Annotated in this window: 59 protein-coding genes (1 of these 59 running past the window's edge); 47 read left to right on the top strand and 12 right to left on the bottom strand. The window is 73.0% G+C overall.

All coding sequences use genetic code 11. The features are described from left to right. Positions 1-471 carry the 3' portion of a class II glutamine amidotransferase gene (locus VIG76_RS05930; protein ID WP_331952070.1) on the top strand. 363 nt of this gene lie to the left of the window's left edge, so 471 of the gene's 834 nt are visible here — the last part of the coding sequence; the start codon falls outside the window, past its left edge; the stop codon is at positions 469-471. Positions 472-740: 269 nt separating this feature from the next. Beyond that, positions 741-2,402 (top strand): catalase, encoded by a 1,662-nt coding sequence (locus tag VIG76_RS05925; protein WP_331952068.1) that lies wholly within the window; start codon positions 741-743, stop codon positions 2,400-2,402. A 9-nt stretch (positions 2,403-2,411) separates the two neighbouring features. Here the strand turns inward: VIG76_RS05925 and VIG76_RS05920 are convergent, their stop codons facing one another. Next, entirely contained in the window at positions 2,412-2,747 is a 336-nt protein-coding gene (locus VIG76_RS05920) for a DUF202 domain-containing protein (RefSeq protein WP_331952066.1), read from the bottom strand. Beyond that, complete coding sequence (locus tag VIG76_RS05915; protein ID WP_331952064.1) at positions 2,744-3,106, bottom strand: YidH family protein; 363 nt, start codon at positions 3,104-3,106, stop codon at positions 2,744-2,746. The genes VIG76_RS05920 and VIG76_RS05915 overlap by 4 nt, the downstream gene beginning before the upstream one ends. Before the next feature lie 215 nt (positions 3,107-3,321). Here VIG76_RS05915 and VIG76_RS05910 point away from each other — a divergent pair, with 215 nt between their 5' ends. The 7 genes from VIG76_RS05910 to VIG76_RS05880 all read left to right on the top strand — a co-directional run bounded on the left by VIG76_RS05910 (position 3,322) and on the right by VIG76_RS05880 (position 10,096). Continuing rightward, complete coding sequence (locus VIG76_RS05910; protein ID WP_331952062.1) at positions 3,322-4,047, top strand: hypothetical protein; 726 nt, start codon at positions 3,322-3,324, stop codon at positions 4,045-4,047. 154 nt (positions 4,048-4,201) lie between these two features. Continuing rightward, positions 4,202-5,587 carry an HNH endonuclease signature motif containing protein gene (locus tag VIG76_RS05905; protein WP_331952060.1) on the top strand — a complete coding sequence of 462 codons (1,386 nt, stop codon included), beginning with the start codon at positions 4,202-4,204 and terminating at the stop codon, positions 5,585-5,587. Positions 5,588-5,641: 54 nt separating this feature from the next. Continuing rightward, a complete protein-coding gene (locus VIG76_RS05900; RefSeq protein ID WP_331952058.1) occupies positions 5,642-5,983 on the top strand; it encodes an ArsR/SmtB family transcription factor in 342 nt (113 codons plus the stop codon). Beyond that, entirely contained in the window at positions 5,980-6,495 is a 516-nt protein-coding gene (locus VIG76_RS05895) for an SRPBCC family protein (protein WP_331952056.1), read from the top strand. Before VIG76_RS05900 ends, VIG76_RS05895 begins: the two co-directional genes overlap by 4 nt. Further along, positions 6,492-7,265, top strand: coding sequence for an alpha/beta fold hydrolase (locus VIG76_RS05890; RefSeq protein WP_331952054.1), 774 nt, complete (start codon positions 6,492-6,494; stop codon positions 7,263-7,265). Before VIG76_RS05895 ends, VIG76_RS05890 begins: the two co-directional genes overlap by 4 nt. 106 nt (positions 7,266-7,371) lie before the next feature. Next, positions 7,372-8,745, top strand: coding sequence for an APC family permease (locus VIG76_RS05885; RefSeq protein WP_331952052.1), 1,374 nt, complete (start codon positions 7,372-7,374; stop codon positions 8,743-8,745). A gap of 151 nt (positions 8,746-8,896) precedes the next feature. Continuing rightward, on the top strand, positions 8,897-10,096 hold the full coding sequence (locus VIG76_RS05880) for an MFS transporter (protein ID WP_331952108.1): 1,200 nt from the start codon (positions 8,897-8,899) through the stop codon (positions 10,094-10,096). On the opposite strand, the gene VIG76_RS05875 is transcribed toward VIG76_RS05880, so the two are convergent. Continuing rightward, positions 10,044-11,576: an FAD-dependent monooxygenase gene (locus VIG76_RS05875; RefSeq protein WP_331952050.1), complete on the bottom strand. Its 1,533-nt coding sequence runs from the start codon at positions 11,574-11,576 to the stop codon at positions 10,044-10,046. The genes VIG76_RS05880 and VIG76_RS05875 overlap by 53 nt on opposite strands. Before the next feature lie 299 nt (positions 11,577-11,875). On the opposite strand from VIG76_RS05875, the gene VIG76_RS05870 reads away from it, so the two are divergent. After that, a complete protein-coding gene (locus tag VIG76_RS05870; RefSeq protein WP_331952048.1) occupies positions 11,876-12,175 on the top strand; it encodes a hypothetical protein in 300 nt (99 codons plus the stop codon). A 26-nt stretch (positions 12,176-12,201) separates the two neighbouring features. Here the strand turns inward: VIG76_RS05870 and VIG76_RS05865 are convergent, their stop codons facing one another. Beyond that, complete coding sequence (locus VIG76_RS05865) at positions 12,202-12,606, bottom strand: hypothetical protein (protein ID WP_331952046.1); 405 nt, start codon at positions 12,604-12,606, stop codon at positions 12,202-12,204. A gap of 176 nt (positions 12,607-12,782) precedes the next feature. On the opposite strand from VIG76_RS05865, the gene VIG76_RS05860 reads away from it, so the two are divergent. Further along, positions 12,783-13,598: an aldo/keto reductase gene (locus tag VIG76_RS05860; RefSeq protein ID WP_331952044.1), complete on the top strand. Its 816-nt coding sequence runs from the start codon at positions 12,783-12,785 to the stop codon at positions 13,596-13,598. A 48-nt stretch (positions 13,599-13,646) separates the two neighbouring features. Here VIG76_RS05860 and VIG76_RS05855 read toward each other — a convergent pair whose 3' ends face one another. After that, a complete protein-coding gene (locus VIG76_RS05855; protein WP_331952042.1) occupies positions 13,647-13,940 on the bottom strand; it encodes a putative quinol monooxygenase in 294 nt (97 codons plus the stop codon). Positions 13,941-14,041: 101 nt separating this feature from the next. Here VIG76_RS05855 and VIG76_RS05850 point away from each other — a divergent pair, with 101 nt between their 5' ends. After that, positions 14,042-14,743: a tetratricopeptide repeat protein gene (locus VIG76_RS05850; RefSeq protein ID WP_331952040.1), complete on the top strand. Its 702-nt coding sequence runs from the start codon at positions 14,042-14,044 to the stop codon at positions 14,741-14,743. Positions 14,744-14,842: 99 nt separating this feature from the next. Here VIG76_RS05850 and VIG76_RS05845 read toward each other — a convergent pair whose 3' ends face one another. Continuing rightward, a complete protein-coding gene (locus VIG76_RS05845; protein WP_331952106.1) occupies positions 14,843-16,198 on the bottom strand; it encodes a sensor histidine kinase in 1,356 nt (451 codons plus the stop codon). Between the two features lie 136 nt (positions 16,199-16,334). Between VIG76_RS05845 and VIG76_RS05840 the strand changes: the two genes are divergently transcribed. The 3 genes from VIG76_RS05840 to VIG76_RS05830 all read left to right on the top strand — a co-directional run bounded on the left by VIG76_RS05840 (position 16,335) and on the right by VIG76_RS05830 (position 19,270). Further along, on the top strand, positions 16,335-17,759 hold the full coding sequence (locus VIG76_RS05840; RefSeq protein ID WP_331952038.1) for an FAD-binding oxidoreductase: 1,425 nt from the start codon (positions 16,335-16,337) through the stop codon (positions 17,757-17,759). Positions 17,760-17,834: 75 nt separating this feature from the next. After that, entirely contained in the window at positions 17,835-18,788 is a 954-nt protein-coding gene (locus VIG76_RS05835; RefSeq protein WP_331952036.1) for an alpha/beta hydrolase, read from the top strand. A gap of 47 nt (positions 18,789-18,835) precedes the next feature. Further along, the gene (locus VIG76_RS05830; RefSeq protein WP_331952034.1) at positions 18,836-19,270 is read left to right on the top strand and encodes a DUF6630 family protein; all 435 of its coding nucleotides are present in this window, start codon (positions 18,836-18,838) and stop codon (positions 19,268-19,270) included. Positions 19,271-19,292: 22 nt separating this feature from the next. On the opposite strand, the gene VIG76_RS05825 is transcribed toward VIG76_RS05830, so the two are convergent. Then, entirely contained in the window at positions 19,293-21,011 is a 1,719-nt protein-coding gene (locus VIG76_RS05825) for a cation:proton antiporter (protein WP_331952032.1), read from the bottom strand. A 106-nt stretch (positions 21,012-21,117) separates the two neighbouring features. Between VIG76_RS05825 and VIG76_RS05820 the strand changes: the two genes are divergently transcribed. Together VIG76_RS05820 and VIG76_RS05815 are read left to right on the top strand one after the other, a co-directional pair. Continuing rightward, positions 21,118-21,444: a DUF3467 domain-containing protein gene (locus tag VIG76_RS05820; RefSeq protein ID WP_331952030.1), complete on the top strand. Its 327-nt coding sequence runs from the start codon at positions 21,118-21,120 to the stop codon at positions 21,442-21,444. 16 nt (positions 21,445-21,460) lie between these two features. Continuing rightward, entirely contained in the window at positions 21,461-22,447 is a 987-nt protein-coding gene (locus VIG76_RS05815) for a methylenetetrahydrofolate reductase C-terminal domain-containing protein (protein WP_331952028.1), read from the top strand. A gap of 111 nt (positions 22,448-22,558) precedes the next feature. On the opposite strand, the gene VIG76_RS05810 is transcribed toward VIG76_RS05815, so the two are convergent. Then, a complete protein-coding gene (locus VIG76_RS05810; protein ID WP_331952026.1) occupies positions 22,559-22,852 on the bottom strand; it encodes a GNAT family N-acetyltransferase in 294 nt (97 codons plus the stop codon). Between the two features lie 112 nt (positions 22,853-22,964). On the opposite strand from VIG76_RS05810, the gene VIG76_RS05805 reads away from it, so the two are divergent. The 13 genes from VIG76_RS05805 (at position 22,965) to VIG76_RS05745 (ending at position 34,000) form a co-directional block, all read left to right on the top strand. Beyond that, positions 22,965-23,171 (top strand): hypothetical protein, encoded by a 207-nt coding sequence (locus tag VIG76_RS05805; protein WP_331952024.1) that lies wholly within the window; start codon positions 22,965-22,967, stop codon positions 23,169-23,171. A gap of 206 nt (positions 23,172-23,377) precedes the next feature. Then, complete coding sequence (locus tag VIG76_RS05800) at positions 23,378-24,349, top strand: TerC/Alx family metal homeostasis membrane protein (protein WP_331952022.1); 972 nt, start codon at positions 23,378-23,380, stop codon at positions 24,347-24,349. A 213-nt stretch (positions 24,350-24,562) separates the two neighbouring features. Continuing rightward, positions 24,563-24,976, top strand: a complete 414-nt coding sequence (locus VIG76_RS05795) for a hypothetical protein (protein WP_331952020.1) — start codon at positions 24,563-24,565, stop codon at positions 24,974-24,976. Between the two features lie 162 nt (positions 24,977-25,138). After that, complete coding sequence (gene leuC / locus VIG76_RS05790; RefSeq protein ID WP_331952018.1) at positions 25,139-26,629, top strand: 3-isopropylmalate dehydratase large subunit; 1,491 nt, start codon at positions 25,139-25,141, stop codon at positions 26,627-26,629. After that, the gene (leuD, locus tag VIG76_RS05785; RefSeq protein ID WP_331952016.1) at positions 26,629-27,231 is read left to right on the top strand and encodes a 3-isopropylmalate dehydratase small subunit; all 603 of its coding nucleotides are present in this window, start codon (positions 26,629-26,631) and stop codon (positions 27,229-27,231) included. The genes leuC and leuD overlap by 1 nt, the downstream gene beginning before the upstream one ends. A gap of 8 nt (positions 27,232-27,239) precedes the next feature. After that, on the top strand, positions 27,240-28,598 hold the full coding sequence (gene murA / locus VIG76_RS05780) for a UDP-N-acetylglucosamine 1-carboxyvinyltransferase (RefSeq protein ID WP_473964777.1): 1,359 nt from the start codon (positions 27,240-27,242) through the stop codon (positions 28,596-28,598). Beyond that, positions 28,591-29,337: a lysophospholipid acyltransferase family protein gene (locus tag VIG76_RS05775; protein ID WP_331952012.1), complete on the top strand. Its 747-nt coding sequence runs from the start codon at positions 28,591-28,593 to the stop codon at positions 29,335-29,337. The genes murA and VIG76_RS05775 overlap by 8 nt, the downstream gene beginning before the upstream one ends. Further along, complete coding sequence (locus VIG76_RS05770; protein WP_331952010.1) at positions 29,337-30,335, top strand: NAD(P)H-dependent glycerol-3-phosphate dehydrogenase; 999 nt, start codon at positions 29,337-29,339, stop codon at positions 30,333-30,335. The genes VIG76_RS05775 and VIG76_RS05770 overlap by 1 nt, the downstream gene beginning before the upstream one ends. 148 nt (positions 30,336-30,483) lie before the next feature. After that, a complete protein-coding gene (locus VIG76_RS05765; RefSeq protein ID WP_331952008.1) occupies positions 30,484-31,569 on the top strand; it encodes a D-alanine--D-alanine ligase family protein in 1,086 nt (361 codons plus the stop codon). Beyond that, on the top strand, positions 31,566-32,060 hold the full coding sequence (locus VIG76_RS05760) for a DUF3515 family protein (protein ID WP_331952006.1): 495 nt from the start codon (positions 31,566-31,568) through the stop codon (positions 32,058-32,060). The genes VIG76_RS05765 and VIG76_RS05760 overlap by 4 nt, the downstream gene beginning before the upstream one ends. Continuing rightward, positions 32,057-33,058, top strand: a complete 1,002-nt coding sequence (locus VIG76_RS05755) for a thiamine-phosphate kinase (RefSeq protein WP_331952004.1) — start codon at positions 32,057-32,059, stop codon at positions 33,056-33,058. Before VIG76_RS05760 ends, VIG76_RS05755 begins: the two co-directional genes overlap by 4 nt. A 32-nt stretch (positions 33,059-33,090) precedes the next feature. Next, positions 33,091-33,477, top strand: a complete 387-nt coding sequence (locus VIG76_RS05750; RefSeq protein ID WP_331952002.1) for a hypothetical protein — start codon at positions 33,091-33,093, stop codon at positions 33,475-33,477. 40 nt (positions 33,478-33,517) lie between these two features. Continuing rightward, on the top strand, positions 33,518-34,000 hold the full coding sequence (locus VIG76_RS05745; protein ID WP_331952000.1) for a hypothetical protein: 483 nt from the start codon (positions 33,518-33,520) through the stop codon (positions 33,998-34,000). A 117-nt stretch (positions 34,001-34,117) separates the two neighbouring features. Here VIG76_RS05745 and rsmD read toward each other — a convergent pair whose 3' ends face one another. Further along, positions 34,118-34,702 carry a 16S rRNA (guanine(966)-N(2))-methyltransferase RsmD gene (gene rsmD / locus VIG76_RS05740; RefSeq protein ID WP_331951998.1) on the bottom strand — a complete coding sequence of 195 codons (585 nt, stop codon included), beginning with the start codon at positions 34,700-34,702 and terminating at the stop codon, positions 34,118-34,120. Positions 34,703-34,798: 96 nt separating this feature from the next. On the opposite strand from rsmD, the gene VIG76_RS05735 reads away from it, so the two are divergent. The 6 genes from VIG76_RS05735 (at position 34,799) to VIG76_RS05710 (ending at position 41,413) form a co-directional block, all read left to right on the top strand. Then, positions 34,799-36,997 carry an ATP-dependent DNA helicase RecG gene (locus VIG76_RS05735; protein ID WP_331951996.1) on the top strand — a complete coding sequence of 733 codons (2,199 nt, stop codon included), beginning with the start codon at positions 34,799-34,801 and terminating at the stop codon, positions 36,995-36,997. Positions 36,998-37,025: 28 nt separating this feature from the next. Further along, positions 37,026-37,523: a pantetheine-phosphate adenylyltransferase gene (gene coaD, locus VIG76_RS05730; RefSeq protein ID WP_331951994.1), complete on the top strand. Its 498-nt coding sequence runs from the start codon at positions 37,026-37,028 to the stop codon at positions 37,521-37,523. Further along, positions 37,520-38,170 carry an MOSC domain-containing protein gene (locus VIG76_RS05725; RefSeq protein ID WP_331951992.1) on the top strand — a complete coding sequence of 217 codons (651 nt, stop codon included), beginning with the start codon at positions 37,520-37,522 and terminating at the stop codon, positions 38,168-38,170. Before coaD ends, VIG76_RS05725 begins: the two co-directional genes overlap by 4 nt. A gap of 52 nt (positions 38,171-38,222) precedes the next feature. Next, entirely contained in the window at positions 38,223-39,026 is an 804-nt protein-coding gene (locus VIG76_RS05720) for a coenzyme F420-0:L-glutamate ligase (protein WP_331951990.1), read from the top strand. Further along, a complete protein-coding gene (gene cofC / locus VIG76_RS05715) occupies positions 39,023-39,667 on the top strand; it encodes a 2-phospho-L-lactate guanylyltransferase (protein WP_331951988.1) in 645 nt (214 codons plus the stop codon). The genes VIG76_RS05720 and cofC overlap by 4 nt, the downstream gene beginning before the upstream one ends. Before the next feature lie 117 nt (positions 39,668-39,784). Continuing rightward, on the top strand, positions 39,785-41,413 hold the full coding sequence (locus VIG76_RS05710) for an alpha-amylase family glycosyl hydrolase (protein WP_331951986.1): 1,629 nt from the start codon (positions 39,785-39,787) through the stop codon (positions 41,411-41,413). Positions 41,414-41,519: 106 nt separating this feature from the next. On the opposite strand, the gene cofD is transcribed toward VIG76_RS05710, so the two are convergent. The 3 genes from cofD to VIG76_RS05695 form a co-directional block, all read right to left on the bottom strand. Continuing rightward, positions 41,520-42,518 carry a 2-phospho-L-lactate transferase gene (gene cofD / locus VIG76_RS05705; protein WP_331951984.1) on the bottom strand — a complete coding sequence of 333 codons (999 nt, stop codon included), beginning with the start codon at positions 42,516-42,518 and terminating at the stop codon, positions 41,520-41,522. A 30-nt stretch (positions 42,519-42,548) separates the two neighbouring features. Then, positions 42,549-42,953, bottom strand: a complete 405-nt coding sequence (locus tag VIG76_RS05700) for a VOC family protein (RefSeq protein WP_331951982.1) — start codon at positions 42,951-42,953, stop codon at positions 42,549-42,551. Between the two features lie 88 nt (positions 42,954-43,041). Continuing rightward, positions 43,042-43,461, bottom strand: a complete 420-nt coding sequence (locus VIG76_RS05695; protein ID WP_331951980.1) for a helix-turn-helix transcriptional regulator — start codon at positions 43,459-43,461, stop codon at positions 43,042-43,044. Between the two features lie 121 nt (positions 43,462-43,582). Here VIG76_RS05695 and VIG76_RS05690 point away from each other — a divergent pair, with 121 nt between their 5' ends. The 11 genes from VIG76_RS05690 to VIG76_RS05640 form a co-directional block, all read left to right on the top strand. Further along, the gene (locus VIG76_RS05690) at positions 43,583-44,431 is read left to right on the top strand and encodes a nitrilase-related carbon-nitrogen hydrolase (protein ID WP_331951978.1); all 849 of its coding nucleotides are present in this window, start codon (positions 43,583-43,585) and stop codon (positions 44,429-44,431) included. A 26-nt stretch (positions 44,432-44,457) separates the two neighbouring features. Beyond that, complete coding sequence (gene hydA, locus VIG76_RS05685) at positions 44,458-45,879, top strand: dihydropyrimidinase (RefSeq protein WP_331951976.1); 1,422 nt, start codon at positions 44,458-44,460, stop codon at positions 45,877-45,879. A gap of 5 nt (positions 45,880-45,884) precedes the next feature. Continuing rightward, complete coding sequence (locus VIG76_RS05680; protein ID WP_331951974.1) at positions 45,885-46,913, top strand: TIGR03842 family LLM class F420-dependent oxidoreductase; 1,029 nt, start codon at positions 45,885-45,887, stop codon at positions 46,911-46,913. 47 nt (positions 46,914-46,960) lie between these two features. Then, positions 46,961-48,274 (top strand): aspartate aminotransferase family protein, encoded by a 1,314-nt coding sequence (locus VIG76_RS05675; RefSeq protein WP_331951972.1) that lies wholly within the window; start codon positions 46,961-46,963, stop codon positions 48,272-48,274. 171 nt (positions 48,275-48,445) lie between these two features. Next, positions 48,446-48,967, top strand: coding sequence for a YceD family protein (locus tag VIG76_RS05670; protein ID WP_331951970.1), 522 nt, complete (start codon positions 48,446-48,448; stop codon positions 48,965-48,967). Positions 48,968-48,969: 2 nt separating this feature from the next. Further along, positions 48,970-49,173, top strand: coding sequence for a 50S ribosomal protein L32 (gene rpmF, locus VIG76_RS05665; protein WP_331951968.1), 204 nt, complete (start codon positions 48,970-48,972; stop codon positions 49,171-49,173). Between the two features lies 1 nt (position 49,174). Continuing rightward, positions 49,175-49,882 (top strand): ribonuclease III, encoded by a 708-nt coding sequence (gene rnc, locus VIG76_RS05660; RefSeq protein WP_331951966.1) that lies wholly within the window; start codon positions 49,175-49,177, stop codon positions 49,880-49,882. Continuing rightward, positions 49,875-50,804, top strand: a complete 930-nt coding sequence (mutM, locus tag VIG76_RS05655; protein WP_331951964.1) for a bifunctional DNA-formamidopyrimidine glycosylase/DNA-(apurinic or apyrimidinic site) lyase — start codon at positions 49,875-49,877, stop codon at positions 50,802-50,804. Before rnc ends, mutM begins: the two co-directional genes overlap by 8 nt. 260 nt (positions 50,805-51,064) lie before the next feature. After that, the gene (locus tag VIG76_RS05650) at positions 51,065-52,906 is read left to right on the top strand and encodes a thiamine pyrophosphate-requiring protein (protein WP_331951962.1); all 1,842 of its coding nucleotides are present in this window, start codon (positions 51,065-51,067) and stop codon (positions 52,904-52,906) included. A 5-nt stretch (positions 52,907-52,911) separates the two neighbouring features. Then, positions 52,912-54,015: an enolase C-terminal domain-like protein gene (locus VIG76_RS05645; protein ID WP_331951960.1), complete on the top strand. Its 1,104-nt coding sequence runs from the start codon at positions 52,912-52,914 to the stop codon at positions 54,013-54,015. Continuing rightward, positions 54,012-54,422 (top strand): cbb3-type cytochrome c oxidase subunit I (locus VIG76_RS05640; RefSeq protein ID WP_331951958.1); only part of this gene is annotated, 411 nt, incomplete at its 3' end. The genes VIG76_RS05645 and VIG76_RS05640, both read left to right, overlap by 4 nt.

Here is a 54,422-nt window from a genome sequence, read left to right as displayed (position 1 = left end):
ATGATGGCGATCGATCCGGACCACTTCGCGGACGTGCAGGGATCGACTGACACCGAGGTGCTGTTCTACCTCGCGCTGACGAACGGCCTCATGGAGGATCCGATCGCCGCGATGGAGCGCACGATCGGGTTCATCGAGGCCACCGGACGCCGGCACGGCAGGACCGGGATGGTGCAGGGGACCTTCGGCATCTCGAACGGCGAGGACCTCTGGGGCATCCGCTACGCGACGGAAGGTGCGGCGCGCAGCCTCTTCATCTCGACGGACGCGGACGCGATGCAGCGCCTCTACCCCGACAACGCGCGGGTGACGCTGCTGAAGCCGGGCGACCGGCTGATCGTCTCCGAGCCCGTCGCCGATCTCCCCGGAGCCTGGGAGGAGATCCCCGCGCACAGCGCGGTCGTCGTGCACCGCGGCGGAGAGCTCGACCACATGCCCTTCGAGCCGCTGGACGTCGCCGTCGCTGCGTGAGCCGCGAGTACGACCACAAGCCCTGAGCAGTTCGTCAGTTGCCCCTTCTGGCCCTGGAGCGCGCACTTCAAGGGCGAGCAGTGGCGACTCGCGCGTTCGGGACGCTCACCAGGGCGACGCCCGCCTCCGAGGAGGCTCGGATGGGGGCTGGGTTAGCGTGCTTCGGCGGAGTCCTGGGGAGCCCTCCGTCGTGCTGCCGGCCTGTGCCGGCTCTCGTTGCGTGGGCTCGTCGGGTCGAAGCCGCAGCCGACGAGAAGCAAGGGGAACGTGTGACCGACGTCGCATCACAGGAATCCGACCGCGGGGACGACCGTCCCGTGCTCACCGACCGGCAGGGGCACCCGGTCTCCGACAACCAGAACCAGAAGACGATCGGCGCGCGGGGGCCGGCGACCCTCGAGAACTACCACTTCCTCGAGAAGATCAGCCACTTCGACCGCGAGCGGATCCCGGAGCGCGTGGTGCACGCGCGCGGCGCCGTCGCGTTCGGCTGGTTCGAGGCGACCGGCATGGTCGGCGACGAGCCCATCGCGAAGTACACCCGAGCCAAGCTCTTCCAGGAGGCGGGCAAGCGCACGGACGTCGCCATCCGCTTCTCCTCGGTCATCGGCGGCCGCGACTCCTCCGAGGCGGCGCGCGACCCGCGCGGCTTCGCAGTGAAGTTCTACAGCGAGGACGGCAACTGGGACCTCGTCGGCAACAACCTCGCGGTCTTCTTCATCCGCGACGCGATCAAGTTCCCGGATGTCATCCACGCGCTGAAGCCGGACCCCGTGACGTTCCGGCAGGAGCCGGCCCGGATCTTCGACTTCATGTCGCAGACGCCGGAGGCGATGCACATGCTGGTGAACCTCTTCAGCCCGCGCGGCATCCCCGCGAACTACCGCACCATGCAGGGGTTCGGGGTGAACACCTACAAGTGGGTGAACGCCGAGGGTGAGACGCGGCTCGTGAAGTACCACTGGATCCCGAAGGCCGGGGTGAAGAGCCTCACCGAGAAGGACGCCGCCGTCGTGCAGGGCGGCGACCTCGGGCACGCCTCCCGCGACCTGTACGAGTCGATCGAGCGCGGCGACTTCCCGGCGTGGGAGCTCCAGGTGCAGCTGATGAGCGACGACGAGCATCCCGAGCTCGACTTCGATCCGCTCGACGACACCAAGGTGTGGCCGGAGAACGACTTCCCGCCGCGGACCATCGGGCGGATGGTGCTGGACCGGAACGTCTCGGACTTCTTCACCGAGAACGAGCAGATCTCCTTCGGCACCGGCGTGCTCGTCGACGGGCTCGACTTCTCCGACGACAAGATGCTCGTCGGCCGCACCTTCTCCTACAGCGACACCCAGCGCTACCGCGTCGGGCCGAACTACCTGCAGCTGCCGGTGAACCAGGCGAAGAACGCCGACGTGCGCACCAACCAGCAGGGCGGCCCGATGGCCTACCGCGTCGACCGTGCCGGCGAGAACGCCCACGTCAACTACGAGCCGTCGATCACCGGCGGCCTCCGCGAGGCGACCGCTGCCCAGCACGACGAGCAGGGGCCGGAGATCACCGGGCGGCTCACCCGCAAGCGGATCCCGCGCACGGACGACTACACCCAGGCCGGGCAGCGCTACCTGCTGATGGAGCCGTGGGAGCAGGACGATCTGGTCCAGAACTTCGTCACCCTGATCTCGCAGGCCGCCCGGCCGGTGCAGGAGCGGATGCTGTGGCACTTCTACCTGGTGGGGGACGAGCTGGGCCGCCGCGTCGGCGAGGGCCTCGGCATCTCGCTCGACGAGGTGAAGGACCTGCCGCCGCTGGCGAGCCAGACCCTCTCCGAGGACGAGCTCGCCCGGCTGAAGAACCTGGGGAACAACGGCCCGCGGAACGTCGAGGGGCTGACGATGACGCACACGGTGCCGAACGAGCACGTCGTCGTGACGTCCGCCTGACCGCTCCGCTCAGCGCGGGAAGAGCACGGAGATCGCGATGCCCGCGGCGGCCGCAGCCATGACGGTCGCCGCGAGCAGCGCGAGCAGCAGGCCTCCGGGAAGCGAGGTCCCGGCGCGCAACGCGTGATCCTCCCGCCGCACCCGCTCCGCGCTCGCCACCCACAGCGCCGAGGAGACGAGCACCCCCGTGATGCCGATCGAGAGCGACCAGAGGCCGACGACGGGCGGGAGGATCCGGATCGCCGCCGCGCTGCCGATGAGGAGCGAGAGCACGCTGCGCCGCCATGCGAGCGCCGTGCGTTCGGGCTGGAGACCCGGGTCCCAGGGCCCCTTCTCGGTCGTCACAGCAGCGTGCCGACGGTGAGCAGGACGGCGACGACGGTCATCCCCACGGCCAGCAGCGCGGACGGGGACGCGCCGGGGAGCGGGCGTCCTTCCCGCGCCGCGCGCTCGGTGAGCGCCCAGCGCAACCATGCCATCGGGGCGATCACGAGGCCGAGCACCAGCAGGATGTCGGCGGATGCGGAGAGCAGGCCCGGCTGGATCGGGAGGGCGAGGGCCTCCAGCGCCACGCCACCGGCGACGAGGGCGAGCGCGGTCCGCGTCCAGGCCAGGAAGGTGCGCTCGTTCGCGAGCGTGAAGCGCGGGTCCGGCTCCTCGCCGTGCCCGAACACCCAGTTGGGGAACCGCCGAGCGTCCGCCATGGTCCTGCCCTTCCCATCCGCGACGCCGCCGCCGAGGTCATGCGCGACCTTGCCGGACGGGGAGCCCGCCGTCCAGACCCTCACCCGAAGCGGGCGGAGACCACGGCGCGTCGCCGGAGGGCGCACCGACCGCCCGGCGCCTGCCAAGGCATCGCTTCGCTATGAATCGGGCCCGCGGGCCGGGAGGACGGATGCGGTCCGCCAGACTCGGGCGCATGGCCACGAGCTCCGACGTCCGGGCTGCGGCGCGCGCGAAAGCCGCTGCTGAGCGTGCAGCGGCCGCCCGCAGACGGCGCCGCAACCGGGCGATCATCATCGCCGCGGCGGCCGTCGTGGTGCTCGGGGGAGCGGCCGCGATCGTCATCGGGAGCGTCGCGTCCGCCGACGCCGCCGCGCAGGCGAAGCACGACGCGCTCACGGCCGACCACACCGCGGCGACGTCGGCCGCGGCGGGCAGCACCGCGCCGCCGCCATGGGCGCTCCCGACGGACGTCAGCTCGGCGGTGTCCTCCGCCGGCCTGACGATGCTGACGGCCGAGGGGACCGCCCTCCACATCCACCAGCACCTCACCATCACCGTCGACGGCAAGCCCGTCGCCGTGCCGGCCGACATGGGGATCGACGAGAAGGCCGGGCGGCTCTCGTCGCTGCACACCCATGACACGAGCGGGATCCTGCACGTGGAGTCGCCGGTCGTGACGACGTTCCACCTCGACCAGGCGTTCGCGGAGTGGGGCGTCCGGCTCTCGCCGGGGGCGGTCGGCCCGTACGTGGACGGCAAGGACGGCGTGCGCCTCACGGTGTTCGTGGATCAGAAGCCGTACACGGGCGACCCGCGCGAGATCGTGCTGAAGAGCCACGAGGACATCGACGTCGTCGTCACGACGGATGGCAGCGCGCCGGTCGCGCCCGCGGCGTTCAGCTGGCCGCAGGGGTACTGAGCAGGTCTTCGCGTCGCTCGGTGTTCCGCATGTCCGCGCGGGATCCTCTCCTCCACAGGCCCCTTGGGACGGGTGGTCCTTGGACAACGTTTCCCTGGTCGCGAGCGGTTCTTGGACGCCAGGGGCTGTCGGTGGGTGATGTCACGATGTGCGCATGGAGATGGCGGACCGGCTTGTGGCGGAGGCCACCGCGCTCGGCGCCGTGCCATGCCGTCCCGTGGCGCTGGACGACAGTCGACTGCTCGATGAGATCGAGGCCTGGGAGCGCATCGGACGCCTCGCCGACGCACGCAGAACAGCACTCGCGGGCGAGATCGCGTGGCGGTCCCGGGAGCAGATCGGTGAGGCCTCGCTCGCGAAGCGGGAGGGGCAGCGGGACGCCGTCGACCTGCTCGCCCAGGAGCTGCGGATCAGCACCCGCGAGGCCAAGCGGCGCACCGCGCTTGGGCTCCGGCTCCGCTCGCGCCTGTCGCTGCTGGGGGAGGAGCTGCCCGGCCGCTGGGCCCACGTGGCCGCCGCCCTGGAGGCGGGCGCGATCGGGGTGGACGCGGCCCGCGTGATCGTCGACGCGCTCGGCGCGGTCGCGCGCCGCGCGGATGCCGAGGACCTGCAGGTCGCCGAGGCCGCGCTCGTCGAGTCGGCGCGGTCGATGTCCGCCGATCTCCTGCGCGTGCAGGCCGAGGTCTGGCAGGCCGCGCTCGATCCCGACGGGGCGAAGCCGGCCGAGGACGCCGCGCATGTGAACCGCAGCGCGAAGATGGGCCGGGAGAGCGCCGACGGCATCACGGTCACGATCCTGAAGACCGAGACCGAGGTCACCGCGCTGCTGAGGGCGGCGCTGAACTCGGGACGGCGCGGTGTCCAGTGGGTGCGGCAGCCCGCCGACGACTGCGAGGACGACAGCGAGTGGCACGAGGCCGCCGACGACCAGCGAAGCCGCGCACAGTTCGACCACGACACGCTGATCGACATCATCCGGGCGGGCCTCCGCGCGTCCGACGACGAGGCCGCTTCCCCGGCGTCGAGCCCAGCGGAGGTGATCGTCGTCGTGAAGGCCGACGACCTCGAAGCGGGCCGGGGCTGCGGGTGGGCCGACGGCATCGCGGGGCGCATCGCCATCCCCACCGTGCGGCGACTCCAGTGCTCGGGCTCGACCCGGCTCGCCGTGACGGGCGGCGAGGGGGAGGTGCTCCACCTGAGCCACGCGAAGCGGCTCTTCACCCGTGCGCAACGCCGCGCGCTCGCCGTCCGGGATGGGGGATGCGCCTGGCCCGGCTGCTCCGCGCCGGTCGCCTGGACCGAGGCGCATCACATCGCCTGGGTCGCCCGCGACGACGGAACGACCGATGTCGAGAACGGGGTGCTCCTCTGCTCGTTCCACCATCACCGGATCCACTCCAGCGACGAGTGGGAGATCCGGGTGCACGGCGGGGCGCCGTACCTGGTCCCGAGACGGTGGCGTGGTGCGCCGTCGCCTCGGCATCGGATGCAACGGCACCGCCTGCATCAGGCCGGGGATCCGCCGGGGCAGGTGGCCTGAGTCCGCACGAGCCGGCCCTTGCCGGAGTCCTCGCCGAGGCGCTACTTTCCTGAGATGGAAGTTTCCGAGCGAGGAAAATACGACGAGCTCGGCTTCGTCTTCCTCGCCCTGGCGGATCCGACCCGGCGACGGCTCGTCGAGCAGCTGCGGGCGGGCGACGCGACCGTGACCGACTTGGCCGATCGGCTGCAGGTCGCCATACCGTCGGTGTCCAAGCACCTGACGGTGCTCGAGGGCGCGGGGCTCGTCTCCCGGCACCGCGAGGCGCAGTGGCGCCGCTGCCATCTGGAGAGCGCGGCGTTCGCCCGGCTTCGCGAGTGGGTCGACCAGTACGAGTCGCTCTGGACCGGCAGCCTCGACCGCCTCGAAGCGCGGCTGCGGGACGAGCAGGCGTGAGCGCCGCCCGAGTCATCCGGCTGCCGCACGGACTCGACGTCGTGCGCCGGCTGCCCGCGCCGGTGCCACGGGTGTTCCGCGCGTTCTCGGATGCGGACGAGCTCGCGCTCTGGTGGGGTCCGCCGGACTTCCCGGTCGTCCACTGCACAGTCGACTTCCGTCCCGGCGGCGTCTGGCACTACCTGCTCCGCGGCGTGCGCACCGGCGAGGAGTTCTGGGCGCGGGCGGTCTACGGCGAGATCACGCCACCGACCTCGCTCACCTACTTCGAGTCCTCATCGGATGCGTCCGGCGCCGTGACCGACGACCGGCCGCACGCGAACGTCCGCGTCGAGCTCGCGGACGCGCCCGACGGCGCCCACGCCACCCGGCTCACCATCCACATCCGCCACCAGTCCGCCCTCGACCGGGACCGGGCCATCCGGTACGGCATCGAGTCCGGCCTCGGCCGCGCGCTCGACACGCTCGAGCGCCTGCTGCAGCACGACCCCGTCCGACAGGAGCACCCATGACCGAGACCGTCCGATCCACCGACGGCACACCGATCGCCTACGAGGTCCACGGAACCGGGCCGACGCTCGTGCTCGTCGACGGGGCGATGTGCTTCCGTGACGGCGGCCCGATGCGCGGCATCGCCGCGGCGATCGGCGACGACCTGCGGGTCGTGCTCTACGACCGGCGTGGACGGGGCGCCTCCGGCGACGCCGCGCCGTTCGCCGTCGAGCGCGAGATCGAGGACCTCGCCGCGCTCGCCGAGGCCGTCGGGGGACCGATCGCGCTCTTCGGCATCTCCTCCGGTGGGGCGCTCGCGCTGCGCGCCGCCGCGGCCCTCGATGCCGTCACCCGGGTCGCGGTCTACGAGCCGCCCTTCATGCCGGAGCCGGCCGTGGCAGGCGCGGCGGCCTACACCGCCGAGCTGACGGAGGCGCTCGGTTCCGGCGACCGAGGCGCCGCCGTGGGGGCCTTCCTCCGCCGGGTCGGCATGCCGCCGGAGGCGGTGGCCGGGGTACGGCACTCGCCGGGCTGGGCCGGGATGGAGGCCCTCGCGCCGACGCTCGCCTACGACGACGCGGCGATGGGCGACAGTCGCGTGCCGGGCCTCCACGGGCTGCGCGCCGAGGTGCTCGCCCTGGCCGGTGGCGGCTCACCCGCGTTCCTGCAGTACGGGGCCAGGTCGGTCGCCGAGGCGACCGGCGGCCGGTTCGAGCTGCTGCCGAACGAGACCCACGACGTCTCGCCGACCGCGGCCGCGGCAGCCCTCGTGCCCTTCGTCGCCGCCTGAGAGGCACGTGCGGCTCACGCGGCCGCTGGCAGGATCCGGACGCGCGGAGTCGCGGATCGAGCGCCGCCCGGCCGATGCCCTCCACGGCGCGGAAGTAGTCTGGGCCGTGCCGCAGACGCCCGTCGTCCCGTCGCCGGCGAGCACGCAGGAGCCCCTCATCGCCGACTCGATCGCCGCGCCCGTGAAGGGCCTCGGCACCGTGAGCGGCGTGGCGCTGTACGTGTCCGCGGTGATCGGTCCCGGCATCCTCACGCTGCCCGCGGCGGCGGCGCAGATCGCGGGACCGCTGTCGCTCGTCGCGGTCGGGGCGCTCCTGCTCGTCTCCGTGCCCGCGGCGTTCGCCTTCGTCGACATCCACCGCGCATCGGTCCAGCGGCCGGCGACCGCGAGCGTCGGGTTGCAGCGCTACGCCGCGCTCGCGTTCGGGGACCTCGTCGGGCGGATCGTCGCCGCCTGGTTCTACGTCGGCGTGCCGATCGGCGCGACGGCGCTGGGCCTCATCGGCGGCTCCTACGTGTCGGCGGCGACCGGCGGGGGTCGCGGAACGACCGTCGTCGTCGCCTGGGTCATCGTGGCGCTGGCGACGGTGATCGTCCTGGCTCGCGGCGGCTCCAGCAGCGCGCTGACCCTCGTCCTCGCGATCGCACTCACGGTGCTCATCCTCGGAGCGGCGCTGGTGTCGATCCCGCACTGGCGGCCCGCGCACCTCGGCACCCTGGCCCCGCACGGCGGCCTCGCGATCGTGCCGGCCGCGCTCACCGTCGCGTGGGTGCTGATGGGCTGGGAGGCGTCGACGAACTTCACCCCGCTGCTGCGTGATCCGCAGCGGCGCCTGCCCCGGGTGATCGCGATCTCACTGGCGGTCGTGGTGCTGCTGTACGCGGCGGTCGCCCTGCCGGAGCTGCTCGTGCTCGGGCCGTTCGCGGGCGGCACGAACGCCCCCGTCTCGGCGATGCTGCGCGATGCGCTCGGGGCGCCGGCGACGAGCGTCGCGGCGCTGCTCGCCGTGGTGCTGGCCCTCGCATCCGCCGTGGCCTACATGACGAGCTTCCGTGAGCTCGGCCGCTCGCTGCTGCCACCGACGCCGCGGCTGAGCGCCACCGGCCGCGAACGGCTCGCCCTCGCCGCGCCGGCGGCGGTCGCGGTCGCGGGCCTGGTGCTCGCGTCGATCGTCCCGGTGGACGCGAGCTGGTTCGTCCGCGTCTGCGCGGGCTCCCAGATCCCGGTGTATCTGCTGGCGCTCGCGTCCGGGCTCGTGCTGCTCCGCGCAGGCAGTCGGGGCTGGTGGCTCGCCCTGATCGCCACGATCGTGGTCGCGGCCCTGCTCCTGTCCGCGGGGGCCTACCTGCTGGTGCCGGCTGCGCTCGCCGGGGTGGTGCTCCTCGAGCGGCTGCCGCGAAGGATCCGACGTCGCGACGCGGCGGAGGAGTCGACGGAGGCGGATGCCGGCGGAGCGGTGACGGTGCCCGCGGACCCCTGATCGGTGTCCTGCGCCGGTCGCCTCGCTCGAGTCCAGGGCCGGATCGCGAGGGGTGCTCTGCTGGTGCGTTCCTCCGCGCAGGTCCGATCCGTCATCCTGGTCACCGGTATGGACCGCGGGCGTACCGCCCCGGGGGAATGACGGAGCAGCCATCAGCGACACGACCGCACCGCCGCCCGGCATCAGCCGGGGGCTGACGCTCCTCTTCGCGGTCGCGGGTGGGGCTGCCGTCGGCAACCTCTACTGGGCGCAGCCGCTGCTCGAGGACATCGCGGCCTCGATGCACGTGTCCACCGGGGCCGCCGGCCTGCTCGTCACGGTCACCCAGCTCGGGTACGCGGCCGGGATCTTCCTGCTCGTGCCGCTCGGGGACGTGCTGAACCGCCGGCGCCTCATCCCGGTGATCCTGCTCGGCTCGGCGGTCGCGCTGGCGATCGCGTCGATCGCCCCGACCTTCGCCGTGCTGCTGGCGGCTCTCGTGCTCGTCGGGCTCACGACGATCGCGGGCCAGCTGCTCACGCCGCTGGCCGGCGACCTCGCGGATCCGGCGCAGCGCGGCCGGGTCGTCGGCACCGTCGCCTCCGGGCTGCTGATCGGGATCCTGCTGTCCCGCACGGTGAGCGGCCTGATCGCGGATGCGTTCGGCTGGCGGGCCGTCTACGTGATCGCCGCGGCCGTCGCCGTGATCCTCGCGGCGGTGCTCGCTCGCGCCGTACCGACCCTCCCGCCGCGGGCGCACCTGCAGTACGGATCGCTGCTCGCCTCCGTGTTCAGCGCGATCCGGCGGCATCGCGCCGTGGTCCCGACGCTGCTGCTGAGCGCCAGCGGATTCGGCGTCTTCACCCTCTTCTGGACGGCCCTCACCTTCCTGCTGAGCTCGCCGCCGTTCTCCTACTCCGTGACGGGGATCGGCCTGGTCGGGCTCGCCGGCCTCGCCGGTGCCCTTGCCGCCCAGCGGGCCGGGCGCCTGCACGACCGCGGCTGGTCCATCCCGGTGGTCGGCGCGGCGCTCATGCTCGCGCTGCTGTCGCTCGTGCTCGCGTGGATCGGACGCGAATCCATCGTGGTGCTGCTGATCGCGATCGTGCTGCTCGATGTGGCGGTGCAGGCGGGCAACGTGCTGAACCAGACGCGGCTGTTCGCGGTCGACCCCGCGGCGCGCAGCCGCCTCAACACCGCCTACGTGACCGGGAACTTCCTTGGGGGAGCGCTCGGCTCGGCGCTCGCGTCGGTGCTCTGGCAGGCCGGCGGATGGACCGCCGTGATGATCGGCGGCTGCGTGATCCTCGGGTTCGCGCTCACCGTGTGGGCGGTCGGCCGCCGCGGCGCCCTGCTCGTCCCGACGCGCTGAACGCTGCCGCGACCTCCGCGGCCGGCCCGAACCAGCGGCCGAGCGCCGCTTCGAGCCCCGGATCCCCGGGTTCGCCGGCCCACGCGACGTAGCCGTCGGGGCGGATGAGCACCGCCGCCGGCGCCGGGACCGTCCCGATGACGGGCAGGTCCCACGGTCCGGCCGTCGACGCGCCGACCAGGCGGACGCGGTCGGCCCATCCGCCGATCCGCACCGTCCCGGTCAGGTCGACGAGCACGGGCCTCGCCTCGTGCAGCAGGGACGACATCCGCACGGCGCCGTCGGCCGTCTCGAGGTCGAGGTCCGGCATCCGCCGCCCGACCAGCGGATGCCCGCCGCCGAGGTCGTAGCGGATGTCGAGCCCCGACATCAGCCCGGCCATGCGCTTTCGGGCCTCGTCCGCCCTGAGCAGGTCGGCGATGACGTCGCGGAGGGCGTCGAGCCGGTCGTCGGCGCGGGTGAGCGGGGTCTGCGCCATCGTGGTGCGCAGCACCAGCGCGGCGACGGGGTGCCGCTCCGCCTCGTAGCTGTCGAGCAGCGTGCCGGGGGAGACGCCGCGGACCACCTGCGCGAGCTTCCAGCCGAGGTTCACCGCGTCCTGCACCCCGAGGTTGAGTCCCTGCCCGCCGACCGGGAAGTGGATGTGCGCGGCGTCACCGGCGAGCAGCACCCTGCCGCTCCGGTAGGTCGCCGCCTGCCGGGTCGCATCCGTGAACCGCGAGAGCCAGGAGGCGCTGCGCAGGCCGTAGTCCGAGCCGCGGGCGCCGATGAGGACGCGGCGGAGGTCCTCGAGCGTCACCTCGGACCGCGTGCTTACTGTCTCCTCGCGGAGCACGACGCGCACGCGGCCGCCCTCGATCGGGCCGAGCGCATGCACGCCGTAGCGGTCGCGGCGGTAGCCGAACTCGGGGTCGCCGTCCATCTCCACCTCGGCGAGCAGCAGGCTGGTCGACGCCGGCCAGCCGGGGAAGTCGATGCCCGCCGCTCTGCGGACGGCGCTGCGGCCGCCGTCGCAGCCGACGAGGTAGGCGCACCGCAGCCGCTCGCCATGCGTGAGGACCACGTCGACGCCGAGGGCGTCCTGCTCGAAGCCGCCGACAGCGGATCCGCGGCTGATCGGGACGCCGAGCTCGCCGACCCAGTCGCGGAGGAGCGCGTCGAACCGGTCCTGCCAGAGCGCGAGGCCGTAGGGGTGGCGGCTCGGGAAGTCGCTGATGTCGAGCGGCGTGCCGGCGAAGGTGACGACCTGCGCCGGGGTGCCGCCCGCGAGGAAGCGGTCGGCGACACCGCGCTGCTCGAGCACCTCGATGGTGCGGGCGTGCAGCCCGCCGGCGCGGGAGCCCGCGTACTCCAGCGGATCCCGCGGATCGACGACGAGCACGTCGACGCCGGCGAGCACGAGCTCGGCCGCGAGCATCATCCCCGTCGGCCCCGCCCCGGCGATGACCACGTCGTGGTCCTTCTCCTGCTGATCGGCCATGCGACCCTCCTCGCTGGTGTGCAGCGGAGGAGTCTGGGCCACGATCGGGGCCTTGCCGCAAGCCCCGGGTGCGGCCGTAGCCTGGAGCCGACGGCGCGGATGCCGCGCCGGTTCCGTCTCGCGCCCCATCGGTGCCCCCGGTTCCGGGTGAGATCGATGAGAAACCGCTGGAGACCTGCCAGAGTGAGCCTGGCGATCGGCCGGTCATCAGGCGTGCGCAGCGCGTGCTCGGGTGGTTCGGGCTCTCCGTTCTGCTTCCGCTCGTCGTTCGTCCAGACAGCACCGATGGAGTCGATCCCGTGACCACTGCGCCCACGACCTCCGAGACGGACGACGCCTCGCGCGAGCCGGCGCCGCTGGTCTACCTCGGGCTGCGCCGGGGCTGGTGGGTGCTGGTCAGCTCTCTGCTGCTCTGCGCCGTCGACGCCCTCCCGCTGGTCGGGCCCTATCTCGCGCTCGCCGCGCTGATGTGGATGGTCGTCGGGCTGGCGAAGGCCGCGCCCCGGCAACCGAAGCCGGCACGGGCCGCCCGCGCGACACGTGCTGCGCGGCGGCCCGCCGGCCGGCGGCGCAGCGGCGAGACGCTGACCAGCTCCTGACGACCGGCGCGGACGCGCGGTTCTCCCTAGCCGCGGGCGCTGCCGAGCAGGAGGGTGCGGACGTAGAGCGCCGCCGACGCGGTGAATCCGACCGCCATCAGGAACGACAGCCACTCGCTGCCGGTCAGCGTCGTCGCCAGGCCGATCAGGAACGTGACCACGACGAGCACGAGCCCCCAGAGCGCCTCGGTGCGGCCGACCCCGTCGGCGCGTGCCACTGCGAGCAGCCGGATCGCGACCACGATCAGCCCGACGCCGATGAGCACGTGGAGGCCGAGCACCACCCCCGCCGCGACGCGGCCGGCTCCGGTGTTCTCCGACGGTGTCCCGATGAGGTTCGCGCCCATCCCGAGCAGGAACTGCAGGCCGAGCGTGCTGAGCGCCTCCCGGGATCGGCGCTGGAGGCGGTTCGGTGCGGTGATCGTGGTCATCGTTCGTTCTCCTTCGAGTCGGCCCCCAGCCTCCTCCGATGCGCCGCGGTGCGCGACCGGCTGCGGAAGTACCCGGCCGTCCTCCCGGGGGAGTACCGGGGCTTGATCCGCTCCCCAGGCGGGGCTGGAAGAGTCGGGGCAGCACGCCGGGAACGGCGACCGAGGAGGAGTTCACGATGAGCGCACTGACCGACACGTTCCGGATGGCGAACGGGGTGGAGATCCCGAAGATCGGGTTCGGCACGTGGCAGATCCCGAACGGCCCGGAGGCCTACGACTCCGTCCGCACGGCGCTCGAGGTGGGCTACCGCCACATCGACACGGCGCTCGCGTACGGCAACGAGGAGAGCGTCGGCCGCGCCGTCAAGGACAGCGGCGTCGACCGCGACGAGCTGTTCATCACGACGAAGTGCCCCGCGGAGATCAAGGACGCGGCCGGCGCCCGGCGCGCGTTCGAGCGCTCCTCGAGCGCGCTCGACCTCGGTCCCGTGGACCTGTACCTCATCCACGCGCCCTGGCCCTGGACCGCGATCGGCACCGACCATCGCGCCGGCAACATCGAGGTCTGGAAGGTCTTCGAGGAGCTCTACGAGCAGGGCCGCACCCGCTCGATCGGCGTCAGCAACTTCGACGTCGACGACCTCGAGTCCCTCACCGCGGCCACCGACGTGGTTCCGCACGCCAACCAGATCCGCTGGTTCGTCGGCAACACGCAGGGTCCGACGACCGCCTGGTGCAAGCAGCACGACGTGCTCGTCGAGGGCTACTCGCCGCTGGCCACCGGCGAGCTGCTCGACGACGAGGACATCGCCGCGATCGCGAAGCGGCTCGGCAAGTCGGTGGCGCAGGTGAGCATCCGCTACCTGCTCGAGAAGGACGTGCTGCCGCTGCCGAAGTCGACGACGCCTTCCCGCATCCGCGAGAACGCCGAGGTCGACTTCGAGCTCTCCGCCGAGGACATCGCCGAGCTGGACACCCTCGGCGCCCGCTGACGCCGCCGCGCTCCCATCCGCCCGACCCCGACCCCGAGCACGACAGGGTCAGGGGTCGAGGGTGACCGAGAGGGCCCGCTCGCGCGACTCGAGCTGCGGGATGGCGGTCTCGAGCGCCCAGCGCCGGAAGTGGTCGGATGCGCCGTGCGTCCGGAACGCGTCCTCGTCGTCGTAGACCTCGAAGATGCGGAAGACGGTCGGCTCCTGCGGATCCTGGTACGGCTGGTAGAAGCGGTTGCCCGGCTCCTGCCGGCTCGCCGCCGTCAGCTGCAGCAGCGCGTCGCGGACCACGTCGACGCTGCCCTCCTTCGCGACCCAGGTCGCGCTGCAGACGAATGCCATCGGTGCCTCCCGCCTCGACGCTAGTGGCGGCGCCGCCGGCTCGGCAGCCGCATCCGGCACGCCTGACCGACCCGCCCGCGCCCGGACCTAGCATCGGATGCGTGGGGGAGGCCGAGGACCTGCGTGCGTTCCGCGACGCCTGGCTGGAGGCGCAGGACGGGCTCACCGGGCGGCACTACGCCGAGGCGCTCGAGGCAGCCGGCGAGATCGACATGGCGCTCGAGGTGTGCGAGCGGATGTGGGAGCTGGGCTTCCCCGCCGGCTACACCGACGCCGCCTGGATCGAGCACGACCGCGGGAACGTCGGCCGCGCCGTGCAGCTGATGATCGCGGCGGCCGAGGTGCTCGAGGGCGACGAGGGCGCCGAAGCCGAGGGTGTCGCCGGGCACTGGCGCTGGGAGCACTGGAACGACGTCAGCGCCGAGACGATGCTTCGCGCGGGGATGCAGGCCTATCCGAGCGCCCGAGCGGATCTCGCGGCGCTGCTCCGCGTCACCGGCCGGCCTGTCGAAGGCCTCGAGGTGCTGCGTGCCGGCGTGGAGGCGGGTGAGGTGGTCTGCATGCTGCCGCTCGGCAACGTGCTGAGCGAGCATGGCGACCTCGCAGCGGCGGAGGCGCTCTACCGCCGGGCGGTGGACCTCGGCGACACGTACGCCGCCTGGAACCTCGCCGTCGTGCTCGCCGAGCAGGGCCGCCACGCGGAGGCGGACGACTGGGCCTGGAGGGCCGCCGCCACGGGCGACGAGGTGGCGATCCAGCACCTCAGCGGCCGCGTGAGCCGCGACCCCGCATCCGACGACTGAGCCGCCGGGCCGCGCGCACGGACGGGCCGTTTCGGGCGGAACGGGCGTCCGATGACGCCCGCAGGTGCCCGAAACCGCCCATGTCGGCCCCGGCGGCGCCTACTCGCGGATGGTGAGCCGCCAGGTCGTGCCCTCGCCGGGCGCGCTGCGCAGCGACAGCTCGGCCTGCACGCCGCCCTCGCTGACCGCGTCGCGGAGGAGACGCAGCCCGAAGTGGGCGTTCCGCGGCTTCGCGAGCAGCGTCTCGGCGTCGAAGCCGGGGCCGTCGTCGTGCACGGTGAGCACGGTGGCGCCGCCCTCGTCGGCCAGGCCGACCGAGATGGGGGCGCCGGCGCCGTGCTTCATCCCGTTCGTGATGGCCTCGCGGGCGACGCGGAAGACGACGCGGTCGCCCTCGGCGGAGAGCGAGACGCGCGGGTCGACGACGACGGAGACGGGCACGCCGCGGGTGCGGGCGCCGGCGGCGAGGTCCTCGAGTCCCGCCCCGAGCCCGGCCCGGTCGAGCGCCGGCGGGTAGATGTCGACGAGCAGCGCCCGCAGGCTCTGCACCGTGCCACGCACGGTCGTCTCGGCGGTGTCGAGGATGTCGGCCGCATCCGTGCCACCCACCGCGCTGCTCGCAGCACCGAGGTGGTAGCCCGCGCCGACGAGGTCCTGCACCGGCCCGTCGTGCAGCAGCGCAGCGATCCGCCGCCGCTCGGCGTCGGATGCGTCGAGCGCGCGGAGCAGGAGCATCTCGCGCTGCTGCCGGCCGCGGTCGAGCGCGCGGAGCAGGCTGCGGATCACCGGCACGAGGCCGGCGAGCAGGAGCAGCAGGCTGACGCCGGTGACCGCGGCGAAGCCGAGCCAGATCCGGCCCGCGTCGGCCCGGACGTCGTCGTACGTGAAGTAGACCTCGAACAGCAGGCGCGTGCCGTCTGGGGTGTGCACGCTGCGGTCGACCTCGAGCAGCGGGCCGTTGGACCGGTCGTAGACGTTCTCCGGCGCGGCGAGGTCGGAGATGTCCGCGTGCGTCCCGCCGTGCAGGAGCGCGTGCTCCTCCTCGTCGCCGAGGCCGAAGGTGCGGCCGATCAGGCGCGGCTCGTCGGAGTAGACGATCCGGCCGGCCTGGTTCCAGACCTTCACCCGCGCGATCCCGGGGCCGAGCACGTGCGCGCGGACGACGCGATCGAGGCTCGCGACCGCGCTCGCGCTGCCGTCCACGAGACCGTCCTGGAGGGCCGGCTGACCCACGTCGAGCGCGAGGATCTCGGCCCGCCGGCTGGCGGTGCTGACCGCCTGCGCATCCGCGAGCCGCTGCGCGACGAGACCGCCGCAGAGCATCACCACGCCGGCCACGAGCAGCGCGAGCGCGAGCACCCGCACCACGAGCCGGTGCCGGCTGACCGGCCTGTCCTCGGCGCTGCCGCCGCCGACCGCGACGGTCAGCCAGCGGGCGACCGTGGTCTCCGTCATCGTCACGAGTGGGAGTGTGGCTGCGGCGTGTCGTGCGGCGGCGGTGCCGCGCCGGAGCGGCGGCCCGAGGGCCGGCGAGCAGCCCCTCATCCGGCCCCTCCTACGATCGAGGGGACCGCCCCGAGGAGGGAGCAGGATGACGACCGCCGCACCGCACGGGCTGCCAGAGCTCTTCACCGAGGACGTCTTCACGCGCGGCCTGCGGCGGGTGGTCACCCGGGGGCGACTGCTCACCGACCAGGCGTCGCTCGAGCGATACGCCCACGACGACGCGGAGTGGGCGCCCTTCGTGCCGCCGCTGGCCGTCGTGTGCGCGGCGACGACCGAGGAGGTCGCGGCGGTGGTCCGGGTCGCGGCCGAGCACGACGTCCGGGTCGTGCCGCGCGGCGGGGGTACGGGCCTCTCCGGGGGAGCGAACGCCGTCGACCGCTGCCTCGTGCTGTCCCTCGAGGACATGCGCGCGGTGCTGCGGATCGACGCGGACGAGCGGATCGTCGAGTGCGAGGCCGGGGTCGTCAACGACGACCTGCGGGCCGCGGTCGCGGTCGAAGGGCTCTGGTACCCGCCCGACCCGGCGAGCTCGTCGTTGTCGACGGTCGGCGGCAACGCGGCGACGAACGCCGGCGGCATCTGCTGCGTGAAGTACGGCGTCACGGGCGACTACGTGCTGGGGCTCACGGTGGTGCTCGCCGACGGCTCGATCGTGCGGCTGGGGCGCCGCACCGCGAAGGGCACGGTCGGCTACGACCTCACCTCGCTCATGGTCGGGTCGGAGGGCACCCTCGGGATCATCACCGAGCTGACCCTGAAGCTGCTGCCGCTCGCGGGCCGCGAGGAGCGCGCGGTGATCGGCACCTTCCCGTCGCTGCGCGCGGCGGGGGAGGCGGTCGCGGCCGTCTCGCGCGCCGGGATCCTGCCGGCCGCGCTCGAGCTCGTCGACCGCACCTGCCTCGCCGCCGTCGACGAGTGGCAGGGGCTCGGGCTGCCGCACGACGCCGAGGCGATGCTGCTCGGCAAGGTGGACCAGGTCGGGGAGGCCGGCGCGGCGCTCGCCGAGGCGATGGCGGGGCTGTTCCGGGCAGCGGGCGGCACGGACGTGCGGACCGCCGAGGATCCGGATGCGGTCGAGCGCCTGTTCCGCGCGCGGCGGCTCGCGTACCCGGCGCTCGAGCGGCTCGGTCCGGTGCTGACCGAGGACGTCTGCGTGCCGCGTGGCGCGGTGCCCGAGATGCTCTCCCGCATCCAGGCCGCCGCGGCCGAGCACGACGTGGTGATCGCGAACATCGCCCATGCCGGCGACGGCAACCTGCATCCGCTGATCATCGCGACGCCCGACGACGCGGCGGCGGAGTCGCGGGCGCAGGCGGCGTTCGCTCGGATCATCGACGACTGCCTCGCGCTCGGCGGCACCGTCGCGGGGGAGCACGGTGTGGGCCTGCTGAAGCTGGCGGGCGCCCACGACGAGCTCGGCGCCCGGGTGCTCGAGATGCATGAGGCGATCAAGACCGCGCTGGACCCGCGCCGCCTGCTCAACCCCGGCAAGGCCTTCCCGAAGCACTGAGCCGCCCTCGCCCCGGAGACGCCCGGCACGCGGGCGATACGATCCGGCGGGCGCACGACGACGCGAGGGAGCGACATGGCCGACCTGGACCTGCGCGTGAAGGTCCTCGCCCGCCTGCTCGGCCGCCTGGCGGTCGCCGAGCAGTCCGAGGAGGACGTCCTCCGGATGCAGCAGCGCTCCGTGACGCACAGCCCGCTGACCGACCTCGTGATCGGCGGCCGGGTCAAGGGCGTCGCGACGCGCGAGGGGACGGCCGCCGGCGCGGCGGGGGAGCTGCCCATCCGCGCGTACCGCCCAGGACGCACCGCCGGGAGCCTGCCGCTCGTGCTCCTCTTCCACGGCGGCGGCTGGACCACCGGCGACCTGAACAGCCACGACCACCTGGCCGGGAGCATCGCGGCCGAGGCTCGCTGCGTGGTCGTCTCGGTCGCGTACCGGCTGGCCCCGGTGAACCGGTTCCCGGCCGCGGCCGAGGACTGCTACGCGGCGCTCGTCGACGTGGCCGCGCGGGCCGCGGAGTGGGGCGCCGACCCCGAGCACATCGCGGTGGTCGGCGACAGCGCGGGCGGCAACCTCGCCGCCGTCGTCGCGCTCATGGCCCGCGACCGGTCGGGCCCCCGCATCGCGTTCCAGGGCCTGCTCTACCCGGCGACCGATCTCACTGCGAGCAGCCCCTCGATCGACGAGAACGCGGATGCGCCGATCCTCACGAAGCGTGACGTCCTCGCCTTCCGCGACCACTACCTCGGTGGCCAGGACCCCACGCATCCGTACGCCTCGCCGCTGCTCGCCGACGACCTCACCGGCCTGCCGCCCGCCCTCGTGCAGGTCGCCGAGCACGACCCCATCCGCGACGACGGGCTGCGCTACGCCGCCGCGCTCGAGGCGGCGGGGGTGTCGGTGCGGGCGACGACCTACTGGGGCATGCCGCACGGCTTCCTGGCCTTCCCGCACTTCTGCCGTGCGGTGCCGCAGGCGCTCGGGGAGCTGGCGGCGGCCCTGCAGGCGGTGCTGCACCCCGTCGCCTGAGCGTCGCTTCCACGGTCCCGGCAGCCGCCTCGGCGAGAATGGGACGGATGGACGACGAGGCGCTGTGGGAACGGTTGTGCGGGCTGCTGGACGACGACGAGCTGCTCTGGCCGTCCGTGCAGGCGGCCCTCGAGGACCCGGAGGGCGACCCCTGGGACGCCCTCCTCACCGGGCTCGACGACGCCGGGGCGCTCGCGTCGCTCGAGGCCGAGGACACCGGGATGGAGCTCGCCGACGCGCTCGCGCAGCTGCCGCGGGTGTTCCGGCTGCAGCCCGACCTCGGTGCCGTGAACGACACCGACGACCTGGCCGACGCCATCCGCGAGGCCGACCGGGTGCTCGCCGAGCACGGCGCGCGCCTGCTCTCGCTCGAGAGCGAGGACGACGGCGTGCACGAGCTCGTGGTGGTGCCGGACGAGGCCGTCGGGCCGGTGCTCGAGACGGCGGAGGCGCTCGAGCGGCGCATCGCGATCGCCGACTGACAGTCGGGTCCTGCGCTGCAGGTCAGCGCGGGGGCCGGAGCCGCGACTCCTCCACGTCGAGCAGCGACTGCGCCTGCAGCAGGGCATGCGAGGTGTACTCGCCGTGCCGCCGCGCCTCGAGCAGCCGCTCACGCTCCGCCTGCACGACCGCGAGCCGCAGCCGCCGGTAGAGCCGGTTCGGCGTCTCCTCCAAGGGGATCCCTGGACCACGGGAGCGCTCCCATGCCGCCTCGGCGCGGAGGAACGACGTGCGCCGCACGCGCTCGAGCACGTCGGGGTCGATCTCGTCGACGCCGTCCAGCTCGGCCGCGGCGTCGTCGAGCGCGATCAGCCCGGCGTAGCCGAGCTCGTCGAGCAGCGCGGCCAGCTCGCGCTGGTCGTCGACCGCATCCGTCCCGCGCACCCCGAGCCGGCGGATCACCGAGGGCAGGGATCCGCCCTGCACGAGGAGGGTGAGCACCGCGACGATGCAGGCGATCAGCACGAGCTGCGGGTAGTAGGGGGTGTCCAGCGGCAGCGACTGGGCGGCCGCCAACGTGACGACGCCGCGCATCCCGGCCCAGCCGAGCACCAGGCCGCCGCGCGCGGTGACGTCGTCGCGGCGCAGCTCCTCGAGGTCGGCGCGGCGGCGCGGGTAGGCGCGCTCGGCGCGGCGCCAGTACCGCGTCGCGAGGCGCCCCCTGCGGGCGCGCCGGGAGTGGTCGATCGCCAGCCACTGGCGGAGCAGGGCGCGTTCGGCGAGGGCGGCTCGGGCGCGCAGCGCGAGGACGAGCGGCACCATCCAGATCAGCCGGATGCCCACGAGCGCGAGGGTGGCCGCGAGGGCCACGGCGATCGTGGGGCCGAAGCCGAGGACCTCCGGATGGACGTCGTGCACCAGCGAGCGCAGCTCGAGGCCGATGAGCAGGAACACGCCGTTCTCGAGCAGGAACTGGATCGTGCGCCAGTTCAGCCGATCGCTGATCCGGGCCTGCGGGGAGAGGGCGGAGGGGGCCCGGTGGCTCGCGTAGAGCCCGGCCGTCACGACGGCGAGCACCCCTGAGGCGCCGAAGAACTGGGCGGGCACGAAGGCCACGAAGGGGACCGCGAGGGAGACGGCGGTGTCGAGCACCGGATCGTCGAGGCGCGTGCGCGCGGCCATGGTGACGAAGCCCGCGGCGAGCCCGATCGCGATCCCGGTCACCGTCGCGAGCACGAGGTCGCGGCCGAGGGCGACGGGCGTCAGCAGGGTGCCGGCCGCGGCCGCGGTGGCCGACCGCAGGAGCACGAGGGCCGTCGCGTCGTTGACGAGCCCCTCGCCCTCGAGCACGGTGAGCAGGCGGGGCGGCAGGCCGAGCCGCCTGCCGATCGAGGTGGCCGCGACCGCATCCGGCGGGCTGATGACCGCGCCGAGCGCGATCGCCGGAGCCAGCGCCAGCTTCGGGAGGAGCGCGAACAGCAGGAACCCGGTGCCGAAGGCCGTGATCAGCACGAGGATCACGGCCAGGCTCGCGATCGGCAGCACGTTCCGCCGGAAGTCCGCGAGGGGGAGGCTGAGCGCCGCCGCGTAGAGGATCGGCGGCAGCGCGCCGTCCAGGATCAGCTCGTGGGGCACCTCCACCAGCGGCAGCCCCGGCAGGAACGAGATCGCCACGCCGACCAGCACGAGGACGAGCGGCGCCGCGACGCCGAGGCGCGGTGCGAAGGCCGCCACGGCGACGATCACCGCGACCGCGAGCACCGCGTAGACCGCGAGCTCCACGGAATGAGGCTATCGGGCGGATGGACGCGGACCCTGGTCGTGCGCGCATCCGACCCGGCGTCCGGTGCAGGTGCGGAGGGCGACCGGCCCGCGTAGCGTCGCCCGCGTGACCGACGCACCGCAGCAGCCCCCGCAGATCGCCGTCAACCTGCCTCCGGAGCAGGAGATCGGCGTCTTCGCCGACTTCGCCGCGGTCTGGCACAACCCCACGAGCTTCGTGCTCGACTTCCTGTCGCTCACGGCGCCGCCGTCGCAGCAGGTCGGCCCCGACGGCGAGCCGGTGCCGGTGGTGTCGGCACGGGTCGCCGCCCGCGTGCGCCTTCCCGCGGAGCAGATCTTCCGGGTGATCGGCGCGCTGCAGGAGCAGGCCGACCAGTGGCTCGCGCAGTCCGGCAAGGAGGAGCCGCCCGAGGGCTGGTTCCCCGTCGGCTGACCACGACCGCAGCGTCATGAGCAGCGTGGTCGACGTCTGCCCGAAGCGGATGGTCTACGGGCCGTGCCAGGGGGTGCATCAGGACGGCGCGTGCGAGCTCGGCGACCGCCGGTGCGTGTTCCTCGACCTCGGCGTGCCCGCCTTCTCCGGGCCGCCGCCCGCCGAGGCGCCCGCATCCGTCGCCGCCGAGCAGCTGCTCGCTGTCGCCGAGCGGCGCCCGATCGTGATCGCGGAGCTCGTGGCGCGCGCGGACGTCGCCGGACAGCAGGAGGCCGCGGCCCGGCTCGCCGGCGCCGTCGATGCGGCGCTGCTCGGCGACGCGCCCTGGGAGCGGGTGCAGCTGCCGCCCGTGCTCCGGGCGACGCTGCTGCTGCAGGAGGGCGTGCGCCCGATCGTGGGGCTCGCCTGCCGCGACCGCAACCGCGTCGCGCTCGAGGGCGAGCTGCAGGGCCTCGCCGCGGTCGGGGTGCCGATGGTGCTCTGCCTGACCGGCGACCATCCGTCGCTCGGCGACCGCGCGGATGCCGCGGCGGTCTTCGACCTCGACTCGACCCGGCTCGCGGCGCTTGCCGCCGGCCGGGGGATGATCGTGGCGGTCGCCGAGTCGGCCTCGGTACCGCCCGTCGCCACGCGCCCGGCCCGCGTCGCGTCGAAGGCCGCCGCCGGCGCCACCGTCTGCTTCGTGAACCACGGATCCGCCGACGAGGTCGAGCGGTTCGTCGACGCCGCCCGCGTGCTCACGCCGTCGCTGCGCTTCGTCGTCAGCGTGCCGGTCGCGGTCTCCGAGGCCGCCCGGGGGCGGCTCGCGGCCTTCCTGCCCGGATCCGGCGGCGACCCGCTGCCGGCCGACGGCGTCGCCGCGGCGGTGGCGACCGCGGAACGGCTGCTCCGCATCGACGGCGTGATCGGCGTCGACCTCTCGGCCGCCGCGGGCGAGGGCGAGGAGGCGCTCGTCGCCGACCGCGTCGCCGAGGTCGCGACGGCCCTCGGCGGGGGATCCTGACCGCGGCCCCCACCCGTGTCTGCTGTCCGTGCCGACAACTGTCGGCGTTTCAGTGGCAGCAGCTGTCCGAGCGGACAGCAGACGGCGGGTGGGAGGCCGGTTCGGATCCGGTCAGTCCGCGGGCGCGACGAGGTGCTGGTAGTCGGGGTGCCGCTCGATCCAGGCGCGGATGAACGGGCAGAGCGGCACCACCTGCTCGCCCCGGCCCGCGACGTCGTCGAGGGCGGCGTGGGCGAGCCGGCTGCCCAGCCCGCGGCCCTCGAACGCCGGGTCGATGATGGTGTGCAGGAAGGTCACGCGCCCCGGCATGCGCCGGTAGGTCGAGAACCCCGCGTCGTGCCCGTCGACCGCGATCCGGTAGCGGTGGGCGGCCGGATCGTCCCGCACGGTGATGGCGTCCGTCATGTCTCCTCCTCGTCCCCGATGGTCGCCCTCGAGCCAGACCCTTCAGGCCGCACCGGCCCGACACTCGGCGAACGTCCTGGAACTTCGAGTCCGTTCCCGCAACACTTCGGGGGTGAACTCCAACGACAACCCGGTCGTCCTGCTCTACCTCGTGCTGTCGCTGCTGGTGATCGGGTTCGGCATCTCGATCATCGTGTACCAGACGGGCGCGACCCGGCAGGCGCTGGCGACGCGTGGAGGGCTGCTGTTCGCCGGCGTCGTCCTCATCCTCGTGGGCGGCGCGCTGCTCCTCTCGCAGCTCATCGCCTACTTCACGTGATGCGCTTCTGAGACGGCGGCCGCCACGGCACGCGGCGGCCCCGGCCGATAGGCTTCGCGGGACGAAGGGGAGTATCCCGGGCTTCGCGCAGGTCGTCATCACGGTTCCGCTCCGCAGCGGGCCCGGCCGCGCGGCATCCGTTTCGGATGGGGAGAGACGTTCGGCGCTGCAGCATGCCGCCCGACGACTCGTAAGAGGTCTCGCCAGTGATCATCCCCCTCCCGTTCGTGATCGGCTCGATCGCCGTCCTGGTGCTCGTGCTCGGGGCCGACATCGCGCTCGCGTACGCCCGCCCGCGCGTGCCGTCGGTGAAGGAGTGCGCCCTCTGGGTCGGGTTCTACGTCCTGCTCGCGCTCGTCTTCGCGGCGGCCATGTGGGTCGTCGCCGGCCCTGACCACGCGACCGAGTTCGTCGCCGGCTGGCTGACCGAGTACTCGCTGTCGATCGACAACCTGTTCGTCTTCATCGTGATCATGGGCGGCTTCGCCGTGCCGCGGAAGCACCAGCAGGAGGTGCTGATGATCGGCATCGTCCTGGCGCTGATCCTCCGCGGGATCTTCATCCTGATCGGCGCTCAGCTCATCGTCTCGTTCAGCTGGATCTTCTACCTCTTCGGCGCCTTCCTGATCTACACGGCGATCACGCAGGCGTTCGGCTCCGAGCACGGCGACGCGCAGAACGGGCGGCTCGTCACCTTCCTGCGGCGGCACATCGCAGTGACCGACCAGTACGACGAGGGGCACCTCCGCACCACCATCGACGGCCGGCGGATGTGGACCCCGATCCTCATCGTGCTCGTCTCGATCGGCAGCACCGACGTGCTGTTCGCCCTCGACTCGATCCCGGCGATCTTCGGGATCACCGAGAGCGCCTTCATCGTGTTCACCGCGAACGTCTTCGCCCTGATGGGGCTGCGGCAGCTCTACTTCCTGCTCGGTGACCTCGTCGAGCGGCTGCGCTTCCTCAAGTACGGGATCGCGTTCATCCTCGCCTTCATCGGCGTGAAGCTCGTGCTGCACGCCCTGCACGACAACTCGCTGCCGTTCCTGAACGGCGGGGAGCACCTCGACGGCGTGCCCGACATCGGCACGGGCGCGTCGCTCGCGGTCATCGTGGTCTCGATGTCGGTCGCGACGCTCGCGAGCCTCGTCGCCATCCGCCGCGAGCGCATCGGCTGACCGCCGCCGCCCCTTCATCGCGCGGTTCCGGAGAAACCTCGCGACACGCCGCGCCGGAGACGCCGGACGCGGCGTGTCGCCCAGGATCTCCGGAACGGCGCGATGAGCGGCAGGGCTCAGTCGAGCAGCGCCTCGGCCGGTGACGGACGGCGGCGGAACGGATCCGGATCCTCGCCACGCATGTCGTCATCCGGGAGACGTAGCATCCGTTCCATGCGGCTCTTCGGGCGTGGCCGGAACGGCAAGGTGGTCGGCGGACCGCCCTCCGCCGTGCACTTCCCGCGGCACCCGGCGGCCCTGCTCGCGACCGACGCGTGGCGCCCGCTCGCCCAGCTCGCCGACCAGCGCATCCGCGCCCACCGCGGCGACCACCTCGATGTCGGCGGCCTCATCGCGACCGTGTCCGGCGAGATCGAGGAGGTGCTGAAGGACGAGCCGATGGCGATGCTCCTCGACGCCTGGACCACCTGGGACGCCGAGATGCGACGCATCGAGGGCAGGCCCGTCCGAGCCGTGGAACCGGGCGACGCCGTGCAGGACGTCAGCGAGGCGCTCGCCGTGCACGCGGACCTCGCGGCGCTCGTGCCGGCGCTCGTCGTGAGCCGACTCAGCGAGAACGTGCGCTGACCCGGATCGCAGCCGTGCCGGAGCGCGGTGGTAATCTCGCGTCCATGCTTCGCGGCGTGCTCCTCCTTCCCTGCCGCGACGAGGTCTGAACCACCGGCTCCCTCGTCGCGGAGGTCGCTCGATGCCGGGGACACCTCACCGCCATCCCTCCGGAGGACATGCATGACCGAGACGACACCCGCGCCCCAGCCCGGCGCGGACGACCACGCGCCGAAGACCCTCGCCGAGAAGGTGTGGGCCGCCCACCTCGTCAAGCGGGGTGAGGACGGGGCGCCCGACCTCGTCTACATCGACCTGCACCTCGTGCACGAGGTCACCAGCCCGCAGGCGTTCGACGGCCTCCGCGCCGAGGGCCGCCCGGTTCGCCGCCCCGATCTCACGATCGCGACGGAGGACCACAACACCCCGACGATCGACATCGACAAGCCGATCGCGGACATCACGAGCCGCACCCAGATCGAGACGCTCCGCCGCAACGCGAAGGAGTTCGGCATCCGCCTGCACTCGCTCGGCGACGTCGAGCAGGGCATCGTGCACATCGTCGGCCCCCAGCTCGGCCTCACGCAGCCGGGCATCACCGTCGTCTGCGGCGACTCGCACACCTCCACGCACGGGGCGTTCGGTGCGATGGCGTTCGGGATCGGCACGAGCGAGGTCGAGCACGTGCTCGCCACCCAGACGCTGCCGCTGAAGCCGTTCAAGACCATGGCGATCACCGTCGAGGGCACCCTGAAGCCGGGCGTCACGGCGAAGGACGTCATCCTGGCCGTCATCGCGAAGATCGGCACCAACGGTGGCCAGGGCTACGTGCTCGAGTACCGCGGCAGCGCCATCCGCGCCCTCTCCATGGAGGGGCGGATGACCATCTGCAACATGTCGATCGAGGCGGGCGCCCGCGCCGGCATGGTCGCCCCCGACGAGACGACGTTCGCCTACCTGAAGGGCCGGCCGCACGCGCCGAAGGGCGAGGACTGGGACGACGCGGTGGCCTACTGGCGCACCCTCGTCACCGACGACGACGCCGTCTTCGACGCCGAGGTCTTCCTCGACGCGGACGAGCTCGAGCCGTTCGTCACCTGGGGCACGAACCCGGGCCAGGGCGTGACGCTCGCGGGCTCGGTCCCCGACCCGGCGACGATGACGGATCCGCAGGCCCGCGACTCCGCGGAGCGCGCGCTGGAGTACATGGACCTCGCCCCCGGCACCCCGATGAAGGACATCGCGGTCGACGCGGTGTTCATGGGGTCCTGCACGAACAGCCGGATCGAGGACCTCCGCGCGTTCGCCTCCATCGTGAAGGGCCGCAAGAAGGCCGACGGCGTGCGCGTCATGGTCGTGCCGGGCAGCGCCCGCGTGCGGCTCGAGGCTGAGGCCGAGGGCCTCGACAAGGTCTTCACCGACTTCGGCGCCGAGTGGCGCTTCGCCGGGTGCTCGATGTGCCTCGGGATGAACCCCGACCAGCTCGCGCCGGGGGAGCGCTGCGCCTCCACGAGCAACCGCAACTTCGAGGGCCGGCAGGGTAAGGGCGGCCGCACGCACCTCGTCTCGCCGCTCGTCGCGGCGGCCACCGCCATCCGCGGCACCCTCAGTGCTCCTTCCGACGTCCTTCGGCCGTCCAGCCAGTCGGATGTGGATGCGGAGGCGTTGGTCTGATGGAACCGTTCACCACGCACACCGGCGTCGCGGTCCCGCTGAAGCGGTCCGCGGTCGACACCGACCAGATCATCCCGGCCGTCTACCTGAAGCGGGTCACGAAGACCGGCTTCGAGGACGCGCTCTTCGCGCACCTGCGCCAGGACCCCGGCTTCGTGCTGAACGACCCGGCCTACACGGCCGGCTCGATCCTCTTCGCCGGCCCCGACTTCGGCACCGGCTCGAGCCGCGAGCACGCGGTCTGGGCGCTGCGCGACTACGGCTTCCGCGCCGTGTTCAGCCCGCGGTTCGGCGACATCTTCCGCGGCAACAGCGGCAAGCAGGGACTGCTCACCGGGGTGATCACCGAGGAGCAGGTCGAGACATGCTGGGCCGCGATCGAAGCGGATCCGGGGATCGCGGCTACCGTCGATCTCACGACGTCGACCGTCACCATCTCGGGGACCTCGATCCCGTTCGAGATCGATGCCTACACTCGCTGGAGGCTCCTGGAGGGCCTCGACGACATCGGGCTGACCCTGCGCGATGAGGCGCGCATCACCGCCTTCGAAGCGGGCCGCGAAGCATGGCGGCCCACAACACTGCCAGTAGGGGACCGTTGAGCAATCTCATCACCGAGGCGCAGCGCGCAGGCGCGAGCGTCGGACTGACCTTCGACCGGATCACCATCGAGGGCGGCAAGCCCCTCCAGGGCGAGGTCGACGTCCGCGGGGCGAAGAACCTCGTCACCAAGGCCATGGTCGCCTCGCTGCTGTCCGAGGGCGTCAGCGTGCTGCGCGACGTTCCGGACATCAGCGACGTGCGCGTCGTCCGCGGCCTGCTCGAGATCCACGGCGTCACGGTGAAGCCGGGCGTCGAGTCCGGCGAGCTGCTGCTCGACGCCGGCAACGTGCGCAGCGCGCACATGCGGGAGATCGATGCGCACGCGGGCTCCTCGCGCATCCCGATCCTGTTCTGCGGTCCGCTGCTCCACCAGCTCGGCGAGGCGTTCATCCCCGACCTCGGGGGCTGCCGCATCGGCGACCGGCCGATCAACTTCCACCTCGACGCGCTCCGCAACTTCGGCGCCGTCGTCGAGAAGCTGCCGACCGGCATCCGCCTGTCCGCGCCGAACGGCCTGCACGGCGCGCACGTGCACCTGCCGTACCCGAGCGTCGGTGCGACGGAGCAGACGCTCCTCACGGCCGTGCGGGCCAAGGGCGTCACCGAGCTCCGGAACGCCGCGATCGAGCCCGAGATCATGGATCTCATCGCGATCCTGCAGAAGATGGGCGCGATCATCTCGGTCGAGCCGAACCGCGTCATCCTCATCGAGGGCGTCGACGAGCTCCGCGGCTACACGCACCGCGCGATCTTCGACCGCAACGAGGCCGCCAGCTGGGCCTCCGCGGCGCTCGCCACGCACGGCGATGTGTTCGTGCACGGCGCGAAGCAGGAGCACATGATGACGTTCCTGAACATCTTCCGGAAGGTCGGCGGCGCGTTCGACATCGAGGAGCACGGCATCCGCTTCTGGCACCCGGGTGGGCCGCTGAAGCCGGTCGTGATCGAGACGGATGTGCACCCCGGCTTCATGACGGACTGGCAGCAGCCGCTCGTCGTGGCGCTCACGCAGGCCGAGGGCGTCTCCACCGTGCACGAGACCGTGTACGAGAACCGGTTCGGCTTCACCGAGGCGCTGCAGAAGATGGGTGCGGACATCCGCGTGCACCCGCGCGGCTTCGCGGCCCCGCACCGCCGCGTGCCGCGCCGCGACCTCGAGCAGGCCGCCGTGATCACGGGCCCGACGCCGCTGCACGGCGCCGACATCGAGGTGCCGGACCTGCGGGGCGGCTTCTCGCACCTGATCGCCGCGATGACGGCCGAGGGCACCTCGACCGTGCGGAACGTCGGGATCATCAGCCGGGGGTACGAGAACTTCGAGGGCAAGCTCCGGGCGCTGGGGGCGCGTTTCACGGTCGATGGCTGACCGGCCGCGGCAGGAGAAGCTCCGGCCGTCGCTCTGGTGGGTCCTCGGTGCCATCGCGGTGCCGTTCATCCGCGGCACCTCGCACCTGACCATCCGGTCGCCGGAGAGGCTCCCGGCGACCGGGCCGTTCATCCTCACCCCGAACCACAACTCGAACATCGACCCGCTCGTGATCGCGGTCGCCGTGTGGCGGCTCGGCCGCGCGCCGCGGTTCATGGCGAAGGCGTCGCTGTTCCAGGTCCCGATCATCGGCTCGCTGCTGCGCGGCGTCGGCCAGATCCCGGTCGAGCGCGGGGGCCTGCAGCGCGGCGCCGTGCCGATCGATGCGGCGAAGCGGATCGTCGCCGAGGGCCACTGCGTGATCGTCTACCCGGAGGGCTCGCTGACCCGCGATCCGGCGCTCTGGCCGATGCGCGGCAAGACCGGCGCGGCGCGGCTCGCCCTCGACCTCGGCATCCCCGTCGTGCCGGTGGCGCACTGGGGCACGCAGCAGCTGATGCCGATCTACTCGAAGCGGATCCACCTGCGGCCGCGTGCCCGGATCGAGGTCGCGTTCGGCGACCCCGTCGACCTGTCCCCGTGGGAGGGGCGCGCCACCGATCCGGCGGCCCTGCAGGCGGCGACCGCTGCGATCATGGCCTCCGTGACCGGTCTGCTCGAGCAGCTGCGGGGCGAGACGGCCCCCGCGGACCGCTGGGACCCCGCGAAGCACGGGCAGACCGAGACCGGCCGGTTCTGATGGCCACGGTCGCGGTGCTCGGCGCCGGCAGCTGGGGCACCACCTTCGCGAAGGTGCTCGCCGACGCCGCCAACGACGTGGCGCTCTGGGCCCGCCGCCCGGTGCTCGCCGAGGCGATCACCCGGCGCCACCGCAACGACGACTACCTGCCCGGCATCCTGCTGCCGGAGAGCATCCGCGTCGGCAGCGACCTCGACGCCGTGCTCTCAGGCGCCTCGATCGTGTTCCTCTCCGTGCCGAGCCAGTCGCTCCGCGGCGTGCTCGCCGACGTCCGCCGCGGCCTGCCGCCCGACGCCGTCGTCGTCAGCCTGATGAAGGGCGTGGAGAACGGCACCGGCCTGCGGATGAGCGAGGTGCTCCGCGAGGGCCTCGAGGTGCCCGACGAGCGGATCGCCGTGGTGTCCGGGCCGAACCTCGCGACCGAGATCGCCCGAGGCCAGCCGACCGCGGCGGTGGTCGCCTCGACGATGCAGGAGACGGCGGAGGTCGTGGCGCTGGCCGCGGCGAACAAGTACTTCCGCACCTTCACGAACACCGACGTGATCGGCACCGAGTTCGGCGGCGTGCTGAAGAACCTCATCGCCGTGGCCACCGGCATCGTCGTCGGCGTCGGCTACGGCGACAACACGAAGGCGTCGATCCTCACCCGCGGCCTGGCCGAGATGACCGCGTTCGCCGTCGCGTTCGGTGCGCAGCCCGAGACCCTCGCCGGCCTGGCGGGCCTCGGCGACCTGATCGCCACGAGCGAGTCGCCGCTGTCGCGGAACAACCGCGCCGGGCGACTGCTCGGGCAGGGCTACAGCGTCGACGACGTGCTCCGCACCATGGACCAGGTGGCGGAGGGCCTCACGTCGCTGCAGCCGGTGCTCGACCTCGCCGCCAGCCGCGGCGTCGCCATGCCGATCGCGCAGCAGGTCGCCGACGTGATCGCCGGCACCCTCGACCCCCGCGACATCGCCCCGCACGTCGCGGGCGAGGCGGTGCCCGAGGGCGAGTAGCCAGGCCCCATCCGCCGTCTTCAGGACTTCTCGCCCGACACGCCGCGCTGCAGGCCCGATCGTCCTGAATACGGTCGGCCGGTCCTGAATACGGCGGCCTCGCCACGGGAGCGGGGGAGGGACAGGTCGCCCTGGGTACGCTCGAGCGGTGACGGATTCCCGGACGCGCGTCGCGGTCGTCTTCGGCGGTCGTTCCAGCGAGCACGTGATCAGCTGCGCGACCGCGGGCGGCGTGCTCGCCGCGATCGACCGGGACCGCTACGACGTCGTGCCCGTCGGCGTGACCCGCGACGGGGCGTTCGTGCTCGAGCGCGACGACCCGGCGGCCTTCGCGCTCGACCCGAAGGCGATGCCCGAGGTGCGCGACGACGGCAGCCGCGTGCGCTGGCCGGAGTCCACGGCCACCCGCGAGTTGACGGTGCAGGCCGCCGACGGATCCGTCTCCTCGCTCGGCGACGTCGACGTCGTGTTCCCGATCCTGCACGGGCCCTTCGGCGAGGACGGGACGATCCAGGGGCTCCTCGAGCTCGTCGGGCTGCCCTATGTCGGCAACGGCGTGCTCGCATCCGCCCTCGGGATGGACAAGCACTTCACGAAGACCGTGCTCGAGGCCGCCGGCGTGCCCGTCGCGCCGTGGATCACCCTGACCGAGGCGGACCGCGCCGGCGACGACGCGTGGCTGCGCCGCCGCGTGGCGGGCCTCGGGCTGCCCGCCTTCGTGAAGCCCGCCCGGGCGGGCTCCTCGGTCGGGGTCACCCGGATCGATGCGCCCGAGGAGCTCGACGCCGCCCTGGACACCGCGTTCGCGGAGGACAGCCGCGTGCTCGTCGAGCGCGGGATGCAGGGCCGCGAGCTCGAGATCGGCGTGCTCGGCGCGCGCGGCCGCAGCGGCGTGCGGGTCTCGGCGGTCGGCGAGGTGGTCGTCACCGGCCGCCCCTTCTACGACTTCGCCGCGAAGTACCTCGGCGCCGATGGCGTCGACCTCATCTGCCCCGCCGACCTCCAGGACGGCGAGCGGGCCGACCTCGAACGGCTCGCCGTGCGGGCGTTCGAGGCGATCGACGGCCGCGGCCTGGCCCGCGTGGACGTGTTCCTCACCGGCGAGGGCTTCGTCGTCAACGAGATCAACACGATGCCGGGCTTCACGCCGATCTCGATGTTCCCGAGGTGCTGGCAGCAGTCGGGCGTCGCGTATCCCGACCTCATCACCGATCTGATCGAACAGGCGCGATGACCCGTCGGCCTCTCGCCGTGCTCGCGGCGGCCGGTGCGGCGCTCGCGCTCGCGGGGTGCGCGCCGACGATCTCGGTGCCGCCTGCGCCCGCGGCGACGACGACCGCCTGCGCCGCCCTCATCGTGCGGCTGCCGTCGACGCTCGGGGCGCTGCCGAAGCGGGAGACGGACTCGCAGGGCACCGCCGCGTGGGGCGACCCCGAGGGCGTGCAGCTGCGCTGCGGGGTCACGCCGCCAGGCCCGACGACCGATCCGTGCTTCACCGTCTCGAAGGTCGACTGGATCCGCGTGGACGCGGGGACCGGATCCGCGGCCCGCGAGGTCTGGACGACGTTCGGCCGCACGCCCGCCACCCAGGTCGTGATCGACCCGAAGCATGCGACGGAGAACGACGCCCTGCCCCCGATCTCCGACGCCGTGTCCGCCGCGATGCCGACCACGGACCGGAAGTGCACGGCGCCGTCCCTCCCGAGCCCTTCGCCGACGCCGTGACCGCCGACCGCATCGGCGACGTGGGGGAGGCGGCCGCCCTCGCCCGCATCCTCGCCCGCCTGCCCACGTCGCCCGGCACCCTGCTCGGGCCCGGCGACGACGCCGCGGTGGTCGCGGCGCCCGACGGCCGCGTCGTGCTCACCACGGACGTGATGGTGGAGGGCCCCGACTTCCGGCTCGCCTTCTCGACGCCGCACGACCTCGGGTTCAAGGCCGCCGCCACGAACCTCGCCGACGTCGCCGCGATGGGCGCGCGCCCCACCGGCCTGCTCGTCGCGCTCACCGTGCCCGCCGAGACGCCGGTCGCCGTGCTCGAGGGGATCGCGGACGGCTTCGCCGACGCCTGCACCGCACTCGCGCCCGGCTGCGCCGTGGTCGGCGGCGACCTCACCCTGTCGCCGACCCTCACCCTCGCGGTCACCGCGGTCGGCTCCCTCGACGGCGCGGCGCCCGTGCGGCGCAGCGGCGCACGGCCCGGCGACGTCGTCGCCTACGCCGGCGCGCTCGGCCGATCGGCCGCCGCGCTCCGCCTCCTGCTCGACGCGCCGGATGCGGATGCCGTCGCGCACCTCCGCGCGAGCCGCGCCGAGCTGCTGGCGGAGCAGCTCGCGCCGTCCCCGCCGCTCGCCGCGGGGCCGGCGGCCGCGGCTGCCGGCGCCACCGCGATGCTGGACGTCTCCGACGGCCTGCTGCTCGACGCCTCGAGGATCGCGCGCGCGAGCGGCGTCGTGCTCGATCTCGACTCGGTCGCGCTCGGCGCGGACGTCGCCGCGGTGGCGCAGGCGCTCGGCACCGACGCCGCAACCGCGCTCACCGTGGTGCTCACCGGCGGCGAGGACCACGGGCTGCTCGCCTGCTTCCCCGAGGACGCGGCGCTGCCCGCGCCCTTCAGGTCGATCGGCGTCGTCGCCGCGGGCGCCCCGGCGGTGCTCGTGGACGGCGGCGTGCCGACCGCCGGTGCCCTCGGCTGGGACTCGTTCGCCGCGTACCGGGACTGATGGTGGCGGGGAGTCGCGGAGCGCGCGCGGACGTGATCGGCGACCACCTGGCGCGGATCCGCGGCGCGCGCAGCGCCGTGGTCGCCGCGCTCGACCGGCTGCCGTCCGCCGACGAGCGCGAGGCGCTGCTCCGCCGGGACGAGACGCTCGCCGCGATCGAGCGCGGATTGGCGGTGCTGCTGCCGGAGGCGTGGGGGCTCGAGGACCGGCCGCTGCGGCGTCCCAGGCTGGACGAGGATCGCGCCGTGCTCGCGGACATCCGCAGCACGGCCGCCGTGCTCGCGCTGCGCCTCGAGGAGCGGCCCGACCGCCTCACCCCGGGCGAGGAGCAGGACCTCGCCGCCGCTGTCGCGCTCTACCGATGGGCGCATACCGAGCTCGGGGACCGGTACGGCGGCATCGGCACCTTCCCAGCCTGACGGGCCGGGGCGTCAGGCGGCCGGCGTTATGGTCGCTGGCATGCGAGCCGGAACGCGCGACGCCGTCGTGTCCAACCACCTCCGCCGGCTGCGCGCGCGGATCGCCGACCTGCAGCTGATCCTGACCGGCCGCGGTCCGATCATCGTGCCCACCCTGGCGGAGGAGGCGCGGTTCCGGGCCGAGCTGCGGGAGGCGGACCTCGTCGAGCGCGGGCTCACCGAGCTCCTGCCCGAGTTCTGGCCGCTCACCGGAACCGGCCGCCGCCGTACCGGGCTCGTCGCGGAGGCCAGGGTGCTCGTCGAGCTCCGGGCGCTCGCGGCGACCGTCGCCCTCGGCCTCGCCCAGCCCGAGGCTGAGCAGGCGGGCGATCGCGGCGACGTCGCGCGGGCGTTGTTCCGCTGGGCGGAGACCGCGCTGCTGCCCTTCGAGTTCGACGAGAACGAGATGCTGCCGGGCTCGACCCTCCGGTACGAGCGGATCGTCGCCTACGCGATGTTCGGCCAGCGCTGGGGCTCGATCTAGGCGACCGGCGGCTGCCACCCGGAACGTCGCCGATGCGCGGGGTTGCCACTGGTGGCGACTTCTCGGCGCCAGAAGTCGCCACGAGTGGCAACTCCCGGGTGGGGGGAGCCGGCCAGGTCAGCGCGAGTCGTCGGCGCGCGCGGGCGCGACCTCGAGCAGGTGCACCGCGGTGTCGCCGTAGGTGCGGGTCCGGTCGAGCCGCACGCCCTCCGGCAGCCCGGGCAGGGCGTCGCGGGCGGATCGCTCGAGCACGAGCAGCGCGCCGGGCGCGACGACGACGAGCGCGGCGAGGGCGTCCAGCACGGCGGCGTCGGGCAGGTCGTAGGGCGGATCGAGGAACACGAGCGTCGGCGGGGGACCGGCCGGCGTCGCGAGGTAGCCCGCGACCGGGCGCACCACGATCCGCACGTCGAGCGGCTGCGGCGCGGCCCGGCGCAGCAGGGCGAGGTTCTGCCGCAGCGCCGTGGCCGCCCCGTTGCTCCTGTCCACGAGCACCGCGCTCACCGCACCGCGGGAGAGGGCCTCGAACGCGAGCGCGCCGGATCCGGCGAACAGGTCGAGCACGTGGGCGCCCTGCACCGCGTCCCGAGCCTCGAGCGTCGAGAACAGCGCCTCACGCACCCGGTCGCTCGTCGGCCGCGTGCCGGACGTCGGCGTCCGCAGCTGCAGCGACCCCGCCCATCCGCTGATGATCCGAGGCATGCGCACCATCCTCCCGTCTCCCGCCGATCGCGCCGAACGGCGCGATGCACGGGCGGGGTATGACGGGAGGTCGGTGGTCGCTCCTAGCATGAGGGCATGCCGGGGCCGCTGGATCAGAAGCTGGCCGGCGTGCTGGGCGACCGCACGGCGAAGGCGCTCGGCCGCGCCCTCGACCTGCACACCGTCGGCGACCTCGTCACCCACTACCCGCGGCGCTACCAGAAGCGCGGCGAACTCACCCGGCTGGACGCGCTGCCGCTCGAGACCGAGGTGACGGTCGTGGCCGACGTGCTCCGCGCCGGCTCGCGCTCGATGATGAACCGGCGCGGCAGCCGCCAGGAGGTGCTCATCTCCGACGGGTCCGGCACGCTCACCCTCGTCTTCTTCAACCAGCCGTTCCGGGTCGACCCGTCGAAGTCGGGCGCGCTGAAGCCCGGCGTGCGCGGGATGTTCAGCGGCCGCGTCCGCTTCTACAAGGGCATGCGCGAGCTCACGCATCCGCGCTACGAGCTCTTCGACGGCAGCGGCGACGAGCCGCCCGACCCCGAGACCGACCCCGAGGGCGCGAAGGCGTGGCACGAGGTGCCGATCCCGATCTACCCGGCGTCGGCCGCGATCGACACCTGGAACATCCGCAAGGCGGTCGCGCTCGCACTCGAGAACATCGCCGGCATCGAGGACCCGATGCCGCTCGAGATCTGCCGCACCGCGAAGCTGATGGGCTACGAGCCGGCGCTGCGCCGCATCCACCAGCCGCAGCACGACGGCGACTGGATGCAGGCGAAGCGCACCCTGCGCTACCACGAGGCCTTCCTGCTGCAGACGGCGCTGCTGCAGCGCCGCGCGATCCGGGCGATGTTCGCCGCGACGCCGCGCACGCCGCAGCCGGATGGCCTGCTCGCCCGGTTCGACGCGGCCCTGCCGTTCGAGCTCACCGACGACCAGAAGCTCGTCGGCACCGAGATCGCGGAGGACCTCGCCGGGCAGGTGCCGATGCACCGGCTGCTGCAGGGCGAGGTCGCGTCCGGCAAGACGCTCGTCGCCCTGCGGGCGATGCTCGCCGTCGCGGAGAGCGGCGGCCAGTCCGCGCTGCTCGCGCCCACCGAGGTGCTCGCCGCGCAGCATCTGCGCTCGATCGTGGCGACCCTCGGGCCCGACCTCGCCGCGGAGCTGATGCCCACGCTCGTCACGGGGCAGCTGCCTGCGGCCGAGCGGCGGCGGGCGGCCCTGCGGCTCGTCACAGGGCAGGCGCGCATCGTCGTCGGCACCCACGCTCTGCTGTCCGAGTCGACCGAGTTCTACGACCTCGGCCTCGTCGTCGTGGACGAGCAGCACCGGTTCGGCGTCGAGCAGCGCGAGGTGCTGCGACGCAAGGGATCCGCCCCGCACACCCTGGTGATGACCGCGACCCCGATCCCGCGCACCGTCGCGATGACGGTCTTCGGCGACCTCGAGACCTCCACCATCCGGCACCTGCCGAAGGGACGCGCGCCCATCGAGACGCACGTGGTGCCGCTCGCGGAGAAGCCGCACTGGATGCCGAACGTGTGGCGGCGCGCGGGGGATGAGATCGGCCGCGGCCGGCAGGGCTACGTGCTCTGCCCGGCGATCGGCGGCGACGACGCGGCCCCGTCGCCGGAGGACGCCGACATCGACCTGCTCGAGCCCGACGACGCCCGGCCCATGGCCACGGTCGCGGCCACGTTGCAGGAGCTGCGGGTGCACCCGGCGCTCGCGGGAAGGCGCATCGAGGCGCTCACCGGGCGGATGACCGGCGAGGAGAAGGACCGCGTCATGCGGGAGTTCGCCGCCGGCGGCATCGACGTGCTCGTCGCGACCACGGTCGTCGAGGTCGGCGTGGACGTCGCGAACGCCACCTTCATGATCGTGCTCGACGCCGACCGCTTCGGGGTCTCGCAGCTGCACCAGCTGCGCGGCCGCGTCGGACGCGGCGGCCTGCCGGGCCTCTGCCTGCTCGTCACCGGCGCCCCGGAGGGCACGCTCGGGCACGAGCGGGTCACCACGGTCGCTGCGACGACGGACGGCTTCGCGCTCGCCCAGGCGGACCTCGAGCTGCGGCGCGAGGGCGACGTGCTCGGCGCCAGCCAGTCGGGGGCGCGATCGCAGCTGAAGCTGCTGCGGGTCACCCGCGACGGCGACATCATCGAGGCCGCCCGCGACGCGGCGGCCGGCCTGCTCGAGGCGGATCCGTCCCTCGAGGCCTATCCGGCGCTCCGCGCAGCGATCGAGCGCAGCAGCGACGAGGACGCCCGCGCGTTCCTCGACAAGAGCTGACCGGATCCCCAGGTAGCCTGAGCGCATCATGCCCCGCGTCGCCGTGATCCCCGGTTCCTTCGACCCGGTCACACTGGGGCATCTCGACATCGTGCGCCGCGCGGCGCCGCTCTTCGACCGGCTGCACGTCGTCGTCACGCACAACCCCGGCAAGGCCGCGCTGCTGCCGTTCACGCAGCGCGTCGCGCTGCTCCAGCAGGCGATCGCCGACGCCGGCATCGAGGGCGACGTGGTCGTCGACTCGTGGAGCGTCGGCCTGCTCGTCGACTACTGCGTCGAGGTGGGGGCGCAGGTGCTCGTGAAGGGCATCCGCTCGGCCACCGACACCGAGTACGAGACGCCGATGGCGATGGTGAACCGCGACCTCGCCGGCATCGAGACGCTGTTCCTCATCGGCGACCCGGGCACGAGCCACGTCTCCAGCTCGCTCGTGCGGCAGGTCGCGTCGCTCGGCGGGGACATCGCCCCGTACGTGCCGAAGGCCGTCGCCGAGGTGCTGCAGCCCGGCGGACGGCCCGCCTCGTGACGGGGCTGCTCGCCGCCGTGTGCCGCGTCCACGCCCTGCTGCCCGACCGCGGCAACGGGGTCACCGGCATCGACAAGCGGCCCGTCACGACGGCCGTGCGGGTGTCGAAGTACGGGCTGTTCGCGGACGTGCAGGCGAGCCGGGAGCACCACGGGGGCGTCGACCAGGCCGTCTACGCCTACGCCGAGGAGGACGCCGCCTTCTTCGCCCGAGAGCTGGGCCGCGACGTGCCGCCCGGCCTGTTCGGAGAGAACGTCACCACCCGCGGCGTCGACGTGACCGGCGCGGTCATCGGCGAGCGGTGGCGTGTCGGCGAGCAGCTGCTGCTCGAGGCCACGGCACCTCGCACGCCCTGCGGCACCTTCGAGCGGCGGATGGGGCTGACCGGCTGGCAGGACCGCTTCCGCGAGCACGGCGCCCCCGGTGCCTACTTCCGCGTGGTGCGCGCCGGCGTCATCCGGCAGGGCGACGCGATCGAGGTCGTCGAGCGCCCGGAGCACGGCATCACCATCGGCGGCTGGTTCCAGCGGCAGGACCCGGACGACGCGGCGGCGCTGCTCGACGCGGACGCCGCGGGCGTGGTGCGGCTGCACGAGCACCTGCGCGAGCTCGCGGAGCGCTCGCTCCGTATCGCCGCCCGCGCCTGAGCGCCCAGCCCGCTCGCCGGAGGCCGTCGCCCCGCGGTGGAAGGATGGGGCCATGATCAGCGCCTTCGCGCCCGACGGCATCCCCGAGGTCGAGGTCGGCACGGACCTCGTCGCGCTGGTCGCGGATGCCGTCGGCGCGCTCGAGGACGGCGACCTCGTGGTCGTCTCGAGCAAGATCGTCTCGAAGGCGGAGGGCCGCGCGGTGCGTGCGGACGACCGCGAGCAGGCGATCACCGACGAGACCGTCCGGGTCGTCGCGACCCGCCGCCAGCCGACCGGCGCGCTCACCCGCATCGTCGAGAACCGCCTCGGCATCGTCGGCGCCGCCGCCGGCGTCGACGCGAGCAACGTCGCCGAGGGCACGGTGCTGCTCCTCCCGGAGGATCCCGACGCATCCGCCGCCCGTCTGCGCGCCGGCCTCGCCGAGCGCTTCGGGGTGCGCCTCGGCGTGGTCGTCACCGACACGCTCGGCCGCCCCTGGCGCACCGGTCAGATCGATGTCGCGATCGGCGCCGCCGGCGTCTCGGTCGTCGACGACCTGCGCGGCACCCCGGATGCGACCGGCAGGCGGATGGATGTCACCGTGGTGGCCGTCGCGGACGAGATCGCGTCCATGGCCGACCTCGTCAAGGGCAAGACCGCGAACCGTCCGGTGGCCGTCGTGCGCGGGCTCGGCGCGTTCGTCACCGACGAGGACGGACCCGGGGCCCGCAGCCTGGTACGGGTCGGCCCCGAGGACATGTTCCGGCGCGGGACCGACGAGGCCTATGCCGACGGATACCGTGACGGCTACGCGGAAGGATCGCGGGAGTCCACGGGTTGGCTCGGAGACAACGAGAGGGGAGACGCGCCGTGATCGATTGGGTCGTGCTCGTACCGATCAAGCGGTTCGCGGATGCCAAGACGCGGCTGCACCCGCGTGCCGACCGCGCCGCGGTGGCCGAGGCGATCGCCCGCGACACGCTCGACGCGGTCGCCGGTGTGGCCCGGGTGCGGATGATCCTCGTGATGACCGACGACCCCGCGCTCGTCGAGGACCTCGGCCTGCCGGTCGCCGTCACCGTGCGCACGCAGCGGGTGCCGGGCCTGAACAACGCGATCGCCGACGGGCTTCGATACGCCCAGGAGTCGTGGCCCGAGTACGGCCAGGCCGTGCTCCTCGGCGACCTGCCGGCGCTCACCTCCGAGGACCTCGAGGACACCCTCGCCGCCGCGGAGGAGCTGCCGCTCGGCGTCGTGCCGGACGCGACGGGCAGCGGCACCGTCATGATCACCGCCGAACCCGGCGTCCCGCTCATCCCGGCGTTCGGCGTCGGCTCCGCCCGGCGGCATCGCGAGCTGGGGCACCGGATGCTCCGCGCGCCCGAGGGGCTCCGCCGCGATGTCGACACCCCGGAGGACCTGCAGGCGGCCATCCGCCTCGGCGTCGGGCGGCACACCTCGGCGCTGCTCGGCCTGGCGCCGTCGCAGCGCTCGTCGGTCCGGCAGACCGCCTGACCCACGGGGCGCCCTCCCGTCGGCGACCGGATCGCGCCCGATCGAGCGCTGACCAGCGCTTCCGTGCATGCGCTCAGAGTCTCCTGGCTGCGCAGCCGGATGCGGGACACTGGCGCGATGACCGAGGAGCGTCACGAGGACCCGCGTCAGGAGCAGGGACCGGGTGACTCGCCCGGATCGCCCGACTGGATCCACCGGGCCGTGATCTACGGCGTCGACGTGCTGCGCTACCAGGACTCCGACGCCGACGGGAACGGCGACCTGAAGGGCCTCGCGTCCCGCCTCGACCACATCAAGGACCTCGGCACGGACTGCATCTGGCTGCTGCCGTTCTACCCGAGCGAGCGGCGCGACAACGGCTACGACGTGACGAACCAGCTCGGCGTCGACCCGCGCATGGGGACGCTCGACGACTTCCGGCTGCTCGCCGAGCAGGCCCACGCGCGCGGCATCCGGCTGCTGCTCGACATGGTGCTGCACCACACCTCGAACCGGCATCCGTGGTTCCAGGCGGCCGAGTCGGATCCGCGCAGCCGGTTCCGCGAGTACTACATCTGGAGCGAGACCGAGCCGCCCGACAGCGAGTCGCAGAGCGCCTTCCCGGGCGAACCGCATACGGGCGGCATCTGGTCGTGGTCCGAGCGGGCCCGCGCCTTCTACCGCCACCAGTTCTACGACTTCGAGCCGGACCTGCGGATCGCCTCCGATGCCGTCTGGGAGCAGGTGAAGGGCATCCTCGACTTCTGGATCGCGCTCGGCGCCGACGCGTTCCGGATCGACGCCGCCGGCCTGCTCTTCGCCGACATCGGCCTGCCCGGAGACCAGGCGAACGCCGGGAAGCGGCTCGACGACCTCCACCGCTACCTGAGGAAGCGGGCCCCGGAGGTCGCGCTGCTCGGCGAGGTCGACCTCCCGCCCGAGCAGCTGCCCACCTACTTCGACAAGGGGCGCATCGATCAGCTGCTCGCCTTCCTGCCGAACAACGCGCTTCTGCACTCCCTCGCGATCGAGGACGCCGGACCGCTCTGCGCGGCCGTCGCCCGGCACGACGACGCCGTGAAGCACGGCGCCTGGCGGCAGTTCCTCCGCAACCTCGACGAGCTGAACCTGTCGCACCTCTCCGACGAGGACCGCGACCGGGTGTTCGGCGTCTTCGCGCCGAGGGAGGACGAGCGGATCTACGGGCGCGGCATCCGGCGCGGATGGGCGCCGATGATGGAGCACTCAGCCCGCACGCGGATGACCCTGAGCCTGCTGTTCGCACTGCCGGGCGCCCCGCTGCTCGTCGCCGGCCAGGAGATCGGCACGGGCGACGACCTCTCGCTCGAGGGGCGGGCGGCCGTGCGGCTGCCGATGCAGTGGTCGCCGGAGCCGGGTGGCGGCTTCTCGACGAGCCGCGAGGGTGAGGCCGCTCACCTCGTCACCGACGGGCCCTACGGCATCGGGCGGGTGAACGTCGCCGACCAGGAGCGGGATCCGGGCAGCCTGCTGCACCTGACCCGCGCGCTCACCCGCTTGTGGCGCGAGCACCCCGGCATCGCGTCGCCGCAGGTCGAGCGGCTCGACGCCGATCCCGCGCTCGTGGTCTTCCGGTACGACGAGGTGGTGGCGGCGCACAACCTCGCCGCGGGGCCGCGGCCGCTGCCCGAGGCGCTGCAGGACGCGGAGCTGCTGCTCGGCGACGAGCTCGACGCGGACGGCATGCTGCCGGCCTACGGACTGCGGTGGATGCGCACCGCCGACTGAGGTCCTGACCACCTGACCACCCGGTGACTTGCCACTTCTGGCCCTTGAAGGGGCGCTTAGAGGGCCGGAAGTGGCAACTCACCTCGAAGGTGAGGGGGCGGGTGGGTCAGCGCTCGGCGAGGGCGAGGGCCTCCGCGGCGATCGCGGCCGACGCCGTGTCGTCGTGCATCCAGAGGGGGACCGCGCGCGACGGGATGCCGTCGGCGGTCAGCCCTTCGACCACCGCGGCGTCGGAGCGGTCGACGAGCCAGCCGTCGAGCAGGCCTCCCGAGGACCGGGCGCCGTAGTGGCGCCCGACCGCATCCGCGCTCGTGGCGACGCCGATCGCCTTGAGGCAGGCGTCGGCCATCCCGCGCACCGCGGAGCCGCCGATGATGGGGGAGACCCCGATGATCGGGGCCGGCGTCGCGAGCAGCGCGTCGCGCAGTCCGGGGACGCCGAGGATCGTGCCGATCGACACCACCGGGTTCGAGGGCGCGAGCAGCACCACGTCCGCCGCCGCGAGCGCCGGGGCGACCGCGGGCGCGGGCTGCGCGCTCTCGGCGCCGGCCTGCACGAACCGCTCGGCGGCCAGCTTGGCCCGGGTGCGGACCCACCACTCCTCGAAGTGCAGCTCGCGCGCCTCGCCGTCCTCGTGCACGAGCACGTGCGTCTCGACCTCGTCGTCCGTGGCGGGGACGAGCCGCACGCCGAGCGGCCAACGCGCTGACAGGCGCTCGACGACCGCCGACAGCGGCAGCCCCTGCTTGAGCAGTGCGGTGCGGGCGATGTGGGTGCCGAGGTCGAGGTCGCCGAGGGTGAACCACGGCCAGCCGACGCCGTAGGCGGTGAGCTCGCCGCTCACCCGCTCGGACTCGCCGGCCCTGCCCCATCCGCGAGCCGTGTCGTTCACGCCGGCGAGCGCGTAGAGCAGGGAGTCGAGGTCGGGCGTGATGCGCAGGCCGGCGAGCCAGAGGTCGTCGCCGGTGTTCACGACGACGGTGATCAGGGCGGTGGTGCCGCCCTGCCCGTCTGGCCAGACCGTGCGGCAGTGCTGCCGCAGACCGCGGACGAACTTGGCCCCTCCGACGCCACCGGCGAGCACGACGATGCGGGGAGCGGGCACCCGCCAACCCTACGGAACCCGCCTGCGACCTCAGGCCGTCTGGCTGATGCGCACCGTGTTGCCCGACGGGTCGCGGAAGGCGCAGTCGCGCGGGCCCCACGGCTGGTCGATGGGCTCCTGCAGCACCTCGGCGCCGGCGGCGCGGATGCGCTCGAAGGCGCCGTCGAGGTCGGCGGTTGCGAAGACGATCGGCCCGAGGGCGCCCTTGACGAGCAGCTCCTGCAAGGCGTCGCCGTCGGCCTGCGAGCGGCCCGCGTGCGGGTCGGAGAGCACGATGCCGAGACCCGGCTGGGCGTCGCTGCCGAGGGTGACCCAGCGGTGGCCGCCGGAGGAGACGTCGTTCACGACTTCGAGCCCGAGGCCGTCGCGGTAGAAGGGGAGGGACTCGTCGGGGTCGTTGACCGTGACGTTGCAGTACTGGAGTGCGACGTTCATGGCAGCGACGCTAGGAGCGGCAGGTCACCGGTGCTTCTCGAATCCTGCTCGATCTGCGACGCACGGCTTCGGGACCGGCGGCGGATCCCTACCGCTGTGCGGATGGCGTCCGCGAACGGCGCGGCCGGGTGAGCACCTTCGCGACGCAGCTCGGCATCGCCTCGACCGCCGGATGCGAGCGGGCCCGGTACGCGGACGGCGTCTCGCCGACGAGCTCCGTGAACCGCGAGCTGAACGACCCGAGCGAAGTACATCCCACGGCCATGCACGCCTCGGTGACGCTCGCGCCGGCGCGGAGCAGCGCCATCGCGCGCTCCACGCGCCGCGTCATGAGGTAGCCGTACGGTGTCTCCCCGTAGGCGTCCTTGAAGCGGCGCGAGAAGTGCGCGGGCGACATCGCGGCGTGCTGCGCCATCGTCACGACGTCGAGCGGCAGGGCGTACTCGCGGTCCATCAGGTCGCGGGCGCGCCGCAGGAACGCGAGCTCCTGGATGCGCTGCGGGGTCATGGCGGGACGGTACCAGCGGGCAGCGGCGCCCGACAGTGGTCCCGGGCGCTGCCGAGTGCCACGATGGGCCTCACCCGCCGCTGCGGGTCCGGGAGGAACCGATGGCTGGAGGTACCACCCGATGAGCGTCGTCCGCGCAGCGATCACCCAGACGACCTGGACCGGCGACCAGGCGTCGATGCTCGACAAGCACGAGGGCTTCGCGCGGTCCGCCGCGGCGGAGGGCGCGCAGGTGATCTGCTTCCAGGAGCTCTTCACCGGCCCGTACTTCGGCATCGTCGAGGACGCGAGGTACTACGCCTACGCGGAGCCCGTGGACGGGCCGACCGTGCAGCGGTTCGCGGCGCTCGCCGCCGAGCTCGGCATGGTGATGGTGCTGCCCATCTACGAGGAGGCGCAGCCCGGCGTCTACTACAACACCGCCGTCGTCGTCGACGCGGACGGCCGCGTGCTCGGGAGCTACCGGAAGAACCACATCCCGAACCTCGACAGCTTCTGGGAGAAGTTCTACTTCCGCCCCGGCAACCTCGGTTACCCGGTGTTCCGCACGGCCGTCGGCGCGATCGGCGTCTACATCTGCTACGACCGGCACTTCCCCGAGGGCTGGCGGGAGCTCGCGCTGAACGGCGCGCAGATCGTGTTCAACCCGAACGCCACGAAGCCCGGGCTCTCCAACCGGCTCTGGGATCTCGAGCAGGCCGCCGCGGCCGCCGCGAACGGCTACTTCATCGCGGCGCCGAACCGCGTGGGCAGCGAGACGAACGAGTTCGGCGACAAGGCCGTTCCCTTCTACGGCACGAGCCAGTTCGTCGATCCGCGGGGGGACTTCGTCGGCGACCGCGGCAGCACCGCGGAGGAGGAGGTCGTGATCCGGGACCTGGACCTCGATCTCATCCGCGAGGTCCGCAACGCCTGGCAGTTCTTCCGCGATCGCCGCCCCGACTCCTACACGGCGATCGCCGCGCCCTGATCGCAAGCGCCGAGGAGGAGGACCGGATGACCAGGACCCTGATCGCAGGCGGCACGGTCGTGAACGCGACCGGCTCCTCCAAGGCGGACGTGCTGATCGACGGGGAGACGATCGCCGCGGTGCTCGCGCCCGGATCGACGCTGCTCGGCTTCGACGTGGCGGCCCACGTCGATCGGGTGATCGACGCGGCCGGCAAGTACGTGATCCCGGGCGGCGTCGACGCGCACACCCACATGGAGATGCCGTTCGGCGGCACCTTCGCCTCGGACACCTTCGAGACCGGCACCCGCGCTGCCGCCTGGGGCGGCACGACGACCATCGTCGACTTCGTCGTCCAGTACCCGCACGAGCGCGTCCTCGACCGGTTCGCCGCCTGGCACGAGAAGGCGGATGGCAGCTGCGCGATCGACTACGGCTTCCACCAGATCCTGTCCGACATCCAGCCGGAGTCGCTGACGGCGATGGACGAGCTGATCGCGGAGGGCGTGACGAGCTTCAAGCTCTTCATGGCCTACAAGGGCGTCTTCCTGTCCGACGACGGGCAGATCCTCCGCGCCTTCCAGAAGGGCGCGAGCAACGGGGCGCTGATGATGATGCACGCCGAGAACGGCAGCGTCATCGACGTGCTCGTCGAGCAGGCGGTCGCCGCGGGGAACACCGCGCCGCTCCACCACGGGCTCACCAGACCGTGGCAGACCGAGGAGGAGGCCACGCACCGGGCGATCATGATCGCCGACCTCACCGGCGCCCCCCTCTACATCGTGCACGTCTCCGCCAAGCAGGCCGTCGAGCAGATCGCCGCGGCGCGCGACCGCGGCAGCAACGTCTTCGGCGAGACCTGCCCGCAGTACCTCTACCTCTCGGTCGAGGAGCAGCTCGGGGCGCCCGGCTTCGAGGGCGCGAAGTGGGTCTGCTCCACCCCGCTCCGCAGCCGCGCCGAGGGCCACCAGGACCACATGTGGCAGGCGCTGCGCACGAACGACCTGCAGATGGTCTCGACGGACCACTGCCCGTTCTGCATGAAGGGCCAGAAGGACCTCGGCCTCGGCGACTTCTCGAAGATCCCGAACGGCATCGGCTCGGTCGAGCACCGGATGGACCTGCTCTACCAGGGCGTCGTCGAGGGGCGCATCTCGCTCGAGCGCTGGGTGGAGGTCACCGCCACGACCCCGGCCCGGATGTTCGGGATGTACGGCCGCAAGGGCGTGCTGCAGCCTGGCGCCGACGGCGACGTCGTCGTGTACGACCCGAAGGGCCGCACGAGCATCGGGATCGGGAAGACCCACCACATGAACATGGACTACTCGGCGTGGGAGGGGCGGGAGATCGACGGCCACGTCGACACCGTGCTCTCCCGCGGGAAGGTGATCGTCGACGGCGGCGCGTACCTCGGCGCGAAGGGCGACGGGGTCTACGTCAAGCGCGGCCTGTCGCAGTACCTGGTCTGACGGCCATGGACTTCGGCGTGGTCCTGCAGACCAACCCGCCCGCCTCCCGCTCCGTGCACCTCGCGAGGCTCGCCGAGCAGTTCGGCTTCAGCCACGTCTGGACCTTCGACTCGCACCTGCTCTGGCAGGAGCCGTACGTCATCCACTCCGCGATCCTGAACGAGACGAAGCGCGTCAAGGTCGGCCCCTTCGTGACGAACCCGAGCACCCGTGACTGGACCGTCACGGCGAGCGTCTTCGCGACCCTGAACGAGATGTACGGCAACCGCACGGTGTGCGCGATCGGCCGTGGCGACTCCGCCGTGCGCGTGACGAACGGCGCGCCCGCGAGCCTCGCCACGCTCCGCGAGGCGATCCACGTCATCCGTGAGCTCGGCAACTCGCGCTCGGTCGAGTACCGGGGCGCGACCATCCGCTTCCCCTGGAGCGTCGGCTCCGAGCTCGAGGTCTGGGTGGCGGCGTACGGGCCGCTGGCGCTCAAGCTCGCGGGCGAGGTGGCGGACGGCTTCGTGCTGCAGCTCGCCGACCTCGACATCGCCGAGTGGATGATCGCGACGGTGCGGGCCGCGGCGAGCGCGGCCGGCAGGGATCCGGACGCCATCACGATCTGCGTCGCCGCCCCGGCGTACGTCACCGACGGCGGCGAGGCGGCCCTCGCGCACGCCCGCGAGCAGACCCGATGGTTCGGCGGCATGGTCGGCAACCACGTCGCGGACATCGTCGCGAAGTACGGCACCAGCGGCGCGGTCCCGACGGCGCTCACCGACTACGTCGCGGGCCGGGAGTCCTACGACTACAACGAGCACGGGCGCGCGGGGAACACGCACACGGCGTTCGTGCCCGACAAGATCGTCGACCGGTTCTGCGTGCTCGGCCCCGTCGCCGACCACATCGAGCGGCTGCAGCGCCTGAAGGCCCTCGGCGTGGATCAGTTCGCGATCTACCTGCAGCACGACGACAAGGAGGAGACCCTCCGCCGATACGGCGAGACGGTCATCCCCGCACTTCGCGACCCGGTGCTCGCCGCCTCCTGACCCGGCGCCCGCGATCGGCCACACTGGAGCCCGACCCTGGAGGAACCATGACGCTGACGGATGCGGACGCCGCGACCACGCTCGACCTCGATCGGCACGTGTTCCACTCCTGGAGTGCGCAGGGCTCGCTCGCCCCGTTCGTGATCGCCGGCGCGTCCGGATCCGAGGTCTGGGACGAGGACGGGAAGCGCTACCTCGACTTCTCGAGCCAGCTCGTCAACACGAACATCGGCCACACGCATCCGAAGGTCGTCGCCGCGATCCAGGAGCAGGCGGCGCTGCTGCCGACCGTCGCCCCGGCGCACGCGAACCGCACCCGGGGGCTCGCCGCCGAGCGGATCCTCGAGGTCGCTGGCGACCCGTTCTCGGCCGTGTTCTTCACCAACGGCGGTGCGGATGCGAACGAGAACGCCATCCGCCTCGCGCGCCTGACGACCGGTCGCGACAAGGTGCTCTCCGCCTACCGCTCGTACCATGGGAACACCGGCGCGGCGATCGTCGCGACGGGGGACTGGCGGCGCATGCCGAACGAGTACGCCCGCGGCCACGTGCACTTCTTCGGGCCCTACCCGTACCGGAGCGAGTTCTGGTCGACGTCGCCGGAGCAGGAGGCCGAGCGCGCGCTGCACGCCCTCGAGCGGATCGTCCAGGCCGAGGGGCCGGGCACGATCGCGGCGCTGCTCGTCGAGACCGTGCCGGGCACCGCGGGCGTGCTCGTGCCGCCGCCCGGCTGGCTCGCCGGCCTCCGCGCGATCGCCGACCGCTACGGCATCGTGCTCATCCTCGACGAGGTGATGGCGGGCTTCGGTCGTACGGGGGACTGGTTCGCCTTCCAGAACCCGCAGCTGAACCCGGACGGGGTCGTCCCGGACCTCGTCACCTTCGCGAAGGGCGTCAACTCCGGCTACGTCCCCGCGGGCGGCGTGCTGATCCCGCCCGCGATCGCCGCGGAGTTCGACACCCGCGTGTTCCCCGGAGGGCTCACCTACAGCGGGCATCCACTCGCGATGGCCTCGATCGTCGCCTCGATCGACGCGATGCGGGAGGAGGGGATCATCGACAACGCCGCCCGCATCGGCGCCGATGTGCTCGGCCCGGCCCTCCACGCGCTCGCCGAGCGCCACCGGGTGATCGGCGAGGTGCGCGGCCTCGGTGTCTTCTGGGCGCTCGAGCTCGTCGCCGACCGTGCGACGCGTGAGCCGCTGCCGGCCGCCGACATGGCCGGGATCAAGCGGCACCTGATGGCCGAAGGGCTGCTGCCCTTCGTGCAGGACAACCGCATCCACGTCGTGCCGCCGTGCATCGTGACGGATGAGGAGGTCCGGCGCGGGGTCGCGATCCTCGACGCCGTCCTGCCGTAGCCGCTGACCCTCGCCGCGTTCATCGCGCCGTTCCGGAGAAACCGGACGACACGCCGCCGCCGGAGCGCCTGGCGCGGCGTGTCGCGCAGGAACTCCGGAACGGCGCGATGACTTCGGTGTGCCCCGGCGCCCGCACAGGCTCAGCATGTGAGCGGCGTAAAATCTCCCTTCGTGATCGCCCGCAACCCCTACGTGCAGAACGTGCGCGACCTCATCCGCCACCCGGGCGACATGCGCGAGCGGCACCTCGAGTTCGCGGCTCCCGAGCACCTCGGTGAGGGCCTCGTCGCCGTCGCCGAGGGCACCGGGCTCGACATCGACCTGAAGCTCGAGTCGCTGCACGAGGGCGTCCTCGCATCCGGCTCGGTGCACACGCAGGCCGACGGCGAGTGCGCCCGCTGCCTCGCGCCGGTGTCGCTGCCCATCGATGTCGAGTTCGCGGAGCTTTTCGCGTATCCTTCAGACGAGCCGTTCGACCATGCCCTCGAGGGCGACACGCTCGACCTCGAGCCGGTGGTGCGGGACGCGGTGGTGCTGGCACTGCCCTTCCAGCCCGAATGCGTCGACGGCTGCCAGGACCTCGACCTCGGCCCCGGCATCAGCCTGATCACGGCGGATGCCCCGAAGTCCGTGGACGCCCGCTGGGCGGCACTCCAGGGCTTCACGGCCGCAGACGACAGAGAAGAGAGATAGCCATGGCGGTTCCGAAGCGCCGCAAGTCCCGCGCGAACACCCACGCGCGCCGCTCGCAGTGGAAGGCCGAGGCCCCCACGCTGGTCAAGACGATCGAGAACGGCAAGGTCGTGTACTCCCTGCCCCACCGCGCCCGCGTGGTCGAGGGCTCCGACGGCGTGCCGCTGTACCTCGAGTACAAGGGCCGCCGGGTCGCCGACGCCTGACGTGCCCGGCGCTGACGCGCCCGCACCGAGCCTGACCGAGCAGCTCGGGGTCGACATCGATCCCGCGCTGCTCGAGCTCGCGCTCACGCACCGCTCCTACGCCTACGAGCACGGCGTCCCCGACAACGAGCGACTCGAGTTCCTCGGCGACAGCGTGCTCGGCCGCGCCGTCACGGCGATGCTCTACGAGCGGTACCCGGACGAGGCGGAGGGGCAGCTCGCGAAGCGCCGCTCCGCGCTCGTGTCGACCGTGGCCCTCGCCCGGATCGCCGAGGGGATGGCGCTCGGCCGGCACATCCGGCTCGGCCGCGGCGAGGTGCGCACCGGAGGCGAGGCGAAGGCCTCGATCCTCGCCGACACCGTGGAAGCCCTGATCGGCGCCGCTTTCCTCGCCGTGGGCAGTGAGGCGGCCGAGGCGCTCGTGCTGCGGCTCGTCGCGCCGCTCGCGGATGATCCCACCCGCTTCGGCGCGGTGATCGATCCGAAGACCGCGCTCCAGGAGGTCGCCGCGCGTCGCGGTGCCGACGCGCCCGTCTACGCGGTGGAGGGCGCCGGCCCCGGGCACTCGCGGGTGTTCACAGCCACCGTCACCGTCGGCGATCTCGCCGTCGCCACCGGCGAGGGCACGAGCAAGAAGCAGGCCGAGACCGCAGCGGCCTGGGCCGCGTTCCAGCACCTGACCGAGGGCGCGACCCCGGACCGTGCCTGAGCTGCCCGAGGTCGAGGTCGTCCGCGCCGGCCTCGAGCCCGTCGTCGCGGGCGCCCGCATCGCGGGCGTGGAGGTCGTGGAGCCGCGCTCGCTGAAGCGGCACCCGCAGGGCGTCGCCGACTTCGAGGAGCGGCTCGCGGGGCGCCGCATCCGCAGCGCCGTCCGTCGCGGCAAGTTCCTCTGGCTCCCGCTCGACGACGGGCCCGCGGAAGCCGTGCTCGCCCACCTCGGCATGAGCGGCCAGATGCTGCTGCGCACCGAGGACGCGGATGCGGACCGCCTGCTCCGCGTGCGCCTCGTGCTCGAGAACCCCGCCTTCGGGCCGATCACGGTCGCGTTCGTCGACCAGCGGATCTTCGGATCGCTCGCGATCGATCGGCTCGTCCCGACCGACGACGGTGCGCCGGGCGGCCTCGGCGACGACGAGCCGGTCGTGCCCTCGCAGGTGGCGCACATCGCGCGCGACCCGCTCGATCCCGCGTTCGACGACGCCGACTTCCTCCGCCGCCTCCGTGCGCGGCGCACCGGGGTGAAGCGCGCGCTGCTCGACCAGACGCTCATCTCGGGTGTCGGCAACATCTACGCCGACGAGGCGCTCTGGGCCGCGCAGCTGCACTACGAGGCGCCGACCGACCGCCTCCCGCGGGCCGCCGCGATCCGGCTGCTCGCCGAGCTGCGGCTCGTGCTGGAGCGCGCCCTCGCCGACGGCGGCACCAGCTTCGACGCCCAGTACGTCAACGTGAACGGCGCATCCGGATACTTCTCGCAGCGGCTGAACGCCTACGGACAGCAGGGGAAGCCCTGCCCCCGGTGCGGCACGCCCATCGTGCGCGAGGCGTTCATGAACCGCTCGAGCCACCTCTGCCCCGTGTGCCAGCGACGCCCGCGCGCACCGCGCCCGAAGGCCCTCGCCGCCCGCTGACGCCCGCTCGCCGACGTCGGAACGCACCCGCCTCTCGTGGGTTGCCGCTTCTGGCCCTCGAAGCGCGTGTTCGAGGGCCGGAAGTGGCAACCCACGGCGTCCTTCGGTCCGTTCCCACCTGGTTCCGAGAATTGTTTGCACAATGGCAAGTGGTTTGCGGCGTGCAGCAAGCACCGAGCGCGCGGGGGCGAGCCGGGAAGGTTCCCGCCCTAGCGTCCAGCGGTCCGAGCAGGGCGTCGATCGACACCGGAGGGAAGACGATGGCGAAGAACACGGTCAGCGATTTTCTGATCCAGCGGCTGAAGGACTGGGGGGTGAGCCGGGTCTTCGCCTTCCCCGGCGACGGCATCGGCGAGCTCGACGGCGCGCTCGGCAAGGCCGACCGCCGCGGCGAGGGCCTCGACTACATCCGGCCCACCCACGAGGAGATCTGCGCGCTCATGGCGACCGCGCACGCGAAGTTCACGGGCGAGGTGGGCGTGTGCATGGCGACCTCCAGCCCGGGCGCGTTCCACATGCTGAACGGGCTCTACGACGCGAAGATGGACAACCAGCCGGTGGTCGCGATCGTGGGGCAGCAGGGTCTCGATGCGCTCGGCACGTTCTCGCAGCAGGAGAACAACCTGGAGCGCACGTTCGCAGACGTCGCCGCGTACGTGCAGACCATCGTCTCGCCGGCCCAAGCGCAGGCGGTCATCGACACCGCGTTCCGCACGGCCATCGCCCGCAAGCAGCCGTGCGTGATCGTGTTCCCGCACGACGTGCAGGCGATGAAGGCCGTCGAGCCCACCGCCGCCCACTGGATCGCCCGAACGAGCGACGCGCCCGCCGAGGTCGGCATCACGCCGCCGCTCGACGAGATCCGCCGTGCCGCCGACATCATCAACGCCGGCGAGCGGGTCACCTTCCTCGTCGGGCACGGCGCCGTGGGCGCGACCGACGAGGTGATCGAGGCCGCCACGCTCGCCGGCGCCGGCATCATCACCGCCCTCCGCGGCAAGGAGGTCGTGCCGTCCGACGTGCCGTTCCACACGCAGCAGGTCGGCCTCCTCGGCTCCCTGCCGAGCCTCCACCAGATGCAGGACTGCGACACGTTGCTGATGCTCGGCACCAACTACCCGTACGGCGAGTTCCTGCCGAAGACCGGGCAGGCGCGGGGGATCCAGGTCGACCTGCGGCCGGAGCAGCTCGGCTTGCGCTACCCCACCGAGGTGAACCTGTGGGGCGACGTGAAGGCGACGCTCACCGCGCTCATCCCGATGCTGGAGAGGAAGACCGACCGGTCCTGGCAGGAGAAGATCGAGGGGGAGTGGTCCGGCTGGGAGCGCGAGATGCTCGACCAGGCGATGCAGTCCTTCCCGGACGGCGGCAACCCGCGGCGGATCTTCCACGAGCTGAACACCCGGCTTCCCGAGAACGCGATCGTCACCTGCGACGCCGGCACCACGGCCGACTGGTACGGGCACCACATCCGCCTGCGCCGGGGGATGAAGGGCGACCTGTCCGGCCGGCTGGCCACGATGCTCGCGGCGATGCCCTACGCGGAGGCCGCGAAGTTCGCGTTCCCGGAGCGCACCGTGATCTGCACGATCGGCGACGGCGCCTTCCAGATGCTCGGGATGAACGAGCTCATCACCATCAAGAAGTACATGCACACGTGGTCGAACCCGCAGTTCATCGTCATCGTGCTGCACAACGACGACCTCGCCCAGGTCTCCTGGGAGATGCGCACCGAGGACGGCAACCCGGTCTGGGAGGGGTCGCAGGACGTGGAGAGCGTCGACTACGCCGGGTGGGCGGAGCTGCTCGGCTTCAAGGGCATCCGCGTGAAGGACGACGACTTCGCGGCCGCGGCGATCGAGGCGGCGCTCGCGCACCGCGGGGTCACCGTGATCGACGACTACGTGACCCGCAACGCGCCTCCGCTGCCCGCGAAGATCACCTCGGAGTACCGCAACAACATGATCAAGGCGATGCTGAAGGGCGACCCGCACGAGGTCCCCACCCTCGTCGACTCGGCCGAGGCGCTCGCGCACGAGGGCATCGACCGCGTGAGGGGTGCGCTCCACATCGGCCACGGCGCCGACCAGAACCGCGACTGACGACGATGACGGGCACGCTGCGCGCGCTGCGGACGGCGGTGTTCACCGTACCCACCGCGATGCCGGAGACCGACGGCACCGCCGCCTGGGACGCGACGACCGTGGTGACGGTCACGGCCGAGGCCGGCGGCGAGTCCGGCCTCGGCTGGTCCTACACCGACCCCCGCGCGGCGCAGATCGTCTCCCGCGTGCTCGCCCCGCTGCTGGAGGGGGAGGACGCGGACGACCTCCCGCGGCTGCGGCACCGGATGCTCGCCGCGACTCGCAACATGGGCGCCACGGGCGTGGTCGCCTCCGCGATCTCCGCCGTCGACATCGCGCTCTGGGACCTGAAGGCCCGACGCCTGGGCCGCTCCATCGCCGGCCTGATCGGCCGCGCCCATGACGCCGTCCCCGTCTACGGCAGCGGCGGGTTCACCGACTACCCAGACGAGCGCACCGTGGACGAGCTGCGCGGCTGGCTCGAGCTCGGCATCCGGAACGTGAAGATCAAGATCGGCGCGTCGTGGGGCGCCCATCCGCTCCGCGACCTGGAGCGGATCGCGCTCGCCCGGCGCACGGTCGGGGACGCCGTCGGCCTCTTCGTCGACGCGAACGGCGGCTACAGCGTCGGGGAGGCCATCCGGGCCGAGCACGCCTTCCGCGAGTACGGCGTGATCTGGTTCGAGGAGCCGGTCTCGTCGGACTACCCCGAGCAGATGGCGAGGGTGCGTGCCGCCGCGCTCGCCGATGTGGCCGCGGGGGAGTACGTGTGGCGGCCGAGCGACGCCGCGGCGCTCGTCGAGGCCGGCGCCGTCGCGTGCCTGCAGCTCGACGTCACCCGCTGCGGCGGCTACTCGGCCTGGCTGCAGGCGGCCGCGTACGCGGGCCTGCACGGCCTGCAGGTGTCGGGGCACTGCGGGCAGCACCTGACCGTGCACGTGGCCGCCGCCACCCCGAACGCGCGGCACCTCGAGTACTTCGTCGACCACCTGCGGGTCGACACCGCGCTCTTCGACGGCCTGCTGCCGGTCGTCGACGGCGCACTCGCCCCGGACCCGGCCGCTCCGGGACACGGCATGCGGCTCGCGCAGCACGCCGAGCAGTACCGGCAGGAGGACCAGGGATGACCGTCACTGAGCGGGGAATCGGCGAGGCCGAGCTGCGAGGCCCGTGGGAGAGCGAGCCGACGATCCGGCCGGCGGGGCCGGGCCGCAAGGGGAACGTGGTCGTCGAGTGGATCACGACCACCGACCACAAGAAGATCGGGTACCTCTACCTGATCACGTCGTTCGTCTACTTCCTGATCGGCGGCGTGCTGGCGCTGGTGATCCGGGCGCAGCTGGCCGCCCCGGACCTCCATCTCGTGCCGACGCCGGAGATCTACAACCAGCTCTTCACGATGCACGGCACGATCATGCTGCTGATGTTCGCGACGCCGCTGTTCGCGGGGTTCACGAACGTGCTGATGCCGCTGCAGATCGGTGCTCCGGATGTCGCGTTCCCGCGGCTGAACGCCTTCGCGTACTGGCTCTAC

The organism is Amnibacterium sp. (genome assembly GCF_036559085.1).
In the GTDB taxonomy this organism is placed as follows: Bacteria; Actinomycetota; Actinomycetes; order Actinomycetales; family Microbacteriaceae; genus Amnibacterium.
This window is presented reverse-complemented; position numbering and strand designations above follow the sequence as displayed.

What these genes read in the sequence shown, in the direction of transcription:
- VIG76_RS05915 (WP_331952064.1), bottom strand. Translation starts at nt 3,106, where the DNA reads ATGGCGGACGCTCGGCGGTTCCCCAACTGGGTGTTCGGGCACGGCGAG.
- VIG76_RS05910 (WP_331952062.1), top strand. Translation starts at nt 3,322, where the DNA reads ATGGCCACGAGCTCCGACGTCCGGGCTGCGGCGCGCGCGAAAGCCGCT.
- VIG76_RS05905 (WP_331952060.1), top strand. Translation starts at nt 4,202, where the DNA reads ATGGAGATGGCGGACCGGCTTGTGGCGGAGGCCACCGCGCTCGGCGCC.
- VIG76_RS05900 (WP_331952058.1), top strand. Translation starts at nt 5,642, where the DNA reads ATGGAAGTTTCCGAGCGAGGAAAATACGACGAGCTCGGCTTCGTCTTC.
- VIG76_RS05890 (WP_331952054.1), top strand. Translation starts at nt 6,492, where the DNA reads ATGACCGAGACCGTCCGATCCACCGACGGCACACCGATCGCCTACGAG.
- VIG76_RS05875 (WP_331952050.1), bottom strand. Translation starts at nt 11,576, where the DNA reads ATGGCCGATCAGCAGGAGAAGGACCACGACGTGGTCATCGCCGGGGCG.
- VIG76_RS05865 (WP_331952046.1), bottom strand. Translation starts at nt 12,606, where the DNA reads ATGACCACGATCACCGCACCGAACCGCCTCCAGCGCCGATCCCGGGAG.
- VIG76_RS05860 (WP_331952044.1), top strand. Translation starts at nt 12,783, where the DNA reads ATGAGCGCACTGACCGACACGTTCCGGATGGCGAACGGGGTGGAGATC.
- VIG76_RS05855 (WP_331952042.1), bottom strand. Translation starts at nt 13,940, where the DNA reads ATGGCATTCGTCTGCAGCGCGACCTGGGTCGCGAAGGAGGGCAGCGTC.
- VIG76_RS05845 (WP_331952106.1), bottom strand. Translation starts at nt 16,198, where the DNA reads ATGACGGAGACCACGGTCGCCCGCTGGCTGACCGTCGCGGTCGGCGGC.
- VIG76_RS05840 (WP_331952038.1), top strand. Translation starts at nt 16,335, where the DNA reads ATGACGACCGCCGCACCGCACGGGCTGCCAGAGCTCTTCACCGAGGAC.
- VIG76_RS05835 (WP_331952036.1), top strand. Translation starts at nt 17,835, where the DNA reads ATGGCCGACCTGGACCTGCGCGTGAAGGTCCTCGCCCGCCTGCTCGGC.
- VIG76_RS05830 (WP_331952034.1), top strand. Translation starts at nt 18,836, where the DNA reads ATGGACGACGAGGCGCTGTGGGAACGGTTGTGCGGGCTGCTGGACGAC.
- VIG76_RS05815 (WP_331952028.1), top strand. Translation starts at nt 21,461, where the DNA reads ATGAGCAGCGTGGTCGACGTCTGCCCGAAGCGGATGGTCTACGGGCCG.
- VIG76_RS05810 (WP_331952026.1), bottom strand. Translation starts at nt 22,852, where the DNA reads ATGACGGACGCCATCACCGTGCGGGACGATCCGGCCGCCCACCGCTAC.
- VIG76_RS05795 (WP_331952020.1), top strand. Translation starts at nt 24,563, where the DNA reads ATGCGGCTCTTCGGGCGTGGCCGGAACGGCAAGGTGGTCGGCGGACCG.
- leuC (WP_331952018.1), top strand. Translation starts at nt 25,139, where the DNA reads ATGACCGAGACGACACCCGCGCCCCAGCCCGGCGCGGACGACCACGCG.
- leuD (WP_331952016.1), top strand. Translation starts at nt 26,629, where the DNA reads ATGGAACCGTTCACCACGCACACCGGCGTCGCGGTCCCGCTGAAGCGG.
- VIG76_RS05775 (WP_331952012.1), top strand. Translation starts at nt 28,591, where the DNA reads ATGGCTGACCGGCCGCGGCAGGAGAAGCTCCGGCCGTCGCTCTGGTGG.
- VIG76_RS05770 (WP_331952010.1), top strand. Translation starts at nt 29,337, where the DNA reads ATGGCCACGGTCGCGGTGCTCGGCGCCGGCAGCTGGGGCACCACCTTC.
- VIG76_RS05760 (WP_331952006.1), top strand. Translation starts at nt 31,566, where the DNA reads ATGACCCGTCGGCCTCTCGCCGTGCTCGCGGCGGCCGGTGCGGCGCTC.
- VIG76_RS05745 (WP_331952000.1), top strand. Translation starts at nt 33,518, where the DNA reads ATGCGAGCCGGAACGCGCGACGCCGTCGTGTCCAACCACCTCCGCCGG.
- rsmD (WP_331951998.1), bottom strand. Translation starts at nt 34,702, where the DNA reads ATGCCTCGGATCATCAGCGGATGGGCGGGGTCGCTGCAGCTGCGGACG.
- VIG76_RS05735 (WP_331951996.1), top strand. Translation starts at nt 34,799, where the DNA reads ATGCCGGGGCCGCTGGATCAGAAGCTGGCCGGCGTGCTGGGCGACCGC.
- coaD (WP_331951994.1), top strand. Translation starts at nt 37,026, where the DNA reads ATGCCCCGCGTCGCCGTGATCCCCGGTTCCTTCGACCCGGTCACACTG.
- VIG76_RS05720 (WP_331951990.1), top strand. Translation starts at nt 38,223, where the DNA reads ATGATCAGCGCCTTCGCGCCCGACGGCATCCCCGAGGTCGAGGTCGGC.
- VIG76_RS05710 (WP_331951986.1), top strand. Translation starts at nt 39,785, where the DNA reads ATGACCGAGGAGCGTCACGAGGACCCGCGTCAGGAGCAGGGACCGGGT.
- VIG76_RS05700 (WP_331951982.1), bottom strand. Translation starts at nt 42,953, where the DNA reads ATGAACGTCGCACTCCAGTACTGCAACGTCACGGTCAACGACCCCGAC.
- VIG76_RS05695 (WP_331951980.1), bottom strand. Translation starts at nt 43,461, where the DNA reads ATGACCCCGCAGCGCATCCAGGAGCTCGCGTTCCTGCGGCGCGCCCGC.
- VIG76_RS05690 (WP_331951978.1), top strand. Translation starts at nt 43,583, where the DNA reads ATGAGCGTCGTCCGCGCAGCGATCACCCAGACGACCTGGACCGGCGAC.
- hydA (WP_331951976.1), top strand. Translation starts at nt 44,458, where the DNA reads ATGACCAGGACCCTGATCGCAGGCGGCACGGTCGTGAACGCGACCGGC.
- VIG76_RS05680 (WP_331951974.1), top strand. Translation starts at nt 45,885, where the DNA reads ATGGACTTCGGCGTGGTCCTGCAGACCAACCCGCCCGCCTCCCGCTCC.
- VIG76_RS05675 (WP_331951972.1), top strand. Translation starts at nt 46,961, where the DNA reads ATGACGCTGACGGATGCGGACGCCGCGACCACGCTCGACCTCGATCGG.
- rpmF (WP_331951968.1), top strand. Translation starts at nt 48,970, where the DNA reads ATGGCGGTTCCGAAGCGCCGCAAGTCCCGCGCGAACACCCACGCGCGC.
- VIG76_RS05650 (WP_331951962.1), top strand. Translation starts at nt 51,065, where the DNA reads ATGGCGAAGAACACGGTCAGCGATTTTCTGATCCAGCGGCTGAAGGAC.
- VIG76_RS05645 (WP_331951960.1), top strand. Translation starts at nt 52,912, where the DNA reads ATGACGGGCACGCTGCGCGCGCTGCGGACGGCGGTGTTCACCGTACCC.